This is a genomic window from Agrobacterium sp. lyk4-40-TYG-31 (assembly GCF_030209855.1).
GTDB classification, from domain to species: Bacteria; Pseudomonadota; Alphaproteobacteria; order Rhizobiales; family Rhizobiaceae; genus Agrobacterium; species Agrobacterium vaccinii.
Window position 1 is genome coordinate 675,402 of the sequence record NZ_JARVRE010000005.1, and the last position, 56,885, is coordinate 732,286.

Annotated in this window: 56 protein-coding genes (2 of these 56 cut by a window edge); 18 read left to right on the forward strand and 38 right to left on the reverse strand. The window is 57.4% G+C overall.

Annotation, left to right across the window (positions count from 1 at the left end; genetic code table 11):
- From QRN55_RS13765 to QRN55_RS13790, 6 genes are all read right to left on the reverse strand, one after another.
- Window positions 1–2: a 2-nt sliver of an AAA family ATPase gene (locus QRN55_RS13765; RefSeq protein WP_284777108.1), read on the reverse strand. 820 nt of this gene lie to the left of the window's left edge; only 2 of the gene's 822 nt are visible here; the start codon is cut by the window's left edge — 2 of its three bases fall inside, at window positions 1–2; its stop codon lies beyond the left edge, outside the window.
- Between the two features lie 86 nt (window positions 3–88).
- On the reverse strand, window positions 89–313 hold the full coding sequence (locus QRN55_RS13770) for a DUF4349 domain-containing protein (protein WP_284777109.1): 225 nt from the start codon (window positions 311–313) through the stop codon (window positions 89–91).
- Window positions 313–513 (reverse strand): hypothetical protein, encoded by a 201-nt coding sequence (locus QRN55_RS13775; protein ID WP_284777110.1) that lies wholly within the window; start codon window positions 511–513, stop codon window positions 313–315. Before QRN55_RS13775 ends, QRN55_RS13770 begins: the two co-directional genes overlap by 1 nt.
- Window positions 514–571: 58 nt before the next feature.
- Entirely contained in the window at window positions 572–1,660 is a 1,089-nt protein-coding gene (locus QRN55_RS13780) for a ribosomal protein L7/L12 (protein ID WP_284777111.1), read from the reverse strand.
- Window positions 1,660–1,944, reverse strand: coding sequence for a hypothetical protein (locus QRN55_RS13785; protein WP_284777112.1), 285 nt, complete (start codon window positions 1,942–1,944; stop codon window positions 1,660–1,662). The genes QRN55_RS13780 and QRN55_RS13785 overlap by 1 nt, the downstream gene beginning before the upstream one ends.
- Entirely contained in the window at window positions 1,941–2,282 is a 342-nt protein-coding gene (locus tag QRN55_RS13790; protein WP_284777113.1) for a hypothetical protein, read from the reverse strand. The genes QRN55_RS13785 and QRN55_RS13790 overlap by 4 nt, the downstream gene beginning before the upstream one ends.
- A 119-nt stretch (window positions 2,283–2,401) precedes the next feature.
- Here QRN55_RS13790 and QRN55_RS13795 point away from each other — a divergent pair, with 119 nt between their 5' ends.
- The 11 genes from QRN55_RS13795 to QRN55_RS13845 all read left to right on the forward strand — a co-directional run bounded on the left by QRN55_RS13795 (window position 2,402) and on the right by QRN55_RS13845 (window position 8,944).
- Window positions 2,402–3,010 (forward strand): S24/S26 family peptidase, encoded by a 609-nt coding sequence (locus tag QRN55_RS13795; protein ID WP_284777114.1) that lies wholly within the window; start codon window positions 2,402–2,404, stop codon window positions 3,008–3,010.
- A gap of 635 nt (window positions 3,011–3,645) precedes the next feature.
- Entirely contained in the window at window positions 3,646–4,437 is a 792-nt protein-coding gene (locus QRN55_RS13800) for a LexA family transcriptional regulator (protein WP_284777115.1), read from the forward strand.
- Between the two features lie 104 nt (window positions 4,438–4,541).
- Window positions 4,542–4,901 (forward strand): hypothetical protein, encoded by a 360-nt coding sequence (locus QRN55_RS13805; protein WP_284777116.1) that lies wholly within the window; start codon window positions 4,542–4,544, stop codon window positions 4,899–4,901.
- On the forward strand, window positions 4,898–5,029 hold the full coding sequence (locus tag QRN55_RS13810; RefSeq protein WP_284777117.1) for a hypothetical protein: 132 nt from the start codon (window positions 4,898–4,900) through the stop codon (window positions 5,027–5,029). The genes QRN55_RS13805 and QRN55_RS13810 overlap by 4 nt, the downstream gene beginning before the upstream one ends.
- A gap of 1 nt (window position 5,030) precedes the next feature.
- Complete coding sequence (locus QRN55_RS13815) at window positions 5,031–5,318, forward strand: hypothetical protein (protein WP_284777118.1); 288 nt, start codon at window positions 5,031–5,033, stop codon at window positions 5,316–5,318.
- A 48-nt stretch (window positions 5,319–5,366) separates the two neighbouring features.
- Window positions 5,367–5,582: a hypothetical protein gene (locus QRN55_RS13820; RefSeq protein ID WP_284777119.1), complete on the forward strand. Its 216-nt coding sequence runs from the start codon at window positions 5,367–5,369 to the stop codon at window positions 5,580–5,582.
- Window positions 5,582–6,034: a hypothetical protein gene (locus QRN55_RS13825; protein ID WP_284777120.1), complete on the forward strand. Its 453-nt coding sequence runs from the start codon at window positions 5,582–5,584 to the stop codon at window positions 6,032–6,034. The genes QRN55_RS13820 and QRN55_RS13825 overlap by 1 nt, the downstream gene beginning before the upstream one ends.
- Window positions 6,024–6,527: a hypothetical protein gene (locus QRN55_RS13830; RefSeq protein WP_284777121.1), complete on the forward strand. Its 504-nt coding sequence runs from the start codon at window positions 6,024–6,026 to the stop codon at window positions 6,525–6,527. The genes QRN55_RS13825 and QRN55_RS13830 overlap by 11 nt, the downstream gene beginning before the upstream one ends.
- A 187-nt stretch (window positions 6,528–6,714) precedes the next feature.
- Window positions 6,715–7,872 carry a tyrosine-type recombinase/integrase gene (locus QRN55_RS13835; protein WP_284777122.1) on the forward strand — a complete coding sequence of 386 codons (1,158 nt, stop codon included), beginning with the start codon at window positions 6,715–6,717 and terminating at the stop codon, window positions 7,870–7,872.
- 552 nt (window positions 7,873–8,424) lie between these two features.
- On the forward strand, window positions 8,425–8,697 hold the full coding sequence (locus QRN55_RS13840; RefSeq protein ID WP_284777123.1) for a BrnT family toxin: 273 nt from the start codon (window positions 8,425–8,427) through the stop codon (window positions 8,695–8,697).
- Window positions 8,666–8,944 carry a helix-turn-helix domain-containing protein gene (locus tag QRN55_RS13845; protein WP_284777124.1) on the forward strand — a complete coding sequence of 93 codons (279 nt, stop codon included), beginning with the start codon at window positions 8,666–8,668 and terminating at the stop codon, window positions 8,942–8,944. Before QRN55_RS13840 ends, QRN55_RS13845 begins: the two co-directional genes overlap by 32 nt.
- Window positions 8,945–8,982: 38 nt before the next feature.
- On the opposite strand, the gene fliQ is transcribed toward QRN55_RS13845, so the two are convergent.
- From fliQ to QRN55_RS13930, 17 genes are all read right to left on the reverse strand, one after another.
- Entirely contained in the window at window positions 8,983–9,249 is a 267-nt protein-coding gene (gene fliQ / locus QRN55_RS13850) for a flagellar biosynthesis protein FliQ (protein ID WP_062450872.1), read from the reverse strand.
- 107 nt (window positions 9,250–9,356) lie between these two features.
- Window positions 9,357–9,794 (reverse strand): flagellar hook assembly protein FlgD, encoded by a 438-nt coding sequence (gene flgD / locus QRN55_RS13855; protein WP_111840842.1) that lies wholly within the window; start codon window positions 9,792–9,794, stop codon window positions 9,357–9,359.
- Window positions 9,785–10,234 carry a flagellar biosynthesis repressor FlbT gene (gene flbT / locus QRN55_RS13860; protein WP_111840841.1) on the reverse strand — a complete coding sequence of 150 codons (450 nt, stop codon included), beginning with the start codon at window positions 10,232–10,234 and terminating at the stop codon, window positions 9,785–9,787. The genes flgD and flbT overlap by 10 nt, the downstream gene beginning before the upstream one ends.
- On the reverse strand, window positions 10,231–10,578 hold the full coding sequence (gene flaF / locus QRN55_RS13865; protein WP_111840840.1) for a flagellar biosynthesis regulator FlaF: 348 nt from the start codon (window positions 10,576–10,578) through the stop codon (window positions 10,231–10,233). The genes flbT and flaF overlap by 4 nt, the downstream gene beginning before the upstream one ends.
- 56 nt (window positions 10,579–10,634) lie before the next feature.
- Window positions 10,635–11,648, reverse strand: coding sequence for a flagellar hook-associated family protein (locus QRN55_RS13870; RefSeq protein WP_111840839.1), 1,014 nt, complete (start codon window positions 11,646–11,648; stop codon window positions 10,635–10,637).
- A gap of 1 nt (window position 11,649) precedes the next feature.
- A complete protein-coding gene (gene flgK, locus QRN55_RS13875; protein ID WP_111840838.1) occupies window positions 11,650–13,092 on the reverse strand; it encodes a flagellar hook-associated protein FlgK in 1,443 nt (480 codons plus the stop codon).
- A 19-nt stretch (window positions 13,093–13,111) separates the two neighbouring features.
- Entirely contained in the window at window positions 13,112–14,374 is a 1,263-nt protein-coding gene (locus QRN55_RS13880) for a flagellar hook protein FlgE (RefSeq protein ID WP_111840837.1), read from the reverse strand.
- Window positions 14,375–14,654: 280 nt separating this feature from the next.
- On the reverse strand, window positions 14,655–15,326 hold the full coding sequence (gene rem / locus QRN55_RS13885; RefSeq protein WP_284777125.1) for a transcriptional activator Rem: 672 nt from the start codon (window positions 15,324–15,326) through the stop codon (window positions 14,655–14,657).
- A 280-nt stretch (window positions 15,327–15,606) separates the two neighbouring features.
- Window positions 15,607–16,188 carry a lytic transglycosylase domain-containing protein gene (locus tag QRN55_RS13890; protein ID WP_284777126.1) on the reverse strand — a complete coding sequence of 194 codons (582 nt, stop codon included), beginning with the start codon at window positions 16,186–16,188 and terminating at the stop codon, window positions 15,607–15,609.
- Complete coding sequence (gene fliK, locus QRN55_RS13895; RefSeq protein WP_284777127.1) at window positions 16,118–17,578, reverse strand: flagellar hook-length control protein FliK; 1,461 nt, start codon at window positions 17,576–17,578, stop codon at window positions 16,118–16,120. The genes QRN55_RS13890 and fliK overlap by 71 nt, the downstream gene beginning before the upstream one ends.
- Before the next feature lies 1 nt (window position 17,579).
- Window positions 17,580–18,821, reverse strand: coding sequence for a chemotaxis protein (locus QRN55_RS13900; RefSeq protein WP_284777128.1), 1,242 nt, complete (start codon window positions 18,819–18,821; stop codon window positions 17,580–17,582).
- An 8-nt stretch (window positions 18,822–18,829) separates the two neighbouring features.
- A complete protein-coding gene (locus tag QRN55_RS13905) occupies window positions 18,830–20,107 on the reverse strand; it encodes a MotB family protein (RefSeq protein ID WP_284777129.1) in 1,278 nt (425 codons plus the stop codon).
- Window positions 20,100–20,744, reverse strand: a complete 645-nt coding sequence (locus tag QRN55_RS13910) for a hypothetical protein (RefSeq protein ID WP_284777130.1) — start codon at window positions 20,742–20,744, stop codon at window positions 20,100–20,102. The genes QRN55_RS13905 and QRN55_RS13910 overlap by 8 nt, the downstream gene beginning before the upstream one ends.
- Before the next feature lie 188 nt (window positions 20,745–20,932).
- Window positions 20,933–21,898 (reverse strand): flagellin N-terminal helical domain-containing protein, encoded by a 966-nt coding sequence (locus QRN55_RS13915; protein ID WP_112498906.1) that lies wholly within the window; start codon window positions 21,896–21,898, stop codon window positions 20,933–20,935.
- Window positions 21,899–22,190: 292 nt separating this feature from the next.
- Window positions 22,191–23,072, reverse strand: coding sequence for a flagellin N-terminal helical domain-containing protein (locus QRN55_RS13920; RefSeq protein WP_111840829.1), 882 nt, complete (start codon window positions 23,070–23,072; stop codon window positions 22,191–22,193).
- Between the two features lie 321 nt (window positions 23,073–23,393).
- Window positions 23,394–24,275: a flagellin N-terminal helical domain-containing protein gene (locus tag QRN55_RS13925; RefSeq protein ID WP_111840828.1), complete on the reverse strand. Its 882-nt coding sequence runs from the start codon at window positions 24,273–24,275 to the stop codon at window positions 23,394–23,396.
- A gap of 263 nt (window positions 24,276–24,538) precedes the next feature.
- Entirely contained in the window at window positions 24,539–25,414 is an 876-nt protein-coding gene (locus QRN55_RS13930; protein ID WP_233135896.1) for a flagellin N-terminal helical domain-containing protein, read from the reverse strand.
- Window positions 25,415–25,791: 377 nt separating this feature from the next.
- Here QRN55_RS13930 and QRN55_RS13935 point away from each other — a divergent pair, with 377 nt between their 5' ends.
- Window positions 25,792–27,714: an O-linked N-acetylglucosamine transferase, SPINDLY family protein gene (locus tag QRN55_RS13935; protein WP_284777131.1), complete on the forward strand. Its 1,923-nt coding sequence runs from the start codon at window positions 25,792–25,794 to the stop codon at window positions 27,712–27,714.
- Window positions 27,715–27,791: 77 nt separating this feature from the next.
- On the opposite strand, the gene visR is transcribed toward QRN55_RS13935, so the two are convergent.
- The 15 genes from visR to QRN55_RS14010 form a co-directional block, all read right to left on the reverse strand.
- A complete protein-coding gene (gene visR / locus QRN55_RS13940; protein ID WP_284777132.1) occupies window positions 27,792–28,553 on the reverse strand; it encodes a transcriptional regulator VisR in 762 nt (253 codons plus the stop codon).
- Window positions 28,550–29,278: a transcriptional regulator VisN gene (visN, locus tag QRN55_RS13945; protein WP_162694669.1), complete on the reverse strand. Its 729-nt coding sequence runs from the start codon at window positions 29,276–29,278 to the stop codon at window positions 28,550–28,552. Before visN ends, visR begins: the two co-directional genes overlap by 4 nt.
- 360 nt (window positions 29,279–29,638) lie before the next feature.
- Window positions 29,639–31,327 carry a flagellar basal-body MS-ring/collar protein FliF gene (fliF, locus tag QRN55_RS13950; RefSeq protein WP_162698142.1) on the reverse strand — a complete coding sequence of 563 codons (1,689 nt, stop codon included), beginning with the start codon at window positions 31,325–31,327 and terminating at the stop codon, window positions 29,639–29,641.
- Window positions 31,328–31,449: 122 nt separating this feature from the next.
- Window positions 31,450–38,601, reverse strand: a complete 7,152-nt coding sequence (locus QRN55_RS13955) for a beta strand repeat-containing protein (RefSeq protein ID WP_284777133.1) — start codon at window positions 38,599–38,601, stop codon at window positions 31,450–31,452.
- Between the two features lie 269 nt (window positions 38,602–38,870).
- A complete protein-coding gene (glf, locus tag QRN55_RS13960; RefSeq protein WP_284777134.1) occupies window positions 38,871–40,031 on the reverse strand; it encodes a UDP-galactopyranose mutase in 1,161 nt (386 codons plus the stop codon).
- Between the two features lie 115 nt (window positions 40,032–40,146).
- Window positions 40,147–42,198, reverse strand: a complete 2,052-nt coding sequence (locus QRN55_RS13965) for an O-linked N-acetylglucosamine transferase, SPINDLY family protein (protein ID WP_284777135.1) — start codon at window positions 42,196–42,198, stop codon at window positions 40,147–40,149.
- 205 nt (window positions 42,199–42,403) lie between these two features.
- Window positions 42,404–42,787 carry a chemotaxis protein CheT gene (cheT, locus tag QRN55_RS13970; protein ID WP_284777136.1) on the reverse strand — a complete coding sequence of 128 codons (384 nt, stop codon included), beginning with the start codon at window positions 42,785–42,787 and terminating at the stop codon, window positions 42,404–42,406.
- A 105-nt stretch (window positions 42,788–42,892) separates the two neighbouring features.
- Window positions 42,893–43,438: a chemoreceptor glutamine deamidase CheD gene (cheD, locus tag QRN55_RS13975; protein WP_111840818.1), complete on the reverse strand. Its 546-nt coding sequence runs from the start codon at window positions 43,436–43,438 to the stop codon at window positions 42,893–42,895.
- Window positions 43,435–43,824, reverse strand: a complete 390-nt coding sequence (gene cheY2, locus QRN55_RS13980) for a chemotaxis response regulator CheY2 (RefSeq protein WP_042618009.1) — start codon at window positions 43,822–43,824, stop codon at window positions 43,435–43,437. Before cheY2 ends, cheD begins: the two co-directional genes overlap by 4 nt.
- Window positions 43,824–44,879, reverse strand: coding sequence for a protein-glutamate O-methylesterase CheB (gene cheB, locus QRN55_RS13985; protein WP_284777137.1), 1,056 nt, complete (start codon window positions 44,877–44,879; stop codon window positions 43,824–43,826). Before cheB ends, cheY2 begins: the two co-directional genes overlap by 1 nt.
- Window positions 44,876–45,784, reverse strand: a complete 909-nt coding sequence (gene cheR / locus QRN55_RS13990) for a protein-glutamate O-methyltransferase CheR (RefSeq protein ID WP_111840816.1) — start codon at window positions 45,782–45,784, stop codon at window positions 44,876–44,878. Before cheR ends, cheB begins: the two co-directional genes overlap by 4 nt.
- A 12-nt stretch (window positions 45,785–45,796) precedes the next feature.
- Window positions 45,797–48,043 carry a chemotaxis protein CheA gene (locus QRN55_RS13995; RefSeq protein WP_112498914.1) on the reverse strand — a complete coding sequence of 749 codons (2,247 nt, stop codon included), beginning with the start codon at window positions 48,041–48,043 and terminating at the stop codon, window positions 45,797–45,799.
- 16 nt (window positions 48,044–48,059) lie between these two features.
- Window positions 48,060–48,425, reverse strand: coding sequence for a chemotaxis response regulator CheY1 (gene cheY1 / locus QRN55_RS14000; RefSeq protein WP_111840814.1), 366 nt, complete (start codon window positions 48,423–48,425; stop codon window positions 48,060–48,062).
- Window positions 48,422–48,721, reverse strand: a complete 300-nt coding sequence (locus QRN55_RS14005; RefSeq protein ID WP_111840813.1) for an STAS domain-containing protein — start codon at window positions 48,719–48,721, stop codon at window positions 48,422–48,424. Before QRN55_RS14005 ends, cheY1 begins: the two co-directional genes overlap by 4 nt.
- Window positions 48,721–50,316 (reverse strand): methyl-accepting chemotaxis protein, encoded by a 1,596-nt coding sequence (locus tag QRN55_RS14010; protein ID WP_284777138.1) that lies wholly within the window; start codon window positions 50,314–50,316, stop codon window positions 48,721–48,723. Before QRN55_RS14010 ends, QRN55_RS14005 begins: the two co-directional genes overlap by 1 nt.
- Before the next feature lie 500 nt (window positions 50,317–50,816).
- Here QRN55_RS14010 and QRN55_RS14015 point away from each other — a divergent pair, with 500 nt between their 5' ends.
- From QRN55_RS14015 to QRN55_RS14040, 6 genes are all read left to right on the forward strand, one after another.
- The gene (locus QRN55_RS14015) at window positions 50,817–51,212 is read left to right on the forward strand and encodes a hypothetical protein (protein WP_284777139.1); all 396 of its coding nucleotides are present in this window, start codon (window positions 50,817–50,819) and stop codon (window positions 51,210–51,212) included.
- A gap of 99 nt (window positions 51,213–51,311) precedes the next feature.
- Window positions 51,312–54,230: a monovalent cation/H+ antiporter subunit A gene (locus tag QRN55_RS14020; protein ID WP_112498917.1), complete on the forward strand. Its 2,919-nt coding sequence runs from the start codon at window positions 51,312–51,314 to the stop codon at window positions 54,228–54,230.
- Window positions 54,230–54,565, forward strand: a complete 336-nt coding sequence (locus QRN55_RS14025) for a Na+/H+ antiporter subunit C (protein ID WP_111840809.1) — start codon at window positions 54,230–54,232, stop codon at window positions 54,563–54,565. Before QRN55_RS14020 ends, QRN55_RS14025 begins: the two co-directional genes overlap by 1 nt.
- On the forward strand, window positions 54,562–56,208 hold the full coding sequence (locus QRN55_RS14030) for a monovalent cation/H+ antiporter subunit D (protein WP_284777140.1): 1,647 nt from the start codon (window positions 54,562–54,564) through the stop codon (window positions 56,206–56,208). Before QRN55_RS14025 ends, QRN55_RS14030 begins: the two co-directional genes overlap by 4 nt.
- Window positions 56,205–56,693 carry a Na+/H+ antiporter subunit E gene (locus QRN55_RS14035; protein ID WP_233122528.1) on the forward strand — a complete coding sequence of 163 codons (489 nt, stop codon included), beginning with the start codon at window positions 56,205–56,207 and terminating at the stop codon, window positions 56,691–56,693. Before QRN55_RS14030 ends, QRN55_RS14035 begins: the two co-directional genes overlap by 4 nt.
- Window positions 56,690–56,885, forward strand: the 5' portion of a protein-coding gene (locus QRN55_RS14040) for a K+/H+ antiporter subunit F (RefSeq protein ID WP_111840807.1). 86 nt of this gene lie beyond the right edge of the window; 196 of the gene's 282 nt are visible here — the first part of the coding sequence; it begins with the start codon at window positions 56,690–56,692; its stop codon lies off the right edge, out of view. The genes QRN55_RS14035 and QRN55_RS14040 overlap by 4 nt, the downstream gene beginning before the upstream one ends.

Below are 56,885 nucleotides of genomic sequence, written 5' to 3' on the forward strand. Positions count from 1 at the left end.
ATAAGGCCTCCTCAGTGGTGTGTGGTGAAAACAATGGCTGCGATGTAGGCAGCGGCTGCAAAAACGATCAGCCACTGCCAGTTTGCGATCAGCGAGCGTAGAGGAGGCAAAACAGCCACCAGAATGCGCCAAGGACAGCGATAGCCACGATCGCCAACGGGAGCAGCATGATGAGGCCAATGGCCACTACCGCTGTGATGCCTGCGAGTGCACCGCGCTTCAGGCCGCGAAGGACGTACTTGCGCGGCGTTGGTGTGACCGGCGCGTAGTCGATAGGTGGCGTGGTGGATTCTGTGTACCAGGGTGAGGTCATCAGAACGCCCCCAGCCAGACGCCGAAGCCGTGGATGATGCCGACGGGTGCGACGATGCAGCCGAAGGCCAGCAGGATCCACGCGCTTGCCTGAATGCAGACGTAGACGTGCGTGACCCATGCAGCGACGGCTGCAAGACCAGCGCCAATCGGGATCAAGGCAAGAAGGGTGGCGATGAAGATTGCGGAAGCATCCCTCATGAAAGTCTCCTCAATGTGTGGTGAATTACGGCTGGTTGGTTGCCAGCCGCTTTGGTGGTCAGGCTGCGTCGAGGAAGTGCTCGACTGCATCCTTGGCAGGCTTCAGGCCCATGCCGGTGATGCTGCGCAACTCCTTTATCGCGTCGATCTTAAGGCCCAGCGCCGCAAGGTTCTGCCACTTGTGAGCATAGACCGGTGCGGATTCCTCATGCGTCGTCGTCAGCGTGAACACGCCGAATTGCTTGCCTTTGTATTTCGCCGCAAGGCGCTTGGCTTCCTTCTCGGCCGCGCCGGTGGACGCATGAACGTGCGGCGTGGATGATGGCTTGGGCTGGCCGTTTTCGATCAGGGCGACGATGGTGGTGGTGGTGGTGGGTGGTGTGACGAGCTCGAAGTCGTCGAAAGGCCAGTTTCCTGTCGTACCGCTGGGCTTGCCATCCTCAAGCCATTCAATTGTGAAGCGGTCAGTCGATATGTTTCGTACGATGGCCGTATAGCCCTCGGACGATTCGGTATCGATCACCCGATCACCAACCTTGAACTTCGGCTGCGCGTTCTCGTTGCTGGCTTTCGCCTTGGCGGCAGGCTCTTCGATCCATTCCGCGATTAGCGCGGGACTATCTTTAGCCATGCTATATTTTGGCTGACCGTCACTCAGCCACAAGCCCGTGCTAAATTCACCCTCACTGGCCCATCCACCCAAGCGCCAAACACGCATCGGCCCGACCTTCCGGCCATCGCGCGTCTTGTAGAACTTGCCGGCCTCGATCTTGAGGGGGGCGGGCTGTTCTGCGGTGTTGGTGGCGATGAGGACTGGTTCGAGTTCTGAGGTGAAAAAGGACCAGTCCTCGCCGCCTATGTCCACGCCGTAGCATGTCGTGTGATAGTGTTCAGAGATAACGCCAGTCGCGCCTGGTTGCAGGCTTTTTCTTTCGTAGTTTGAGATCACCACTTTGACCCGCTCGCCGACGCGCGGCTGCCAGGGCTCGAAGCGATTCAGCAGCATCCCGTGTGGATCTTCATCAACGACTACGTAGACGTATCTTCCGCTGACTTCGTCTACTTTGTAAACGCCATCAAGTTTGACGACTGATGTATCACTTTCATCAATGCAACGAACGAAATCACCTTTCTTGAACTCACCCATTACGCTACTCCCTCTGTTGGTGTTTCGGCGGTCAGAACCTGCCCCTTGTTGAAGTCCACACGCACGACGTTGGTCTCGTCGTCTTCCTTCGCTGGTGGCTCGGATCCGCCGCTAGCGACTTGACGAAGCTCCCATTCGTGGAAGTTCATGACGGCAAGCGTCGGAGACGTGCGGATTGAGCGGATCGAACCAGCCTCCGCGATAACAATGCCGAAGACATTGGTGTTCATCTTGTGCTCGACGATGTCGCCGATACCGATGTAATCACAGCACTCGCAGCTCATGCCGCCACCCCACGCAACGCATAGTCATTGATCGCCATCCCGGCCTGCAGGTCGGCATCGTTGTCGTTGGCCGCAGAGACGACGCGAGGCAGAGAAACTGGCATGAGGCCAGACAGCGTGGAGCAACCGCCGTTGCGGGCTGCCATATGTGTCGTGCGATTCGAGTTGTTGTCGTTGGCCGGTCCTGGCAATCTTGCGGACCGGCCATACGCACGGCGAAGGCGCTGGTATGCAGCCATTGGCTTTACATTGTATCTGGCGGCGATATCTGCGACGCTTTCGCCGTTCTCACGGCGCACGTGCATATCCGCCAGCATGGTGCTGGTGATCATTGTCATGTAGTCTCCTCGTGTGGTGTCTTCTGGGTGGTGACCGGCTTGCGGTTGACAAGGCGGCTGGATTGTGAAACTAAACTCTTTTTACAAATTTGTCAAGGTTTTGTCCGTTGTGAGGTTGGATGCCTGAGGTAAAATCACAGCTCTTGCAGTCGATATTGAAAGAGCAAAAGCGAAGAGGCGTGAAGGATCGCGCCGTCTACGAAGAATTAGGCGTACCTCAGCAAACCTTTAGCACCTGGAAACGTGGTGCCGTTCCGAGACCTGTGATTTACCCCAAGATCGCTGCATTCCTCGGCATTCCTGAGACCGAAGTCGCCGACATGGCGAGAGAGGCCAGTCAGGCCGAGAGCCCCAACAAGATATCGGGATTTGTCGCCGCTCGCGTTTATGGCTCCATGTCGGACCGCAAAGACGGCAAGTGGAAGTTTCAGCCAATAAACGATGGCCGCAAGCGGATCCCCGAAGGCCGTTATGCTATCGTGATCGACACGAAGATTATGGAGCCTATCTTTCACGTTGGCGTAAAAGCGTGGCTTGATCCTTCTCGATGGCCCTCCCCCGGCGACGATGTTATGGCTCACTCCGGTGGTTACGCCTGGATCGGTCGCTTTGAGTCCATGAGCAATGGCGGGGTTCAGCTGGCCCGTTACAACGGCGCACCGGTCGAGGTGAAGAACGTTGAGGCCATCCATGTCATTATCCTTTCAGAGAGAGTGGTGACGGCTTGATGGGCTGGTCTTCCAAAATACTTGTTGACCATTTACACAAATTTGTGTAGATAGCAGTCGTCCGATGTGGTGTCGGATATGGAACGCGTGCTTGATCCCGCCTTACGGCGAAGGTCTCCTCGGCGCGTTAGTACGGAGAAGGGGCGGACTACGGGTGGTGCCGGGTCATTACGCCCCTTTTCGTTTTCTGAGGAACGACGAAAACGCCACAAGCTTTCGCCGGTGACGTTCGGGTATCCAGAATGTGGTTTGCGATGTTTCTCATTTCGGCCTCCCCTTTTTTAGCGTTCCTATAAAATGCAAAATGGCCCGCATCCCTGCGAGCCTATCAAGGCGGCCCGGTCATTGGCCGCCATCTTCTTCTGGGCGCGGGAGCCTCATGCTCCCGTCTTCTTCTTGCGATCATCGCTTGGGTCGACGCTCCTCTTCTTTCGTAGTCCGTGTCGTGGGCATTTTCGAAAAGGTCTTGTGTCATTTCGTTCCTCATTATGATCACTTGGCCGGTGGGAGGCCTCAGTCACCGGTAATCGCCGCTGACAATCACAAAGGTAGCACAAATATGCGTGCCGTCAATAGTTTGTTTGATAGTGCGTGCTTTTTTTGATAAAAGCTTGTGAAATAACAGGATATGAAGAATGGATAACGCTCTCACCCATTTGCTAAACGTCAAACTTTTGGAAAAATTTAATGGAAATGCTAGCGAGCTCGCTCGAGTCGTTGGCACCAGCCAACAGAATATCAGCAACTGGCTCAATGGAGACGTCATCAAGCCTGCTTACTGGAAAAAGGCAGCGCGAGCGCTTGATATTAGCGAAAAAGAACTGATGTCTGTTATGCAGTATGTTAGGTCGGAGACACCGAACATGCCAGCTGAAGCGTGGGCGCGAGATACTGGGTTTCGATTACAGGCCCGTCGAGATGACGATGAATATTACGAAGGTCCGGAGCCACCTTTAGACGCACCATACCGCCCGCGCCTGCCCCCCAACGCAACCCTAGCACCACGCCAACCCATTGTAACAACAAATAAAATGCTTCCTGTCCTAGGCATGGCAATCGGCGGAGAGGATGGTCGTTACGTATTCAACGGTAGCATCATAGATTATGTCGTCTGCCCGCCTTCTCTTGAGAACGTCGCCGGAGCTTATGCTGTCTACATTGATGGTGAGTCTATGTATCCGCGCTTTAAACCAGGTGAAACAGCGTGGGTGCACCCAGGCAAGCCCGCTCGACGAGGTGACGATGTTATCGTTCAGATACACCCGCCAGAGGATGACGGCTCACCTCCGTGGGGTTATGTGAAAGAACTCAAGGGGTGGGCGGGCAACAAGCTCGTTCTCACACAGCACAATCCCCAAATCGATATAGAGTTTGATCGCCCAGAGGTGATGACGATTCACCCGATCGTTCTTTCAGGAAAATACTAATTCACAATATTCACGCACTTTTTTCTTGACCTACAAAGTGCGTGCATTTATATCTCCTCTTGTACCCAGCAAACCATGCTGGCCACCACAAGAGGAGACTAACCATGTACAGACCAAGACCAGACGAATTCGACGACACCCATGTAACGGCGTCCAGCGTCGAGCCAATGCTCCGCCCAAACCACAAGGCTAAGAAGCACGGCCGCCCCAAGACGAAATACGAATACATGCGCCGCTTTCCCAAGAAGCCGCGCAACGGCGAGGAAGTCGGCGGTGGCCACTTCGTAATGCGCCGTGGCGACAGCACTGGACGCATTCGTCCCTGCATGTGGCCCTTTGAGCATCCCTCATATGATTCCGCGCTGACAGAAGCCGCTCGCCTCTTCCATGAGCATGGCGGTACCTACGACATTCTCTCGGTCTGCGGTCAGGTTGCGCCTATGCCGCTGGAGGCTGGCGAATGAGCGCGGCTCAAGCTCCATTGACCGTCCAGCAGATCATTCTTTTCGAGCACAAGCAGCTGATGAAAGACATTGCCGGTTTTCTGGCGATATCGCTGTTCATCACAGCCGTGCTGATCTGGGCTTATTGAGATGACCACTGCCAAACCCGCCTTCATGGGCGAAGCGATGCAGGAGTTCGTCTTCTGCATCGAGAAATACGGAGAGTACACTTTCGAAAGCGACCACCGCGCCCGCCTCATCGCCGAAAGCTCGTCATTTGAAGAACTGCGCGCCCTGCTTTCGGCCTTTGAGAACCTCGTCGACGGCGAGGCCAAAGAGGCTACGCTGGACGATCTCGATAGACATCTCGGGAAACCTGTACCTCGGCTGGATCGCATGCTGCGCTGGCCTTGGGATAAGGAATACGAACCCGCCTAAACCACCGCCAAGCGTCCTAACACCACCACCACACCACAGGAGACCACCATGAGAAGAGAACCATACAAGGCCACGTTCTACACCCCTCCTCCATACAACGGCGACGGCTTGGAGGTGATTGCCAACCTTCCAGCCAGCCTTTCGCCAAGCGTCGCCGATGCTGTTGCGCGCTGGCATGAGCGTCGACACACCAGCCACAATCGCGTGATCGCCTCGGCGCTGCGTGCTCTGGTGCCGGCGAACGATAATTCGGGGAGAAGATGATGTTTTGGCGCAAGCACGAAGAAGCTACATCCGTTTTCACTTCTGAATTCGACCTTATGCGAGAGGAGCGCGAGGAGGCGCGGAAGAAGAAGGTGAAGGACGACGCCGATGCCGTCCAGCGATCGTTGTCCTATGAGCCGCCAGTACGAGTGGTGAAAGGAAAGTACAACGATTTCTTGGAGGTCGAATCTCCGTTCGCGGGCAAGTCGTGCGTACCTCTTCACCTTATCTCGGCTACATCTATTCGGTATGCCGTTGCATCTCTGCGCTATTTCTCTCTTCAGAATAGCCCAAGCGACATAGCGACGCTGGTCATTGAGATGCAGTCCGGGACAAAACATGACGTGAAGGTGGAGGTGGCGTCTGCCGAGCTTCTATTGGAAGCCATCAACAAGATTTGGCAACAGCCTAGCGCCGCCCTCGCCGGCACAGGAGACACCCATGGTAACTGAGAAGATGATTGAGGCGTTCGTGAAGGCGTCATCTGTCGCGTCTGGTGACACGATGGGATGCGTTCGCGCTGGGCTGGAAGCCGCCCTATCGACGGACGCGGAGCCGGTGGCTTGGCTGGTGAAGCGATCCAACTTTGATGGTATTCTTTTTGACACCGAACTCAGCTTCGTTCGCCCTACCACTAGCAGAACATGCAAGACTGAGATGGTGCCGCTTTACACAGCGCCTCCCGCGCCATCCGTGGCCGTGAAAGCTTTGATTGAAAGCATCATCGACCTTGATGTGAAATACAGCCGTTTAAATTGCGAAGGACTTGCAGACTGGGCGGCGTATGAAGCGGGGATCGACAAGGGCTTGAAAGCTGCGGCCAACGCCTTGCACTCCGCCCTCTCCGCACAGGTGCAGGACGTGGCGGGCGGAGTTCGGTTTAATATGGACGGCACATACGAATTCACCGACGCAGCACCCGCCGCCAAGCAGGCCGCCTCATGACCAGAAGAGCGGACAACGACAACATGCCGGTCGGCCAGGTTTACACCTTGGCCGAAGCCGCCGACCACCTGCGGCTGACAAACAGAGGCGTCGCGAAGATCGCCAAGCAACACGGCCTGTGCATGGTGCGCGGTCGTGATATCCTTTTCACCGATTCCGACATCGATGCAATCAAGGACATATTACGATGCCCCTCAAACTCGTCAAACGGAAAGACAGCCCGTCATGGTGGATTCGTGGCACCGTCCATGGACAAGCTGTCTATGAGTCTTCAGGCACTCACGACAAAGAAGTCGCGGAAGCGATCCGCGTCAAACGCGAAGCGGGTCTAGTAAGCGATCACGTCTTCGGACCGAAAGCGACACGCACCTTTGCGCAATCCGTAGAATCATACCTTAAGGCTGGTGGCGATGCCCGTTTCATCGGCACGATTGACGAAGGACTGCTCAATCATTTCTACAGCAAGCCGCTCAAAGATATCAAACAGAACGACCTTGATGATGCTGCGCGCAAGCTCTACCCATCCGCTCAGCCAGAAACTCGTAATAGGCAATGCTACACGCCTTTCATTGCGGTTTGGAACCATGCGGTAAAGAATGCCTGGGCTGAGGTGCGCCAGTGGTCGCGGCCCAAGAAGCTAAAGGGCACGAACGTTGTTCGCCTCGCAAAGCGGCGTGCCGGGACATTCCCAGTTGAGTATGCCCACGCGGCGAAATTTATCGAAGCCATGTCGCCGGGACCAGCGATGCTGATGACAACGCTGTTCTACACTGGCATGCGACCGATCGAATTGTTTGCCCTTGAGGCCAGCGAAGTGAATGTTGACGGTCGCTGGATAACCCTCACAAAAACGAAGACCGGAGAACCGCGTGGCGTGCCTATTCACGAATTCATCGCGCCGATCTTTGAGTCTCTCTTGCGCCGCCCCGGCCTAGATAAGGAGCCTCGACTCTTCCGTACGCCACGCGGCGAGCCTTACGAGGCAATCGTTTCTGATGAGGAAGGCAAAGGCGGCGGTGGACTGAAGAACGCCATCAATGGCGCGCGTCGTCGGTCTGGAATCAAGGACATCGCGCCTTACACCGGTCGTCACTCGTGCTCAACCGGCCTCGTCGTTGCTGGCGTGCATCCGCACATCAAAGACCAGATCCTCGGCCATGCATCCGACAGTATGTCTCGCCATTACACCAACGTGCCGCAGGCTCCGCTGATAGACGCAATCAACAAGCTGCCGGTGCCAGATGAATTGCGTTTCCTACCTTGGGTGGACGATCCGCTAGCATGGTCAGGCAAGCTTGCGGCTGGCACTGGGACGAGGAATGATTTAGACAGGAAGAAAGCGTGAGGGATTGGCAAAATGGATAAAAATGAAGAACACGCGGCGGCGGCCGTCATCGGTGAAATGCTTACTTCCGCCATGCTAAAAGCTTACGAGGATCCGAGCGGTCCGCGCCGACACCTTTATTCATGGGAGCGAGATGGGCTGCGATGGCTCTTGCGCTACATGGATAGAAACAAATCGGATTTCAACGTCGGCAACGCGTGGATGAATTCGTTTTTGTACCTAAACGAAGGCGTCATCACATCAGAGGATGGACTGATAGATTTCAATCTGCGAGAGTTCAATGAATGTAACAAATGGCCCGCAATCGCGGGCTTTTCTTTGTCTCGATGGTCATTTTGTACAAAATACGTACACCGACGATCGACAGCACTCTGCACACCCTACGTCACAATCACTTTCGCACTTTAAGACTTACCCTTGGTAAGGGAGAGGTCGAGAGTTCAATCCTCTTTCGCAGCACCATTTAATATCATCACAAAACATGCTTCCACATAATGTCGTTGGACGTCATTCAGCTTGCCGCGCATACTGAAATCCCGTATTCTTCTATGCATGAGCGAAAAGTTCGATCCGGCGAAAGATGCGGCTAATCGCGAGAAGCACCGGTTACCGTTGGATTTCGGTGATCGCATTTTCGAGGATGCCGACCATCTTGTTATTCCGTCGGTCCGCGAGATCGATGGTGAAGAGCGCTTCAAAGTCGTTGGCATTGTCGAGCACAAGTCGTTCACAGGTGTCTTTGTCTGGCGTGACGATCTGCCTCGTTTCATATCGGTAAGAAGGAGCAATAAAGGTGAAGAACGAGCATATCACTCTGCCTGCTGATTCATCCGATGCAGAAGACTTCGAAGTGACGGCTGAGGCTTTAGATCGAGGCCAGCGCGCTCGGCTCATCCGCAAGACGAGGACCGCGCTTGGTCTATCGCAACTGGAATTCGCGAGTAAATTCCGTGTTCCCGTCGGCACACTCCGTGACTGGGAACAGGCCAGAGCCACGGCGCCGGATTTCGCCGTCGCTTATGTCCGCGTCATCGGGCAACACCCGGATATGGTTGCACAGGCTGTCGCTTAGAATTAATGGACTTTGGCGTTGCCACGCCACCCCTCACCCTAAAACCCCGACTGAACCCGGGAAAACACCATATTCGTGAACATGGCGATCTGCGCGCCGACGAAGGGGGCGGTGATGCCGATGGCGACCATGACAGCGATGATCTTGGGGACGAAGGTGAGCGTCATTTCCTGGATCTGCGTCAGCGCCTGAATGAAAGCGATGATGATGCCGACGGTCATGGCTGCAAGCACGGCGGGGCCAGATGCAATCAGGACTGTCCAGATTGCATTCTGCATAATATCGAGAGCGTCGGCCTCGTTCATCTCAGTCCCGCTCGGGGTAATCGGCGTCACGAAGCCGAAGAAAGTCTCGAAGTTTCAGTGACGCCGTTTCCGTCTGCATAGAGCGGTATATGATTCGCGACGGGCCGTTAAGACGTGGTCTGCGGCGTGTCGGCAATTTTGATGCCGGACGTGATGGCGATCGTGCCACCTGATGTCGTTGTGGCCGTCAGTCCCTCGGATGTTACCTTGATGGAGGCAACGACGCCGGTGGTCTTTTCGTCTGCGCTGGTCAGCGTCTTGCCGATATAGGAAGACGCATTAGACAGCGTGTTGACGGAAAGCAGGCTTTCAAGATTGGTGTTCATCTTGATGGACTGTTCCACCTGCGAGAAGGTTGCGAGCTGCGCGACCTGTTCGCTGGCATCCATAGGGTCCGTCGGATCCTGGTTCTTCATCTGCGCGATCAGCAGCTGCAGAAAATTATCATAGTCCAGCGATGCCTTCGCACCATCCGTCTTTGACGCCGAGGTCGTGGACGCAGTGTTTGCGGCAGCCGTGGTGCCCGTTACGCCGTCTACCGCCATGGTGCGATTTCCCGCTTGAGTTCGTTGACCACGGCTGGCGTGATCTCGTGACTGTTGAGGATGGCTTCTTCCTTGGCGTAAAGGCCGCGGATGGTCTTCAGGGCGTCGAACGGACGACCGGAGGAAACGGTGGCGTCGATGCGCTTCAGTTCCGAGCGAATTTCTTCGTTCTTGAACGTCGTCAGCAACATGGTGATCGACTTGCGGAACAGCGTCAGGGACTGTTCCTTGCCTTCCGGGTTGATCAGCATCATCTGGACGATGAAGTAGAGCTGCCGCAATGGCGTTGTCGTGTCCTCAAGTTGCAGGACGTGGTTTTCCAGAAGGAATGTCACGTCATTGAGGAATTCCAGGGATACTTTCCGGTCAACGCGCAGAACTGCGCCGTTGATGAAGATTTTTTCCCCAGACTTCAAAGAGATCCGCAGCGTACTTTTCATTTTAATCCATCCTTGATGATGGTTGTAACGTCGATAATGCCCTGATAATTCTTCGAATTACGTTTGCGTATCTGCTCGCATTCTCTCAGAATCCAGATAGCGATGGATATCAGGTTGGCTTTCAGTTCAACAGGCAGCTCATTTTCCGGCTGTTTAAGGTCGTCTATGAGCCTGGTCCAAACGCGTCGTGTGTAGAAAACGGCTTCTATGCCGTCTTTACCGTAGTGATCATGCGCCTTGGCGGCAGCAAGAAGTTCAATCGATCGCTCAAGAACCTGTCTTTCCCTATCCCGGGCGATATTGGGGTCATCCTCCATTATCTCCGCGTATGAAAACTGGAACATTCATCTTTCCTTCATGGTCTTAACCGGCACCCGTCATAGGCGTTTGAGTGTTTTCGTCAGAGATAGTTCACAAGGCTGAGGCCCTGAATTTTGGATGTGATGCTGTAGGACGTCTCGACCTGGTTGAGCAGGGTCGTCAGGCGCGTGGAAGCCTCATACGTGTCGACGCCGATCAGGTTGTTCAGCTGTGTGTCGATGATGGTCTTCTGGGCGCTCATATAGGTATTCGCCTTTTCCACGCGCTCTTGCGACAGGCCGATCTGCGAGCGCTGGGTGTCGATGCCGGAAATAGCCGACCCGGCCAGGCTCGTGGTGGTGTCGTTGACGACGGCCAGCGCACTTGCGTTCAATCCGGAATTTACCAGCTGCGAGGATATCACACTTGCCAGCACGAGGTTTTTGAAACCGTCGGAATTGGCCGTGGTGGATGTAGATACGGTTTCCGAAGTACTAATGCGGCTGTTCATGGTGGCTTCCGAAGCACCGGTCCAGGCAGACCAGTCGAGGCCGTCCTGGTAGTCGGCGAGGAAGGTCTTCATGTCATCCGCCGTGACCGAAGAAGGGTCCGGGAATTGCGCCGTAAACGCCGCGTTGAAGTCCGCAGTAATGTCGGGGATGAACGTGTCGCTCAACGTCTGAACATCGGTATTGATGCCGGAGAACAGGAATTCGCCGTTGACCGAAGTGTTCGAGTAGCTGACGAAATTTTCGAGCGTGGACATGGCCGTCGTCTTGGCAACGCTCAAGCTGCTGGCATCGGTGTTGCCGCTCAGCGCGATGACCGAGTTCAGAAGGCTCTGCGCCGACGACGACATGTTTTCCATGGCCAGCTGCGACGCATCCATGCGCTGTTCGGCGATGGAATTGGAGTCCATGATGGATTGCAGACGGCTGCTTTCGCGGTTGTAGTCCACGCTGGTGGATGTCCGTGTGCCCAGCTCGAGGCCCACATCCGCATAGGTTCCGGTCACGGCTTCTGTCTGCAACTTGGTGATCTCCGTCTGCGCGTTGGAAACGGTCAATTGCATGGCGCTGCTAATAGAAAGGGAAGAAATCGGTGTCGTTTTCATATCAGCCCGCAGCCTCCATCAGTGTCTTCAAAAGCTCGTCGATGGTCGACATCAACTTCGCCGCAGCCTTGTAGGACTGTTCGATATCCAGCATCTGGATCAGTTCCTCGTCCAGGTTGACGCCGGTCGAGTTGGAGTAGGCCTCCTTCGACTTGTTCAACATGGCCGATGTGCTTTCGGCAGCCGTGGTCGCGTTGCTGCGATATTCTTCAACGAAGCCGACGGAGTCGGATGCGAAGCTCAGCAGCGAAACATTGGTAGAAATGCCAGCCTTGGGATCGAAGTCCACCTGAGAGTTCAGCGCAGCGGCGTATTTGTACAGCAGCTCGGAATAGCCGGAAGAGCTTTCGGTATTGGGCGTGTCGCCGGCAATGCTGCCGTCGCGAAGCTTGGTCGGAGATGCCAGGGCGTCCGCAGAAACCTTGATCAGACCGGCCAGACCGGGCACGATTTCAGCTGTGCCAAAATCGACGTCCGAACCATCTGAGGTCGTGAACAGTCCGGCGATAGGATCGCCGCCAGCGTCCGTTTCCGAGAAGGCACCCATCAAGGTGCGTGCTATCTCATCCAGCTGCGACTGGTAGGTCGGGTAAACCTCGTCGCGCAATTGCAGAAGCGCCGGAAGGCTGCCCTTCGCATCGGTATTGCTGCCGGACCCTGTCCTGACCGCAACGCCGTCGATGTAGACGCCGCTGCCAGTCGCGGTCGTGTCATAGGCTGACTGTGAATCGAACGACACTTTGCGAGCCGTCGTTTCGAACAGCGTAGTGCCGTCTGCCGTGTAGATGATGAGATCGTTGTTGGCGCGAGCCGACGTTGAAATCCCGACGATACCGGAAATCTGCTTAAGCAGGCCTTCACGCTGGTCGAGCGCATTGTTTGGATCGCCGCCAGACGCTGTGGCAGACTTGACGGCGTTGTTGGCCGTCTCGAAATCGGCCAGAAGCTGGTTCAGCTTCTTGACCGTCGTGTCGATTTCCGTATCGGCATCCGCTCTCAATTGCTGAAGAGACTGCGTGGATGTGTTCAACGAGTTGGCGACATCGCTCGCGGCGCTGATGGCCGCAGATGCCAGGGTTACGTCGCCTGGAGATGCCGCATAGGTCTGCATGGCCTCCTGGAGGGCAGCAAGATAAGAGGACGGAGCTGCCGAATATTCATCGCCGCCGAGAAGAACACTCAGCGAGTTCATGCCATCGAGGAACGTCTGCTTCCCTGCGTCATCAGATGTTGCAGACAACGTCTGCTTCAAGAGCGCCGCATCTTCAGTCCGCTCAAGCTTGACCGTGATCGCGCCTGTCGAGGTGTTTGTGGTGGTGATCGCAGTCCGGCGATTATAATCCGCGTTGCTGGCAGACGATATATTGTTCGAGACGATACCGCTCTGAACAGCATTATTGCTCAGAGTTGCCTTCGTCGTATTAAGCGCCGATGCTAGCGACATTCACCCGTCCTCTAAAACGTTATCGTACCAGATTGATGAGAGTTTCCATCAGATCGGAACCCGTCTGGAAGACCTTGGAGTTTGCGGTGTAGCTGCGCTGAGCCTGGATCATTTCCGTCAACTCAGTCGCAGTATCGACGTTGGACGATTCCAGCTGCTTGGAATTGATGTTACCGAAACCGGAGGTCCCGGCGAAGCCAAGTGTTACGACCCCGGATTCGGCGCTCGTCTGGAAAACGTTTCCTGAAAGGACACTCAGATTGTCGGGGCTTGCGACATCAGCCAGCGGAATCTGGTAGAGTGCACGAGCAGCGGATTTGGCATAGTTGGCGTAAACGGTGCCATCGGCCGAAACGGATACGGACTGTACCGCTTCCGCTGGGTTACCGTTGATGTTACCGCCATCACCCGTTGATTTGCCCGACAGCTGCGTCATGGCAGAAAGGTCAATGGTAATACTGAGATCGTTATTAACGTCATCGATCGTAATCGTCTCAGGATCGGCTAGTTTACCGATATCATAGGACATTGTCTCAGGACCAGCGACCGGGTCCTCAGAATATGGGAAGCCGCCATTGGTTGACTTTGACGCATCATAAACCGTCACTTCCCAAGTATCTGTATCGGTCTTGGCGAAGTAAAAGTCATATTTCACGGTCGCGCCATAGGCGTTGTAACCGGTCATCGACGTCTTCAAGATGCCGCTTTCAGTGAGATCGACATTGGCATCTTTGTCACTTGGAAGAACGCTTACGACCTCAGCAGACTGATTGAGGTTACCCTCCAACGAGCCCTTCGTGGAAGCGGTCGCGGTCAAACCGTTAGCACCGATGTTTACGGGAACCAGACCATCATAGCTGTTAACGACAGTCGTGGGCGTTGTTCCATTGTTTTGGTAACCCAGAAGCGTGAAGCCCGAGTCGTTGACAAGGTTGCCGTTGTCATCTGCGGTAAAGGAGCCGGCACGCGTCAGGAAAATGCTGCCTGCCGAGTCCTGAACAACGAAGAAGCCGTCGCCATTGATGGCAAGGTCGGTGTTAGATTGCGTCGCGACAGTCGCGCCAGCCTGGGAAATCGAATACTTCACCTTTGTATCGACGCCGCCGGAATTGTAGTTGCCGCCGCCACCGCCGGTGTTCAAGACGAGCGAGGAAAAAGCCGTCGATGCGCTTTTGTAGCCGGTCGTGCTGGCGTTCGCGATGTTGTCGCCGACTGTGCCCAATTTGTTGGACTGGGCATTCATACCGGATACGGCGGTCTTCATCGTTCCAAAAAGGCTCATCTCGAATCCTCTGTTCTTAACTATAGCGAAACTAGGATGTGTGCCTTGCGTGAGGCTGTCTGTTTTTCGCTGATTGAGAATATCTGGAAAAAAGAAAAAACCGGGCGGAACCATTCCTGGCGTCGAGTGTTTGAGCAACTGTCGGTGGCCGCGACTGCAAGTGATGTATGAAAATGGTTGAAAGAAAAACGCCGCGGGCTGTTTGAACCCACGGCGTGTCAACGATAGACTTGCATGTGTTTCTCCAAAACCTGTTTAAGGATTTCGGGGTAGAGCGTGTTTAGCTCCAGTCGATGCAGTAACCCAGAAACCGCTTGGAATCGATCGGATCGAAGCCGAGCTTCTTGCGAAGCTTCTTGCGCAATTTGCTGATGTGGCTTTCCACGACGTTCTCTTCGACTTCTTCATCAAAGATGCCGTAGATCGCGTTGAAGATTTGCGCCTTGGAAACACGACGGCCACGGTTGGCAATCAAGTATTCCAGAATGCGGCGCTCGCGGCGCGGCAATGCGAAAACTTCGCCGCTCACTTCTGGATCGCGTCCATCAGAGAAAACTCTGATAGGTCCTGCGTCCGTGAAGTTGGTGAGAACCGACAGGCGACGGCGGATAGCCGCAGCACGTGCCAGAATTTCACGTGGGTGCACGGGCTTGCGGACAACATCGTCCACGCCGCAATCAAACAGCGCAAGCGTTGCATCCAGCGAGTGCTGGTCGCTAACCGCAATCACCGGTGCCTGCGAGCGATCTCTGATGGCACGCGGCAGCTCCTGGGTCATTTCTGCCTGACCGATCAGAAATGCCTCGATTGCCGCGATGTCGGAGTCTGCCGCCGTATTTACCCATTCACCAAATTCGACCGGATCAAACCCGGTTGAGGGAATTCCCTCGCGCCCAAAAAGGGCTGTGTATCCGTCTTTAACAAGCTTGCGCTCATCAACTACCACGATCATTCGTCCGCCTCCGAATCAGTGTAGCCAATCTACAGTGTGAGGTGTACGAATCGCGTGAATCTCTCACAACTACAAAAAAACGCAGGCAATAATTAATAATTGATTAACCATATTGTCCCGATTTGATCTATATCTAGTATACGATTTCAAAAATCGGTATATTTTTTTGGTGGAAAAGTGCGAGTCAACCCATTTTTTGCTTGCTTGCCATTTTTGGGATGAATCCTGCCACATTTGGTTTTGAGCCCCTCAAGAGAACCGTGACTCAATCAATGGTTGTTCAGGTGAGGCAGAAAGTTCTCGCATTGGCAGTCCACTGACCGTAGCCCGTGGCGACCAGATTGCTTATAACGCGGCACACGTAGCGTTGTTGGGCAGGGTCATTGTTGGGTCCGGCATGGTAACGCGCAACCGCCATCGTCCACGTGTCGTGGCGGTCATGGAGCCGTTTGAGGAACTGGGCGGCATAAGCGACGTTCTTTGCCGGATCGAACATTTCTGCAACAGATTTGAACTCTGCGCCATGAAAATACACGTTGATCTGCATGCAGCCGATGTCGATCAGCTTCGCGCCGTTGCGCCGGGCATCGTCCACCAGCTTGAAAGCCTCTGGTAAACTGTCAGGGAAAAACGCCTTGCCCTCGATGTTGATGGCATAGGGACTGAGAGATCCCTTGCGTCCCGTCTCCGTCAAACCCACCGAATAGAGTATGCCTTCGGGTATGCCGTAGTGTCCCGCCGCCGCCTGTATCTGGCGCTCGCAATCGACCCTGGAGGCCGGTTGAGAGGCCTCACAGATAGACGTGGTCAGGACGAGCGCTGGTAACGCGAGAAGGTATTTCAGGCTGTGAAGTGGTCTCATGAATTGTTGTTTCCTCACGGGCGCCGCGGCCTGGCTGCCGGTAAAACTGCTCCTGTGGCCTGTCGTCACTGCCGCGCTGGCCCTGCTGCGCACCCTGCTGGCCCGCATCCTGCGGCTGGCGGTTGCCGGTGCTGCTATCCTGGCGGTCTGCCCCGCTTGCCAGCGTGACTGTGACCTGATCAACGTTGAAGCCCTGCGATTTCAAGGCATCGAGAATTTCGGAACTGTCTTTTTGCAGCTCGCTATAGCCCTTCAGCGTGTGTGCGGTCAGCTGCACGCTCAGCTCGTCACCGACTAGTTTCATGGCCGCAGTCACGTGGCCAAGCTCGACTGGCGTCATCTGTATCTTCAGCACATGAACGACCTGTCCCGTGCTTGAAATCATTGGAGAATTGCTGGTCTGGCCCGCCATGGTCGTTGCCCACTCAGGGTCCGCCGCCATTGCGCTCGAGATTGCCGTTGCGTTCGAGGCTGCGGCCATGCCGACGAAGCGTCTGCTATCGACGACCTGCACAACGTCAGCCACATCACCCATCGCCTTGGAGACATCAAGCGTGGCTGATCCATCCTCCTGCGTCTCGATGTGGAAATCGATCGCTGGCACATCCTGCTTCTGCAATCTCACCACGGTCGATGTCGCAACGGCTGCATCGGCCAGTGGATCAGCACCCTGCCCCGCACCGGAAAGACCGCTCAAGGCCGGGCCCGCGTCCTGCGAAGCCGGTGGCGTATTCTGGTTGACCGGCATGGCGGTGGCGGCCAGCAGCGACAACAAGTCCATGCTTTCGCCTGCCACATCACCGGGTGCCGCGTCCGCGTCACCAGCCTCTTCGCTGCCATCGGCGACGACTTCAGTCTCGCCTGAGGCAGGGGCCGCAATGCTCTTGCTCAGTGCCGTCACCAGTTTGGCAAGGTCGCTCATCTCGGGAAGAACAGCGACGTCGGCGTCGGCGTTGATAAGCGGCGCGATAGTATCCTGCACCTTGCCCATATCCATGCCTTGGGTCAGCGTGACGTCGCCCAGAGCCGCAATCCCGGTCTGATCAGCACCAACGGTCAGAAACAGGGTGTTGGCAACAATGCCCTTGGTGCCGACGGCAGGTGCTGGAGCGGGCGGCGCGCCAGCGACTGGCGCAGTCTGGGCTGGCGTCTGGGTCTGGGCACCGTCTGCGGCTGTCGCCGTGGTCGTTGACGTCGCGGCGCTGGAAGCTGAACTCGGCTTTGCCGGAGCGCTCGATGCATTGGAAGTGGAAGAGCTCTGCTTGTCGATCGAGCCAAGTGTGTCGGAAAAGCCCGAGCCTCCCCGCTTGGAAGAACTATCCCGATCCTGCCTGCTCGTCTTGTTCGTAACGTCGGAATTGCCCGAAACGATGGTCTGCGCAACGTTCATACTATCTCTCCTCCTGCTCCAGCATGGAGTCGATCTCGTTCAGACGAGCCCGGCTCTTGTCGAAGAATTCTCTCAAAGGTGCACCAGCGACAGCCTGTCCCGATTGCTGCTGGGGCAACATGTCGTCGTTATTGGCCTGAAGAACCGGATTGTCTTTACCCGCCACGGCGCTATCGGCGCCCTGCGGCGCGGTCTCGAAGGCAGGCTTCCTGACGATCTGTTCGGCAATCGCCTTGGCTGCATCCCTTAGCGCGAGATCGCGCGATGACAGTTCATCGTTGGGAATGCTTGCCAATGTTTCACTGGCGCTATGGACATCGCCGCTTGGAACGCCGGCAAGACCTGAATAAAGCTTCGACAGAGGCTCGCGCGAGACGTCGCCTGTCTGGGATGTAAGTGCCGTGGACTGTTCAGTCGCAAAACGCGCCAGATCCACCTCACCGCGCAAGGAGGCCTGGCGGGCGATGCGCAGATAGATTTCCTCTGCCCTTTCAGGGTCCATCAACTGGGCAATTTCGGCAATCCTTTCATGGGACACGCCACCTTCGCTCTCCACCACGAAGCTGACGAAGAGATCGGCAAACTGCGAGGCATAGGGCGAATGGAGAAACCTGACCGCATATTTGCGGCTATATTCAAACGCCTTGTCCAGCTGTTTGGCCTGGATCATCGCGATGATCGAGCGCCGCAATGCGGCTTCTTCGATGATCGTGCCGGGCGCTGTCAGCCGCGCATCGTCGAAGAACACCAGCGATGCGACCGGGTCTCTGTTAACAGCGATGTTGCCTGCGATCAGCATCAGATAGGGGCCGAGAACACCCTTGCGATATTCGGGGAGAATATCGGTCAGGATTTTTTCAACCTGCCCGCCGCGTCCGTTGAAGTATTTAAGCAGGATGTTGATGACGCGGGAATCGAAGTGCCCCTGCACGTCGCGCGCCACCAGATAATCGAGCGTCTGTGGATTGCCGCCGCTCATGATGTAGGCAAGGGCCGCGTCCGCATTGCGGGAATCTTCGAAGATCGAGGGATCAGCGGTCCGCAGCGTCGTATCGATCGTCTCAAGCAGATATTTCTGCATTTCGCGGGCGGAATGATCGCCCATGACGACCGAATCCTGAATGAACTGCAACGACCGCAATATCTTGGCGGGCGGCAGGTCACTCTGGGCATCAGCGTAACCGGCGCTTGCCAGCCACGAAATGCCAGTCAACAGGACAGCTATGCGGGTCGCTTTCATCATCCGCTGCCTCAACTATCCTCGAGCAAGATTTCGATGCGGCGGTTTGCACCGTCGAGCGGATCGGCCGTGGACTGCAAGCGACGGTCGGCAAAGCCGGAAAGCTGCTTGATACGGGTCTCATCGAGCCCGCCGCGCGCCAGCATGTAATAGGCCGCATGGGCGCGATCCATCGATAGCGTCCAATTGTCCTTGCCGCCGCTGCTGTAGGGCCGTGCATCGGTGTGGCCACGAATGACGACGGCGCCCTTCTGCCTGCTCAGCACTTCGCCGATCTTCTGCATGGCCAGCACCAGATCCTTCTGCGGCACAGCCGAACCGACATCGAACATGGCCGTATTGGCCTTTTCTGAGATCGTGATCAGCGTTCCGCCTTCGGCTGGCGTCACGACGATGCCTTCCGCAAGCTTGCCCGCAACGCCTGCGACCTGCTGGGTAATCTCGTCGCGCAATTCGTCGGTCGTCTTTTCCTGCGTTTCCGCTGCCGCCTTCGCCGCCTTGGACTGGACAGGCTTGGCAGATTCCTCACCGATTTCGTCGGCAGAGCCGGGATCGACCTTTTGCGCCTTGATCGCCGACGGCGTCGATGGCTCGCTGTCGTTGATCACGCTCGCCATATCCTGCGGCGTGGCAACAGCCTTTGCATCGGTTTTCTTCTGCGCTTTTTCGGGCAGCGCCGTGTCCTGAATGGACATGCCATTCTGGTCGGGGCGCACTTCCACCTGTTTGCTCCAAAAATCCGGGTCGAACGGGTCGCGGTAGGCTTCACCACCCGACGCGCCAGTCGAAGGACCGGAATTGCTGGCACCGCCCTCGCCCTTGGAGCTGACATTGGCCTGCTGGCCAACTTCCTGCGCGATTTCGGCCAGAACGGCATATGGGTTTTCAAACAACGCCGCTTCGGAATAGGCGGTGTTGTCGCCCGCAGACGAGGTCATGTCTTCACCGCTCGCCGCAGCAGCAGCGTCCTGCGGCTTTTCGGATTTGGTGTCAGACGTCTGCTGCGTCTGCTCACCCTTGGCGGTCTTCGCAGGCTGCTTCATGCCACGGTCCGCGGGCTTTTCATCCGTCAGCTTGATGGGGTTGAAATAGCTGGCGACCGAGGCTTTCGTCGGCTCATTTGCAGCATTGACCAGCCACATGACCAGAAAGAACGCCATCATCGCGGTCATGAAATCCGCATAGGCGATTTTCCACGCACCACCATGCGCACCGTCGTGGCCACCCTTGTGGCGTTTGACGATAATGATCTCGTTCTTGCCGTGATGGTGATTTTCGCCTTCACTCATCGGCTAGACCCCGCGTGTTCTGGAAGAACTCCGAAAGTCTTGTCATCAAGACCGAGCTATCCAGTTGAACTTTGATATCGATGTCATCGGACGCATCGTAATCGACCTGATTGTCGACATCGCCAAGCGTTTCGCGGATGCGCGCCAAAAGCCGGTCGGGACCGGTGATCTTGATCGTTCCGGCAAAACCGTCCTGTATCTCGCGGATGATCTTCGCCGAAACATCCGTCGCTGCCGTATTTGCCAGTTCCCGCTCCATGACCGTTTCGAACAGGCGAAGACAGGCGGACTCGACGTTTCCGGCAATCGCATGCTTCATCGATGTGACCGACGTGGCGAGATGCGTCGCGATCTCGTCCTCATAGCGCGTGCGCATCGCCTCCATCTCTTTATCGTGGAGGGCGCGCAACGCGTCGAGTTCGGTTTCCTGGGCCAGAAGCTGCTCGCGCTTTCCCGCCTCCTGGCCCTCCGCAAAGGCCTTGTTCTTTACCTCTTCGATATCGACGACGACCTCGGGTTCTGCCGGCCAGTCGCTCTCGAAACTCGTAACAGGTGTCTCCATCGCGAAATGGACGACTGGTTTAGGTGTCGTGTCCTGACTGAAGTCCTTGAGATATCTCGCCAGCGCTCCGCTCATGGCCGCACCTCGCCCAATATCGCGCTTGTCTTTTCGATGGAGAAGAGAATCATGAAATCATCCGCAAGGCAGTCAGAGAGGGCCGGCAGAATTCTGTCGCTTTGATTGAGAAAGCACAGACACCCGGCAGCAATTCAGTTTTCTAAAATAGAGAGTCAAACTTGTGCGAGGATGAACCCCGTCACGCATCACCCAAACAGACTGGCCAGGCTTTTGCGATGATTATTGGCCATGGACACGACCTCGACCGCCAGATCGCGCTGCGTCTTATAGGCCGTCAACCGGGTGGATTCTTCTTCCATATTGGCATCCACCAGACGGCTGACGCTCTTGTCCATGGAATCCTTCAGCGAGCTCACGAATGTCGTCTGCTGGTCCATGCGGTTGGACATCGTGCCCAATGAAGCACCCAACTGTTTGAGTTGACTGGACAATTGCCCAACGACATAGACCATGTCATCAAGTTCGTCTCTGGTGGTCGCATCGGAAACGGAGATTTCCGTGCCGGACGCCGCCGTCGCAGAGTTGGCGTCGAGCAGGTAATATTCGCGCGCCGAGGAGCCGCCATTTGCGTCCCGCGCGCTTGCATCGACGCCCTTCGTCAGCAGGCCCCGGTTGGCGTCGTTCGTATCTACGAGCGTCGTTTCGGCGGTGTTGACGGTCAGATACTCCAGCGAGATCGAGCCGGAGATGCCCTTGTGGAACGAGAACGGCACGACTTTTTCCGCAGGAAGCTGCTCGCTCGAATTGAAAAGCCAATTGTCGCCAGAGAAGGTCGCGGCTTGAGAAATCGAGTACAGATTGTCCTTCAACGCACCGATGGCGTTGTTGATCTGGCTGCGGTCGGTGCCAGTTTCATAGGCCGTCGTCAACTGCGTCATGATCTGATCCGTGACGTCAATCATCGAGGAGACGGCCTCATAGGTGGTGTCGACCTTGGAGGCTCCGAGATTGAGTGCATCGCCGATGCTGGTCAGAACATTGCCGTCCGATGTCAGGTTAGTGGCTGTCGACCAATACCCGGAATTATCCGCAGCGGACGCAATCTTGTAACCCGACGTCACGCGTTCCTGCGTCTTTTGAAGGGTGTCGTTGCTGAACAGAAGCGTCTGAAGCGCACTCTGCACGCTGCTGGAAGAAAGGATATTGGTCATGGTACCTACGTCGGGCCGGGAGGAACGGGGACATGCCAGAACTTTCTGGCGTAAAGCCGCACTCTCATCATGAAGAGGCACAGGCGCGAAAAGACACGAAGCATCGCACGGCTCAAGGGTTAACGAAATGCTAAACCCGTGGCAAGTCTTCTACGCGCCGAAGCTATGGCGAAACTTGCGTGATGGCTGTTCGACGCCGAAAAACCATATGTTTTTAATCGCTTGAGCAGAAAGACGAAAAAACCGCGCCTCCTTTGCAGAGGGCGCGGTTTGGATCGGGAGGATGCTAGTTTTACTGCTGGAACAGCGACATGATGTTCTGTGCGCTGGAGTTTGCAATCGACAGCGACTGGATCGCCAGCTGTTGCTGCGTCTGCAAGGCAGAGAGCTTGGCTGATTCTTCTTCCATGTCGGCATCGACCAGACGGCTGACGCCGGATTCCATGGCGTCGGAAAGCTTGGCCGAGTAGTTGTCCTGCAAGTCGATACGGGTCTGAAGGGCACCGATAGCTGCGGCAGAGTCCGTCAGGCTGCTCATCGCTGTTTCAACGATGTCCATGAAGGCGTCGATTTCGCCCTGTGTAGAGACGCTCGTTAGTGCAACGCTCATGACGCTGCCGAGAATGCCGCCTTCGCCAACGCCATCGGCGTTGATGGTCGAGAACATGGCATAGGAGGAAATGTTGAACTTTGCAGTCGTGACGCTGACACCGCCGCTGGCTGTGCGGATGAAGCCGTCAACGACGCTGGCCTCGGAGGCGTCACCCAGAACCATCCAGTTTTCACCGGAGAAGGAAGCGCCCTGTGCGATGGACGAAAGCTGTTCCTGAAGCTTGCTGATTTCGAGCTGGATCTGAGCCTTGTCGGTGGACTGTTCGCTGGCGGTAACCAGTTTCGCCTTGATTTCGTCGACGGCGCTGATCGCGCTTTCCATTGCCGCATAGGCGGTATCGACCTTGGCAGCACCCACACCTAGAGCGTCCGAAGCCGCGTTCAGCGCCTTGTTATCGGAGTTCATGGTGGTGGAGATGGACCAGTAAGCGACGTTGTCCTTAGCCTGACCAACCCGGTAACCAGACGAAACGCGATCCTGTGTGTTGGAAAGATCTGTGTTGATCGAGCGCAGCGTCTGAAGGGCAGACATTGCAGAGGTGTTTGTCAAAATACTTGTCATCTGTAGGTCGCCCCTTTGGCAAATTTTTTAAGAAGGGACATTCCGGTTTAAGCCGGGAAACGCAGCAGGCAGCTTCATGCTTACCGATCGTAGTGTTCGGTGCGCTGTTTCGATGACCACAGAAAACAGGTTTTTGGTTAATAAAGGTTTAATAGTAGGAGTTCTTTTACCTTGTTGAAGAAAGCATTAAGCTCGGGAAACCCCGTTAATGTCCATTAAGCTATTGTTAAATATGTGAAATTTCTAAATCTGATAAATTAAATTTTTTCATAAAAAAAGCCGCGCTGTGGGCGCGGCTTTTCCGTTTCATTAAGGAAATGATTAGCCTCTGAAGAGGGTCATGATGTTCTGCGAGCTGGAGTTCGCAATCGACAGCGACTGGACGGCCAGCTGCTGCTGGGTCTGCAGGGCCGAGAGGCGTGCAGATTCTTCTTCCATGTCGGCATCGACCAGACGGCTTACGCCAGCTTCGATCGCATCGCTGAGCTTGGAGGAGTAGTCGTCCTGCATGTCGATACGCGAAGAAAGCGCACCAAGAGCAGCCGCACCGTCGGTGAGGTTGTCGATCGCGGTCTGAACGGTCGACAGGAAGGCGTCGATTTCGCCCTGTGTGGATACGCTCGTCAGTGCAACGCTCATGACGCTGCCGAGAATGCCGCCGTTACCAACGCCATCGGCGATGGTGGAGAACATGGCGTAAGTGCCTGCGTCGAAGGTAGCCGTCGTAACCTTGACAGAGCCGTCTTCGTTGCGAATGAAGCCGTCGACGACAGTCGTCTGAGAAGAGACGTCAGCCTGAATGGCCCAGTTCTCACCGTTGAAGGATGCAGCCTGGCCGATTGCCGTCAGCTGTTCCTGAAGCTTGGTGATTTCGAGCTGAACCTGTTCCTTGTCGACAGATGTTTCGCTGGAAGTCGTCAGCTTTGCCTTGATTTCGTTAACGACGTCAATCGCGCTGTCCATGGCGGCATAGGCAGTGTCGACTTTTGCTGCGCCAACGCCCAGAGCGTCGGTGGCTGCGCCGAGTGCCTTGTTGTCCGAATTCATCGTTGTCGAGATGGACCAGTAGGCGACGTTATCGGCAGCTTTTCCGACCTTCTCACCGGAGGACACACGGTCCTGCGTTGTGGAAAGGTTGTTGTTGATCGTGCGGAGAGTCTGCAGTGCAGACATAGCAGATGTGTTGGTCAGGATACTGGTCATAGTATTAATTGCCCCTTTGGCAAATATATTTGAAGGGACATTCCGGTCTTACCGGTAAACGACGATCAGCTTCATGCCTGCCGAACAATATAGTTAATTTTCGGCTGTCGCTTCGATGACCTGATCTAACCTCATTAAGGTTAAAGACTTCCAAATTTTGTATAAATAAATAGTAAATTTTTAAAAAAAATTGATAATACTTTGTTAACGAAAAAGGGCCGGACCATAGGTCCGACCCCTCATATCGTATGTTGATGCCCGTATTAACGGAACAGCGACAGCAGGCTCTGCGAGCTGGAATTCGCAATCGACAGCGACTGGACGGCCAGCTGCTGCTGCGTCTGCAAGGCCGAAAGACGTGCAGATTCTTCTTCCATATCAGCGTCTACGAGACGGCTGATACCTGCGTCCATCGCATCGCTGAGCTTGCTGGAATATTCATCCTGCAGGTCGATACGTGTGGAGAGAGCGCCGAGAGCAGCTGCACCCTTGGTCATTTCGCCGAGTGCAGATTCGACCGTCGAAAGGAACGTGTCGATTTCACCCTGTGTCGTGGTAGCCGTCAGAGCGACTGTCATGACGCCGCCCAGAAGACCGTTGCTGCCAACGCCGCCGGCAATCGTGTCGAAGAGAGCGTAGTCGCCGGCGCTGAAGTTCGCGCTGGTGACCTTGACGGTGCCATCAGAGTTACGGATGAAGCCGTCGACAACCGTCGTGCTCGAACCCGAGGCCTGAACCATCCAGTTTTCGCCGTTGAAGGATGCAGCCTGGCCGATTGCCGTCAGCTGTTCCTGAAGCTTTTTGATTTCGAGCTGAACCTGCTCCTTGTCAACGGAGGTTTCGCTGGCAGTGGTCAGCTTCGTCTTGATTTCGTTGACGACGTCAATCGCGCTGTCCATGGCGGCATACGCGGTATCGACCTTGGCAGAACCGATGCCGAGTGCATCCGTTGCGGCGCCGAGTGCCTTGTTGTCGGACTTCATTGTGGTCGCGATGGACCAGTATGCTGCACCGTCGGAGGCGTTGGCGATTTTCAGGCCGGTCGAAACGCGGTCCTGTGTGTTGCCGAGGTTCGAGTTGATCGTGCGCAATGTCTGAAGTGCATTGTTCGCAGAAGAATTGAAGTTGATGCTAGACATAAGTTGCCCCTTTAAAACGCGGTACAAGATGAGGGACATGCCGGATTACAAGTACCGGCGATAACGGTTCGGCATCATGCCACTCGGTTCCGTTTTTTAATGGACACCAAACCCGTCACGCACAGTCAAAATGCGCGGCAAGCATTTCCAAGTCCTTAATTTTAGCAGTATCGGCTTCCCCCTCGATTCTAATGGTTAATGTTGCGCAAACAGCCGGTTAGAGGGGTTAACCAGAATGAGACAGGTACGTGCGCGCGAAGACCTGTTTCAAGCAAGCTTCGCCCGATAGTATCTGTCGAATTTCTAAATCGGCAGTCTCCGCGCGCCCGAGAGGCCGTTGTCTGCAAGCGGAACCGCAAGAGAATAGAACGGGACACATGTTAAACGAAATCAGCTATTCCGCCGCCTCGAAGCATTTCAAGACCGGTCAGTACACGCAGGCCCTTCAAACGCTGAACAAGCTGATCGATACCAAGCGTGACGCGCGTACCTATGCTTTGCTGGCCAAGACCTGCCTGCAGATCGGCATGCCCGAACAGGCGGCAACATCCTATGAGCTGGCCTACCAGCAAAATGGCATGGATGCGGAGAGCTATCTCGTCGACAGCATCAAGCTCTATTACGATTGCGGCCAGAAGGAGAAGGCGCTCGCGCTCTCCAACAAGCTGATCCATCGCTTCCATAAATACCCCGAAATATGCTTCATCGTCGGTACGATGCTGCTGGAACGCGGGGAGCCTCGTATTGCCCGTGCGCTGAAAAGCATTCTGATGAAGAGCGACGACATCGAGCACATCAAGCTCGGCGCGCGCATTGCCATCACCACATGGGACCTGTTCGATGCAAAAGACATCGAGACGGCTCGCCTGCTTCTGGCGAAATTGCCACGCCAGCAGGCCGTGCGCCTGATGTATCTGGTCTTCTGCCGTGAACACAGCAAGTTCGACGCCATCGAAAAGCATCAGCCCATCATCGATGAGGTGGTTGCCAACGGAGATGTGAATTTCATCTCGCTGGATGGCACCTTCTTCAATCTCCACTGGAGTGGTGACGAACACATCAACCAGCTTGCGCGCAGCAACACGCCTGCCTTCAAGCCGGAGATGAGCGTCGCACGTCGGCAGATGCCCCATGAGTGGGGCAGCAAGATACGGATCGGCTATCTTTCATCCGACCTTTTCGACAAGCATGCCACCATGAAGCTCATTCGCCGCGTGCTGGAGCTACACGACCGTGATCGCTTCGAGATCACGCTGTTTTGCCATTCAGCACCGGATTTGTTGAAGACCAACGAGGCCGACCGCAGCCTGTGGGGTGACGTGGTCACGATCCGCGAGATGAGCAATGATGAGGCACTGGCCGAGATCAAGGCGCGCAACATCGATATCCTGGTCGACCTGAAAGGCCATACGGCGGGCAACCGCACAGCCATCCTCAACATGGGCGCAGCTCCAGTGCAAGTCGCATGGATCGGCTTTCCCGGCTCCACGGTCAATGTCGATCTGGACTATGCCATCGGCGACCATTACGTGCTGCCGGACAGCTCCAAACCGCACTATTACGAAAAATTCGCGCGCCTGCCCGAGACCTATCAGCCGAACGACCCGGTCAACCGCCCGCTGGCCAAACAGCTCAGCCGCGCCGATGTCGGCCTGCCGGAAGATGCCTTCGTTTTCGCGTCCTTCAACGCCAACCGCAAGATCACGCCGCGCGTTGCCGAAATCTGGGGCGATATCCTCAAGCGCACCCCCAACAGCGTCATCTGGATCCTGCACAACAGTCAGGACAGCAAGGCCAATATCCTGGCCAAGTTCATGGCGATGGGCATTCCAGCCAAGCGCGTGTTCTTCATGGCAAAGCTGGATTTCGAGCTTCACCTCAATCGTATCACCGTGGCCGATCTCGGCCTCGATACCTTCCCCGTCAACGGTCACACGACGACGTCGGAACAGCTATGGTCCGGCCTGCCAGTGCTGACGGTCAAGGGCACCAATTTCGCCTCGCGCGTCAGCGAAAGCCTGTTGCATGCCATCGGCGCGCCGGAACTGATTGCGCAAGACGAGGCAGCCTATGTCGATCAGGCCGTGGCCTATGCGCAGGATCAGGCACCGTTGAAGGAAATTCGCGCGCGCATCGATGCGAACCGTTTCGTCAAGCCGCTGTTCGATGCCGAACGCTTCTGCCGCCACCTTGAGACTGCTTACGAAATGATGGTCGAGCGGGCAAAGACGGGTGAAGCACCGGACCACTTCGACGTCCCTGCCCTGCCCCCACGGACGGGCGCATTCGAGGTGCGATAAAACGCGAACGGCCTGAATCCCCAAGGGAGTTCAGGCCGGTTTGATACCGGGACAAAAGCGTGCATCGCAACGATATATCAGTGGATGTAGCCCATGCGGATCGCCTTTGCGATGGCCTGGATGCGGTTGACCGAATCGAGCTTTATGGTCGCAGAGCCGAGATAGGCGTTGACGGTGTGAACCGACAGGCCAAGCTTCACGGCAATTTCTTCGCTGATGCGGCCATCTCCAGCAAGCTGAAGGCAGGCGACTTCGCGTTCGCTGAGGGATTCGGCAGGTGTGACACGGCGTTCGTCGAGCGCCAGAAGATCCACCATGATTTCCGTGCACTTGATGTGCTGTTCCAGAACGATCTCGTTGTCCAGCAGCAGGTTTCCACCGCAGAACACGACGTAGCCGTTGCCGATCGTACCCAGCCGCACCGGCAGCGCCAACCCGGCATAGGACAGATCGTCATTGGCAAGCCGGACCATCAGCGCAGCGACATCGGGGACGTCAGCAAAGCCTGAGCCGTTTTCACTCTTCCATGTGACAGGCAGAAGCGAGCGCTCCAGATGCTCGAGCAGACGCTCGCCCATGGCCAGCACCAGCCGCGTGCTTTGATCACTGGCATTGATACCCCAGTTTTCCAGCTCGCAGAACAGTTTGCGCTTGTTGGGAAAGCCCGAGGCGACGGCCCTGACGACGACGAAATTCTTGGCGCCCAGAATGCGCTGTATCGCCACAAGACGGGGAAACAGATCGGAGCGGCTGGCCGCTGTGGTGGCGCGCGCAGGTATCACAGGGTCTGTGCTGGCGACCTCGGAATCCTTGTAATAGCCCATCTCACGCACCCTCATACGAGATTGTTTCGAACCGCATAGGCAATGGCCTCGGAGCGGGTCTTGGTTGCCGTCTTGCGCATGACGCTGGTGATGTAGTTGTTGATGGTGTTGCGGGAGATGCCAAGGATCGTCGCCATTTCGTCGCTGGTCTTGCCCTCGGCAATCCAGAACAGGCATTCGAGTTCCCGCTCGGTCAAGTCAATGTCCCGTTCGACACGCGATTCCGCCACGATGCCGGAACTGGCGAAGTAACCCGCCAACATACCGGTCTCACGCAGGCGATCATCCACGGGCACATTATCGAGTTCGAACAGTAGCAGCAGCGAAAACCGGACGCGCCCGACGCAGAATGTCATTGCGCAATATTTACGGTCGACACCATGGGGCACGACGGCATCGTCGGGCAGGAACAGCACACGCGGCTTCAAAAGCGCCAGGCACTTTTCCATCTCGCTGACGCGGTTCTGGTTGTTGGTCAGTTCCGACCCCAACCTGCGCACCAGATCGAAGGGCCAGTCGGATGTGATGATGAAATTGAGACCGGCTTCCTGCAAAAGATCTTCGCGCGCCAGCAGATAGTGGGCAGCGCCTGCAAAGGACGCAAGCATTTCGATGGCGGCTGTAACGTTGCCGTCAGTAGCCGCGACAGAAATGTTCCGAATGAGTTGATCGCGCGGCAACTTCACCGACCTATCAAACGGCGCAGCGATGAGCCTGCGAACATCAACATCCACCTTCAATAGCCTACGCCCTCTCACTCTCCTTATCGGAGATCACTTAACCGGGATGGAAATCATTTCCATTCAGAAACACAATCACAATCCGTGGCTTGCATGTCTGGCGACCGAATCATTGTATATTAGGAAGACGCGACGAAAAACGCCATCACCAGCGGTGGACATCCCCGTCTTTATCTCCCTGTCATACCACCAAAAGCATATTGATGTTCTCGGCCTCGCACAGAGTTGATTTCATTATTCCAACGTAAATTGTCGACGTGATGAACAAATCGTAAATTCTGCACCAAAACAGAACATGTGCGCCGGTATGATGCAAGCGATAAAACGGCGGAAGGCCGGTACGAGACCGGCCTTCCGTGATTATGCTGCTTTTTCGATTGCCCATTTGCGCAGGATCTTGGCGGCGCGCTCTTCGCTGATTTCCACCATACGCGAGAGACGGCGTTCCGGTCCTTCGCGAACCCGGCGATTGAAATCGCCATCGCCATTGTCGCCGGAGAGAAGATCGTCGGTGCTGTCGAAGCCGAAGTCGGCGCCGAAACCATCCATGAGACCGCCACCGGCGCTTGCGCCACCCAGGCCTGGGGAGAAGTCCGGCAGTTCGAGCCCTGCTGCTTCCTGACCAAGCTCTGCGGTCGCCGCCGAGCCGCCGGAGAAGGAGCGAACCATCGGACGCACACCCAGCCAGACCACCAGGAAGGCGACGGCAACGAAGGCGAGCGAGTTGATGATGCCGGCGGAGTTGCGGCTCATCACTTCCATGAAGCCCGGACCGGCAACCGCCTGATCGAGCAGCTGCGTTTCGAGGAAGTCCATGGCGGTGATCGTCACCACGTCGCCGCGATTGGTCGAAATACCGGCTGCCGAAGCAACGATCTTCTGCATTTCCGCCAGATAGGCATCGACCTTGGCCTGGTCGGCGTTGTCGCCGATCATCTTGGCAAGGCGGCCCTTGTTGACGACGACCGCAATCGAAATCTTGTCGACCGTGTAGCCGTTACGAACGGTGGCCGTGGTCTTGGAGTTGATTTCGTAGTTGGTCTGCTCTTCCTTCTTGGCCGATTCGTCAGAAGACTTCGGACCGCTGCCACCACCCTGCGGCGCTGCCTGCGGAACGTTCTGTTCCACGGTCGCGGCCGTATCGGGCGTCGTTTCCTGCGATTTCTGGTCTTCCTTGGTGGTGCGCACAGAACGTTCGACCCGTGATTCGGGGTCGAACACGGTTTCCTGAATCTGCTGGCTGTCGGTGTTCAGTTCGGCTGTGACGGTGGAGCGGAAGTTGTCCATGCCGAGGAACGGCGCAAGCGCCTTGTCGATCTTGGTTTCGAGTTCCTGCTGGACGTTCTGGGATAGGGTGAGCGAGCGGTTGAGAGCGCCGTTGCCAACATCGTCGCCGGAGGCCAGAAGCTGACCGGTGGAATCGAGCAGAGTCACGTCATCGACTTCAAGGCCGGGAACAGCCGAGGCAACGAGGTGGCGAATGGAAGAAGCGGCCTTGCGGCCGGCTGTGGCACTGGCACGGATCATGACGGAGGCAGTCGGCTTTTGCTCGCCGCGGCGGAAATTGCCGACGTCGGGCATGACGATGTGCACGCGGGCTGCGGCAACGCCATCGATCTGCTGGATGGATCGTCCAATCTCGCCTTCCAGTGCGCGAACGCGGGTCACTTCCTGCATGAAGGATGTGAGGCCGAGCGAACCGACATTGTCGAACAGCTCGTAACCGGCATTGGCACTATCGGGCAAACCGCGTTCGGCCAGCAGAAGGCGGGCCTTGCTTGTCATGCCGACAGGAACCTGGAGGCTCGTTCCGTCTGTACCGACCTGAAAATCGACATTGGATTCGGCAAGGGCAACGCTGATCTTGTTCAGATCCATCGTTTCCAGACCGACGTAGAGTGTTTCGTAAGCAGGTTTGTTCACGTAGAGCGCAGCGGCAAGAATGATCGCCATGGACAGAACACCCACGCCACCAAGCACCAAAAGCCGCGTCTGCCCAAGGGCCGCGAAGTTTTTTAAAACCTGTGGGAATTGATTTAACAGATTCATTCTGTCCCGCACCGTCATTCAAAGAAACGAAGACCTTTTGGCCTCCATACCAAATTAGACGGCGAAGCTTGCGCGAGCGTTTCCCTCATGGCTTTTAAAGGGAAACCTCAAACTGCGCTTCATCACGTCATGTAGACCGAGATGATCGCCGAAACCTGCTCCGGCGTCAGCGCGCCCATATGGGTGTTCAGGATCGCATCGATCTGCTGGCTGGAGAGACTGACCAGCGTATCGGTGGACAGTCCCTTGACACCGGAGGAGCTGAAGGCGGCGATATCGGCTGTCGAGAACGTCGCAAGCTTTTCTTTCGACAGGGCCGCGACCTGCGATGAGGTCAATGCCCCCACCTGCGCAGGTGTCAGCGCCTCGCTCTGGCTTGTCGTCAGCGCCGCAAGAACGCTCGTCGCAAGGCCGGAGACCGCGCTGGTGCTGAGCGCTATGATGTCTTCGGTGGTGAACAGGGCGATGTCTTCGGTGCCCAGCGCCGCTGCCTGGATGGCGTTGAACGCATTCAGTTGCGTCGTGGACAGGGCATCCACCTGACCGGTGCTCAGCGCCACGATCTGGTTATAGCCCAGCGACCCGACCTGACCCGCCGTCAGCACCTTGATCTCGTCTGTCGTCAACCGTGCGATGATGGCGGTCGACAGCCCACGAATAGCGGAGGACGCGATGGCGGCTATATCTGCGGTGGAGAAGGTCGCCATGCCATCAGTCGTCAGGCCGGACAGGCCATCGGCGCTGAACGCCGCGATCTGGCTGGTCGTCAAACTGTCGAGCTGATCCCGGCTGAGAACGGCAACCTGCTTGCTGGTCAGCCCGGAAATACCGGCTGTTCCCATGGCCGCAAGTTCGCTCGGGGACAATGCTGCGATAAAGTCTGTCGGCAAGCCCGCAACGGCGGCGCTACCAATCGCGGCAATCTGGGCGGAAGACAGGGTGTCCAGTTCCTCAGCCGTCAGGCCGGAGACCGCTGTGGAGGTCAGGGCACCCATCTGCCCGGTCGTCAGCACATGCAGTTGCTCAAGGCTGAAGGCTGCGACCTGGCCGCTCGAAAGTCCGGTGATACCAGCGGTGCTGATCGCCGCGATCTGGCCCGTGGAAAGAGCTGCAATATCGAGTGTTTCAAGTGCTGCGACCTGTTGTGAGGTAAAGGCTCCGACCTGCGTGGGCGAAAGAGCACTGATCTGATCGACCGTCAGCGCCGCAACCTGTGCCGTCGAAAGACCGGATATGCCGAGCGAACTCAGGGCGTGGATCGTCTCCGTCGGCAGCGCGGCCAGCATGGATGTCGAAATACCGACGATGGCGCCCGCGCTGATGGCAGCGATATCCGCCGTCGAGAATGTCTTGAGGTCATCGAGACCGAGTGCGGCCATCTGCTTGGAGCCGAGTGCGGCCACCTGATCACTGGTGAAGGCCTCCACCTGATCCGGGCTGAGCGCCGCGATCTGGCCGGTTGTCAGCCCCGAGATGCCCGACGTACTCAAAATCGCGATCCTGCCGGTGGACAGGGCAGCAATGGCGGCGGTCGAGAGCCCCTGAATCGCATGCGCTGGCATGGCCGCAAGATCATCGTTGGAGAGAACATCGATATCATCGAGCCCCAGCGCCGAAAGCTGCGTTGAACTCAGCGCTGCCACCTGCGTCGAGGTCAGAGATTCGACCTGATCGGTAGAGAGAACCGCCACCTGCCCCGTGGACAATCCGGCAATTGCCCCAGAACTGAGGGACATGATCTGCGCGGTGGACAGCACGGCAACCCCTGCCGTTCCCAGTGCAGCAACCTGCTTGGAGCTCAGTGCAGCAACCTGCCCGGTGGTCAAAACCTCAAGCTGCGCCGTTTTCAACGCCGCAATCTGCGCCGTCGTCAGACCGGAAATGCTGGCCGTGCCGAGAACGGCAACCCGCTCAGTAGCAAGACCCGCAATGATCTCCGTCGAAAGCCCCTGAAGCGCGCTCGATGGCAAGGCTGCAAGATCGGCAGTCGAAAAGACACCGAGATCGTCGGTGTCCATCGCGCTGATCTGAAGCGAGGTCAGCACAGCAACCTGCGTGGACGTCAGTGCTTCTATCTGGATAGTGGACAAGGCGGCAATCTGGGCTGTCGAAAGCCCCGCGATACCAGCGGTACCCAAAGCGGCAATCTGGGCTGTGGTCAGGGTGACGGCTCCGGTCGTTCCTAGCGCCGCAATCTGCTTGGACCCGAGCGAGGCAACCTGACCGGTGGTCAGCGCTTCCAGCTGAATCGATGTCAAAGATGCAAGCTGTTCCGTTGTGAGACCGGAGACACTTGCGGTTCCAAGAACCGCGATGCGATCTGCCGAAAGCCCCGAGAGCGTGGCCGAGGAGATGCCCTGAAGGGCCGTGGATGTCAGCGCCGCCAGCTCCGCCGTCGAAAAGACACCGAGATCACCAGCACTAAATCCGGCAACCTGCCCGGACGTGAAAAATCCAACCTGCGTGGTATTGAACGCTTCGACCTGAACGGTGGACAGTGCGTCGATCTGCGCCGATGAAAGACCGGGAATGCCCGTACTGCTCAACGCGGCGAGCTGCGCGGTGGACAGCGCCATTGCGCCACCGGTGCCCAGGGCGGCAACCTGCTTTGAGCCAAGCGCCGAGACCTGCATCGTCGTCAATGCGCCGATCTGTGACGCCGTCAGTGCAGCGATCTGGGCTGTTGAAAGTCCGCCTATACCTGCACTCGACAAGCTGGAAATGGCGTCGTTCGACAGCCCGGCCAGAACTGCGGTCGAGAGACCGGCAACTGCAACGCTGGACAGTGCCATGATGTCTCTGATGGAGAACGTCGCCAAACTGTTAGCACTTAGGGCACTGACCTGTGCGGAGCTCAGGACGGCAACCTGTGTGGGACTCAGGGCTTCCGCCTGATCTGCTCTCAGGGAACTGATCTGGGCGGTCGAAAGCCCGGCGATACCGGCGGAGCTGATGGCTGAAATCTGGTTTGCTGTCAGCGATTGGGTGCCACCGACGCCCAGCGCCGTTATCTGTCTCGACGTCAAGCTCGATATTTGTGTCGTTAAAAGACTACCGATTTGAACGATGCTCAACGCATCCAGCTGAGCGCCCGTCAGGCCAGCGATGGCTCCGGTGCTGATGGCAGCGATCTGCGAAGTATATAGACCGGCGATTGTCGTGGTGGACAGACCGGCAATGGCCGCCGAGCTGATGGCCGCGATGGCTCCGGTGGATAACGCGTTGAAATCATCCGTTCCGAAAGCCGATAGCTGTTGTGAACTCAAAGCCCCTATCTGTTTTGTCGATAGAGAGGCCACCTGACCGGTTGTCAATGCACTCACTTGACTGCTGGTCAAGCTAGCAACGGCCGCAGTGCTCCAGTAGGAAATCTGGGTCGTGGTCAAAGCAGCAATCGTCGCCGTCGGCAATGAACTCAGCACGCTGGTGCTAACAGAGCCAATTTCCTCATCGGAGAACGTGGCGATGCCCTCAGCCTTGATGGCGGAAAACTGCGTATAGCTCAACGCTTCAATCTGCACCTTCGTCAGCGCTTTGGCTTGATCGGTGTCCAGCACCGAAAGCTGCGCCGTCGTCAAACCGGAAATTCCGCTCGTACCCAGCGCGGCCACCTGTGCTGTCGTCAATGCCTTGATGTCATCCGTGCGAAGCACCGCAACCTGCCCCGCGGCCAACGCGGCGACCTGCTTGGGCGTCAAGGCCGCGACCTGACCCGACGTCAACGACGCGACCTGCGACGTCGTCATGGCAGGGATACTCGTTTCGCTCAGCAGTGCGATCTTGTCGGGGGAGAGCAATGACAGTTGCGAGGGCGAAATGCCTGTAATCGCTGTGGAGCCAATGGCTCCGAGTTCCTTGTCCGTGAAGGTCGAGAGATCGTCAGCCCCAAATCCTTCGAACTGCTCAGCCGTCAGCTTGGCAATTTGGATGTTGGACAAGGCCTGCGCCTGCGCTGTGGACAGGGCAGCGATATGTTTGCTGGAAAGGCCGGTCACACCCGCCGTGCTGATGGCTGTGATTTGCTCTGCGGTCAGCGCCGCAACCTGCGCGCTGCTCATCGCTGATATCTGGGTGGAGGTAAAGGCGGCGATCTGTGCAGTATTGAGGCCAGCCAGTTGGGCGGGTGTCAGTGCCGAAAGCTGGGTGTCGGTCAAATTGGTCACGGCGCTCTCGCGCATTGCGGCAATCTTGTCGGCAGACAGAGAGGATAGAATTGTCGGGCTGAGCACGGCGATCTGCGTCGATGTCAGGGCCGCGATCTGCGTCAGTGAGAGAGCGTTGAGCTGTGTCGAGCTCATGATATCTATCTGGTCCGTCGTCAGTCCTGCAACTGCCGCCACCGACAGACCCACCAATTGCGACGTGGTCAGCGCGGCCAGGACTGCGGTGCTAAGACCAGCGATACCCCTGCTGGTCAGTGCCGCAATGTCCTTGGAGTCAAAGGTCGCGATATCGTCGGTTCCCAGTGCCACCGTCTGGGTTGACTTGAGAGCCCCGAGTTGCCGTTCCGTCAGGGCATTGACCTGTCCTGTCGAAAGCGCGTCAAGCTGGCTGGATGTCAGACCGCCAACCGCAGCGGTGCTCAAAGCTGCGATCTCAAGCGAGGTGAGGTTCGTCATGATATCCGTCGACAAGCCTGAAGCGCCCGAAGCGCTCAATGCCTGAATCCCGGCGATTTTCAATGCAGCAATGTCTTCGACTTCCAAACCGGCGATTTGGGCGGATGTCAGCGAGGCAATCTGCGAAGCAGTCAACGCAGCAATCTGTGTTGTTTTGAGGTCGGATATCTGATCGGAATTGAGACCGGCCAAAGCTTTTGTCGTCAACGCGCCAATCTGGTTGGATGTGAGAACACTGATCCTGTCAGACGCAAGGGCTGCCACCTGTGTGGAGGCAAGTGCCTTCACTTGCCCTGTCGAAAGGGCCGCAACCTGTGTTGCGGTTAGCGCCCCGATCTGACCCGTGGTCAGATTGGCGACAGAATTGGTGCTCAGGGCCGCCACCTGCTCTGCTGTCAAGGACGCGATGGATGCCGTCGAAAGGCCCGAAATCGCCTTCGTGCTCAACGCGCCGATAGCCGCATTCTTCAACGCTGCGATGTCATCGACACCCAGCACTCCAAGCTGTTCAGAATTGAAAACAGCTGCCTGAGCGGACGAAATATAGCCAAGCTGTTCGCTGGTCAGTGCGTCGACCTGAACTGTCGTCAGGCCCGCTATGGCCGACGGGCTGAGAGCTGAAATCTGAAAGGATTTTAGCGACTTCAAAGCATCGGTGCTCAGACCCTGGATAGCCCTGGAGCTGATGGCAGCGATATCTTCCGAAGAAAACTGGGCGACATCGTTGACGCCCAGGACCGACAGTTGCGCCGAGGTGAGCGCCTTGACCTGCTGCGGTGTAAAAGCGCCGATTTGAAGTGGTGTAAAGGCCTGGACCTGCGCGGTCGATAGACCGGCAATGGCGCCGGTGCTGAGCGACGGTATCTGTTCCAAAGTCAGCTTGCTGACATCCTCAGTCGTCAATACCTTAATCTGGGCAGCCTTGATCGCCGTCATTTGTTTCGTCGTCAACGCTCCCAGCTGGTCTGCGGTGAGCGCGCTGACCTGGTCCGCTGAAAACACCGCGATCGCAGCCGAGCTGAACGCTGCAACCTTATCAGCCGTCAATGCGGCGACGGCTGCCGTGCTCAATCCTGCAATGCCCTTGGTGGAGATGGCTGCGATATCGCCGGTCGAGAATGTTTTTATACCATCAACGCTGATCGCGGCGATCTGCAAAGAGCTAAGAACCTTCACTTGCGCCGATGTCAGCGCCTCGACCTGCGCCGTCGTGAGCGCGCCGATCTGTTCGGTCGTCAGCTTGGCGATTGCGCCGGTAGACAGGGCGGCGATCTGAACAGGCGTCAATTCCGACACGAGATCAGTGCTCAGCCCGGAGATCGCCTTGCCCGAGAGTGAGATGAGGGCAGACGATGGCAGAGCCTTGAGGTCATCCGCTGTCAGGGCTGCAACCTGCGTAGAGGTAAACGATGCAATCTGCGTAGACGTGAGCGCGCCAAGCTGGCTGGCACTCAAAGCGTCGATCTGTTCGGTCGTCAACTTGGCAAATGTTCCGGCGCTGATCGAAGCAACCTGAGCCTCAGTCAACGCTGCAACCATGCCGGTCGTCAGTCCAGCGGCAGTCGCGCTGGTAATCGCTGCGATATCCGCCGTCGAGAATGTCGCAATGTCGTCGTTGCCCAGAGCCGCGATCTGCGTCGAGCTCAGCACTTTCACCTGTCGGGAAGTCAGGGCTTCGGCCTGAAGCGTCGACAATTTATCGATCTGGCCCGTTGTCAGTCCCGTGATGGATCTGGTGCTGAGTGCGGTGATCTGTTCTGCCGAGAAGGCTGCGATATTCTCGACAGCGATCACCTCTATCTGCGTCGACTTCAAGGCCGCGACCTGCTTTGTCGTCAAGCCTGACAGTTGCTCTGACGAAAGAGCCGCGACCTGGGCTGTGGTCAGGCTGGCAATCGCTGCCGTGCTGAGGCCTGCGATACCGGAAGAAGAAAGGTTGGCGATGTAATCGGCGCCGAGTGCTGAAATCTGCACGGCCTTGAGAGATGCGATCTGGCTAGAGGTAAAGGCGCCGATCTGGTCTGCGCTCAAGGCGCCGATCTGGTCTGTCGTCAACCTTGAGATCGCACTGGTGCTGATCGCCGCCAACTGTGCATCCGACAGCGATGTCAGGGTATCGAGGCCCATTCCAGGAATGGCGTTTGCGCTGATGGCTGCGACCTGATCCGTCGATAAGTGCTCGATAGCGTCCGAACTGATACCCGCAATGGCGCTGGCCGAAATGGCCGCCATGTCGGCGCTGGAAAATGTCGCCAGTTCATCATAGTCGAGCGCTGCGATCTGGCTCGAGCTCATGGCCGCGATTTGCTTCGGCGTGAGCGCTTCGGTCTGGTCTAGATCCAGCGCCGCGACCTGCGAGTTCGTCAAGGCCGCGACCTGATCTGCACTGAGGCTGGCGATGGAGAGTTTGTCCAGCACTGCGATCTGATCGAGCGTCAGGCCGACGATTGCGGTGGCGGTGATGCCCACGCGCTGCTTCGTTGACATCGCGGCTAGGTCTTCCGTTTCCAGCGCAGCGACATGCTGGGAAGAAAAGGCGCCAATCTGCCGAGTGGAAAGAGCGGCGATCTGCTCCGTCGAAAGTGCTTCCACATCGTCGGTCGTCCAACTTGAAATTACCGCAGTCGATAATTTCGAGATTTGAGCAACACTCATGGAAGGAATGATCGACGTCATTTGCAGGCCTTGGTCGCGAGTTCAAGATCGAAAACAGACTGACGAGGCAACCGGCCCGCAGCAGAGCTGAAGACGGCATTCGTCACCGGCAATCCTAGGTTTCGTTGCTTGTGCGAAACTGTCAGTTTTATCGATATAAAACCCACCCATGCAGCGTGGCAGAGCAGTTTCGATGCGTAAAAACGCAAAAAGCCGCGCGGATGCCGCGCGGCAATCATTATGAACGACAATCTGGAGTAGTCGTCAGCTCATAGCGGCGGGTTGAGGAATGACGGCATTGCCTTTTCACCCTCGGCAAGCGACAGGAACAGCCGCGATGTGTCGAGCGCCTCGCGGATCGTCACATCCATGTCCAGATAACGATAGGTGCCGAGCCGACCCACGAAGGTCACGGACTTTTCCTCATTGGCCAGCGACACATATTGCGCAAGCTGCTCTTTTTCGGTCACCAGACGGATGGGATAGTAGGGCACATCGTCTGGTCCGCATTCACGCGAAAACTCGCGGTAGCAGACGGAGCTTTCGTGCTTTTCCCACGGTGAAAAGTGCTTGTGTTCGGTAATGCGGGTGAAGGGCACCGAGACCTCACCGTAATTCATAACCGCGCAGCCCTGGTAATCGCCGTCATAGGTGAAGCGTTCGAAATCCAGCGTACGATAACCCAGCCTGCCATTGGCATATTCGAAGTAACCATCCAGCGAGCCGGAATAGAAGGTATGGTCGTAGCCAGCGATATCCCCGCGACCGAAATTGCTGTTCAGGTGAACGCGAATGCCGGGATGATCGAGAATGCGTTCCACCATCGGCGTGTAGCCGGTTTCCGGCATGCCCTGATATTTGTGGAAGAAATAGTCGTCGTCGTAATTGAACCGCACCGGCAGGCGCTTGAGGATGGATGCGGGCAGATCGGTCGGCGAGCAGCCCCATTGCTTCTGCGTGTAGCCCTGGAAAAACGCCTCGTAGAGATCGCGTCCCACGAAGCGCAGCGCCTGTTCCTCGAAGGTCTGCGGGTCTTCGATTGTCTTGTCGGCCTGCTCTTCAATAAATGCTTTCGCCTCATCCGGGCGAAATGTCTTGTTGAAGAACTGGTTGATCGTATGCAGGTTGACCGGCAGCGAGAACACTTGGTCGCGGCTGGTTGTCTTGACCCGGTTCTTGTAGGGCATGAAGGTCTGGTAGGTGTTGACGTAATCCCAGACCTCGGCATCGTCGGTGTGGAAGATGTGCGGGCCGTAGACGTGAACCATCACGCCTGTCTCCGCATCGCGCTCCGTATGGCAATTGCCGGCAATATGGTCGCGCCGGTCGAAAATATCGACCTGATGGCCCGCAACGGCGAGTTCGCGACCGATAACGGCACCGGAAAGCCCGGCGCCGACAATGGCTATCTTCTTGGACTGGGACGTCATCGACCTGCCTTGTAAATGTTACACGCACACCCGCACATCTGGGATGCGCAGGTGTGCTGCGTTAGTCTTGCGATATTCCTTTACGGGGCGATATCGATTTGTGACACTTCGGACGTCAAGCCGTAGCCGAGGCTTCAGGCGTCCACAACCGTGCATCATGTGGAATGTCGGAGAAGGCGTGCCACTCGCGCATCTTCTCGAGGTAACGCGCGCGATAGGTCGCCTCATCGACGAATTCGAGATTTTCCAGAACGAGTTCCGAACCGATTTCGTAGTAGACATCCATGTTGCGGAAGTCTGGAACCGGTGTTTCGCCGCGTTCGGCCTCACCCTGCATCTGCCAGTACAGTTCTTCCAGACGACGGGCCAGACCCGGAATGTCGCGGAGTGCACTCGTTTCGCGGCTGGCCTGAAGCTTGTCCCTGATCAGTTTCAGCGCAGCCGGGTTATTGGCATAGGCAATTGCATTGGCGACGTAATCCTGCGGGCCATCACAGATCAGTTCGGGCACGCCGGTTGCAGCAACGACGCTTGCGCAGAAGCGCGATGCAAAGCTCTTGCCGGGGAAGGTCAGCACGGGAAGCCCGACCGTCAGCGAGTCGGCTGCCGTCGAATGCGCACCGTAGGGGAAGGTGTCGAGGAAGAGATCGGCGACGCCGATGCGGGCAAGATGCTCGGCATTGGCAGCCTTTGGCGCAAAGATGATCCGCTCGGCGTCGATTCCGGCTGCCACGAACATGGCCAGCAGACGCTGGTCGGCCTTTTCGTTGCCGCTGAGCATCCACAAAATGCTGCCCGGCGTCGCTGTCAAAATGGCCTTCCACTGTTCGAACGTACCCGCCGTGATCTTCTGCATGCCGTTGAAGCAGGCGAACACGAAGGCGTTTTCCGGCAGACCGGCTTTTTCACGCGACGGCTTTTCGGCGATGAGACGCTTGCGGTCGATCGGCTGGTTGCAGGCGATCCGCAGAACCTTTTCGGAGTAATAAATCTCGCTCGAAGGCGGCACGATCTGTGCGTCGGCAATCATGTACTGGTGGAACGGCGAGCCCATGGAGCCGGGATAGCCGCAGAAATTGACGATGACCGGCGCCGGACGGTAGCCGAAAATCTTGGTGCGCGCATGCTTGGTATAGCCGTTAACGTCGATCAGAATGTCGATCTCGTCGCTGGCAATCTGGCGGGCCGCAGCCTCGTCGGTCAACGTACCGATGTCGTGCCAGGCATCGACCGCCGCCTTCATGCGCGTCTGCGTCGCATCGTTGGCAACCGGGTCGCCGCAATAGTAAGCGTGAATTTCGACGCTCGTCTTGTCATGCAGTTCCAGCATTTCGCGCAGCGCAAATCCAACGGCGTGGTCGCGCAGGTCGGAAGAGACATAGCCGACACGCAAGCGCTGGCCCGTGCCGGTCTTCTGCTTGACCGTTTTGCGCGGGAAATTGCGCAGGTCGAGACGACCGACGAAGCTCTTGTTGTATTCATAGGCACGGGCCAACTGGAACATCGGGTCGTCGGCATAGCATCCCAGCGTCAGCGGCGACATGGAATCGATCATCTGGCGCTGCGTGACATGGCTGGAGGAGGTGATGATCGGCCATTTGCACTGACGTTGACGGATGGCACTCCAGTGCTGTCCGGTCTCGGTCTTTTCCGGGCGTAGCTCCATGGCATCCCACAGAATGGTCTCGGCTTCTTCCAGAAGTCCGGCATTTTCCATCACGCGGCCTATGTGCTGCATCGCCATGACCCGGTAGGACAGGCGGTCGGGCGTCGTCTCGGACGTGCTCTCGACAAAGCTTCTCCATTGCTGGATCGCCTGCGGGAAAGAGCCACTGTCTTCGAAGGCGCGGCCAAGATTGATTTGGGCAGGCCCGAACATGGGATCGATCTTCAGGGCTGCGCGCATGGCGTTGATGGAGCCGGGGATGTCATTGAGCTGACGCAGCATGACGGAATAGTTGAAATAGACCATCTGCGCGCCGGGATGCGCTTCGTTAAAGGCGAGCCACGTCTTGTAAAGCTCGACCGCCTCGCCCTTGCGGCCTTCCGCGCTGAAGCTTTCGGCAAACTTGAACACGTCGCCCAGCGCAAGGCGTTGGGATTTGGCCAGTTCAAGAAGGTTTAGAAAAAGCGAGCTGGAAGAACCAACGTTTGCGACACTGTTCATCAATCAAGACCCCGGAGCTGGCGTGCCCAAAGGGCAACGAACCAATAGCTGTGTTAAATCGGAGTGGAGATTAATACGTCGAAGCTTGTGCGGCGCTTTACTTGTACGAAATCAGTGCGACTTTACTCAAAATTGTACGGAATTGCTGCTGAAATTGCGACCAGGCGGGCAGATAATCTGTTTGCCCGCCATATAGGGACATATTCTAGAACAGGTCGATGTCGCCGGAAACTTTGTCGAGCGGCTGCGAATGACCGTGGCGCAGGCCAGCGCCCAGGGCCTTCTGCATTTCCGCCAGCTTGACGAGGCTGAGTGCCGTAGAGACATCCACGACCCAGTTGATCGGAATGGAGCCGGTGATGGTGTCGATGAATTCGGCAAGGCCGCGCGTCTTCTGGACGGCAAGGTCGATGCCCTGCAACAGGCGCATGCCCTCGGTCGTCACGGCACCATTTGTCGCCTCGAGCAATTGCGGCTCGATACGCTCGATGAGATAGGCCACGTCGTGCAATTCGGAAACGACCCGCATCAGCACATCGGGCAGCGCCTCGTCGAAAGTTGAAAGATCTATGTGCTCGGCGATCTGCATAAAATACTCCGTGGCCGGAATTGCGGACCGAGAGGTTTTTTACCCGGTTCGAAACTCAAACAAAAATGATGGTACGGCGTGAGCAAATCGCCCTTATACGCCGTGTCAGAAAAACTCGATATCGTTGGCCACTGGCTTCGGCGCCGGTGCTGGACGTCTTTCCAGCGCGACCGTCGACTGTGCTTCGGCACCGCTGAGCGGATGCTGACGCGCGCGACCGGAGACCGGCCAGAACTCTACCTTGCGGCCCGAGTCCCCCCCGGTCGACTGCCCCAGCAAGCGAATGCCTTCATCCTTTAGAAACTGCACCGCAAATGCGGCGTTCTGTTCGCCGACATTCGAGAAGCTGGCAATGGTTTTCGCCCCGCCGAAAATCTTTGCCTCGAGCCGATCGCGGCGTGCTCCCTGCTTGAGCAGGCCGTTGATCAGCAATTCCATGAGATGCACCCCATAACGGGTTGCATCTCCACCCCCCATGCCCCCTGTCCCCGGCAGCAGAAAATGGTTCATGCCGCCGACGCCCGCAACAGGGTCTCTGAGACACGCAGCCACGCACGAACCGAGAATGGTCGTCAGGACCACATCGGGATCATTGGCGATTTTATACTCGCCTTGGATAATATGTACGCGCTTGGCTGCGGTTTCGATCATTTCAAGGATCCAAATACGGCTTCGATTGCCGCCTTCATCTTGTCGATGGAGAATGGCTTGGCCAGAACGTTGTTGGCGCCCAGCTGTGCCGCCTTCTGAACCAGCGCGCGGTCACCCTGCGCGGTCAGAATGATGAAGGCTGCCTTCTTGGTGGTGGGGTTCGTGCGAACCGCCTGCAAGAAGCCGAGACCATCCATCTTCGGCATGTTGAAGTCGGAGATCACGAGATGATGGGGCTGCTGCTCCATGATCTTCATGCCCTGCTCGCCATCGCCAGCGGAGGTGATCTGCTTGAAGCCGAGCTGCGTCAGTGCATCACTGAGCAGGAGGCGGCTTGTGACCTGATCGTCAACGATCAGAACTTTGATTTTTTCTGCAAGAGACATTAGTCGGAACCTTCTTTTCGGGCAGCAGTAAGTTTCAGAATTTCTTCGCCGATGGCGTTGAGCGGAAATTGTTGTTGGACGGCACCAAGCTCATGAGCAACGCGTGGCATGCCATAAACGACGCAGGTTTTTTCGTTTTGGCCGATCGTGCGCGCACCGGCATGGCGCATCTTCAGCAGTCCGGCAGCACCGTCCCGCCCCATTCCGGTCAGGATGACACCAACGGCATTGCGTCCGGCGAGTTCAGCCACGGAATCGAACAGAACATCGACGGACGGACGATGGCCATTAACAGGTTCTTTTTCCAAAAGCCTGCAACTTGGTGCGGAATGATTAACGACCTGCAAATGGCGCTCTCCGCCCGGTGCAAGATATATTTTCCCGGTCTGGAGACGGGCCCCATCGGTTGCCTCTTCCACCACAGGTGCGCATAGTCTGTTCAGGCGCTCAGCAAAGCTTTTCGTGAACGTCGATGGCATGTGCTGCGTGATGACGGTGGGCGGGCAGTTGGCCGGGAATTTCTGCAAAACGGAGATCAAAGCCTCGACACCGCCGGTCGAGGAACCGATGGCAACGATCTTGCGACCGACGCGGTAATCGCTCACAGCCATGGGCAGCGACGCAACGGGTTTTTCCACCTCGACGCTGCGATAGCTCTGATGCTGTGAACGTGCGGCAGCCTTGACCTTCTCGGCCAGATCGCCAAACGGTCTGCTGTCGCCCGGCGCTGGTTTACCAACGCAATCGAACGCGCCGATTTCAAGCGCCGCAAGCGAAGCACCTGCACCGCGATGCGTCAGCGTCGAGACCATGATGACGGGCATAGGCCGAAGCCTCATGATCTTTTCCAGAAACTCGAGGCCGTTCATCTCCGGCATCTCGATATCCAGCGTCACGACATCGGGATTAAGCTCCTTGATCGCGGCGCGCGCCTCCATGGCGTTGCCTGCCTGGCCCACCACTTGAACATCGGGGTCGGCTTTCAGGACAGCCGAAATCAGGCCGCGCATCGTCGGGGAATCATCGACAACGAGGACTCTGGCGGGTGCGCTCATGCTTTCCTCCCGCCCGGTTTGCCGATGTATTTATAGGTCGTGATGCCGGTGTTATCGAACAGCGCCTTCGGGTCGCCCGAGACCCGTTCGGAGTGGCCGATATAGAGATGGCCGCCTTCCGGCAGAAGACCGGCAAAACGTGCCCAGATTTTCACCTGTGTCGGCTCATCGAAATAGATCACCACGTTGCGGCAGAAAATCACGTCGAAACCGCCCTTGAAGGGCCATTGCGTCATGAGGTTCAGCTCGTTGAAGGTGATCAACTTCTTGACCTTGTCGCTGATCTGAAACTTGCGGCGACCGGCGACATCCACGTCCTGGAACCACTGCTTGCGCATGGCCGGCGTGACGGTTTCCAGTGCGTTTTCGTCATAGACCCCGGCTCTGGCCTGCGCCAGAATTTTGGGGTCGATATCGGTTGCCAGAATGCGGAAGTCGTATTCGGCGGCGTTGGGAAACATGCCCAGAACCGTCAGTGCGATCGAATAGGGCTCCTGCCCGTCGGAACAGGCCGCGGACCAGATACGAACACGTCCACCGGCCTTTGCCCGGTTGATCAGACCCGGCAGGACCTCATCGCGCAGATTCTCGAAGTGGTGGTTTTCGCGGAAGAAGCGCGTGAAGTTCGTCGTCAGATGCGACAGCATCTCGCGACGGGCATGGGCGCCCTCCTGGGACGACACGAGGGTGCAGTATTCCCGAAAACCGGAAATACCCAGATTGCGGATGTGCTTGGACAGTCGCGAATAAACGAGCGACGCCTTGGTGTCGTTCAGATAGATGCCGGCATCGGCATAGATCATCGCGGCGATTTCGGACAGGTCGCGGCGTGTCAGCGGATATTCTCCGCTGGCCAGCACTTCGTCCGGGGATAGGCGTGTATCGTTAAACTTGAGCGCTGTCATTCATCACTACTTTCAACCGGCTACCGCAAGAGACATCTCTTGCTTGAGCGACTGGCCACGAGACGCGCCGACAACGGCATCCACATCCAGAATGAGAGCCACGCGGCCATCGCCAAGGATGGTTGCGGCAGCAATGCCCGGAACGTGGGTGTAGTTGGCTTCCAGCGATTTGATCACGACCTGACGCTGACCCTGGATGGCATCGACCATCAGAGCGCGCTGACCGCCACCTTCCGATTCCACCAGAAGGGCAACACCGTCGACCGGGTTGGCCTGGGTGGCGCGGAAGTTGAGAATGCGACCGACGTCCACCAGCGGGCAGAAGGAGTTGCGGATGGAGATCAGGCGCTGGTTGGAACCGAAGGAGTGAATGTTCACGGCTTCCGGCTGCAGCGTTTCGACAATCGCCGTCAAAGGCACGACCAGTGTCTGACCAGCAACCGTCACCACCATGCCGTCGAGAACGGCCAGCGTCAGCGGAAGGCTCATGGTGAAGGTCGAGCCGAGGCCCGGGCGAGAGGTGATGCTGATGCGGCCACCGAGTGCCTGGATCGAGCGCTTGACCACGTCCATACCGACGCCACGACCCGAAATGTCGGAAATCTTGTCGGCGGTGGAGAAGCCCGGTGCGAAGATTAGGTTGTCGATTTCCTCATCCGTCAGGTTGGCATCGGCAGCGATCAGATCGTTGTCGATAGCCTTCTGGCGAACGCGCTCGCGGTTGATACCCGCGCCGTCGTCGGCCAGTTCGATCAGGATACGGCCCGAACGGTGCTTCGCCGTCAGCTTGACGGTGCCCTCAGGATTCTTGCCTGCGGCTTCGCGCTTTTCAGGTGTTTCGATGCCGTGGTCGACGGCATTACGGATCATGTGCGTCAGCGGTTCAGCCAGCTTGTCGATGACCGTCTTGTCCACTTCGGTGTTTTCACCCTCGGTGATCAGACGGATCTGCTTGCCGATCATGTCGGCCACTTCGCGAACGATACGCGACATGCGCTGGAAGACAGGCTTCACAGGCTGCGCGCGGATGGCCATGACGCTATCCTGAATTTCACGCGTCAGCTGCTGGAGTTCTTCCAGACCCATGTTGACGGCAGATGTGCCGGTCGTGTCGTTCTCGATGACGCTCTGCGACAGCATCGCCTGGTTGATGACGAGCTCGCCAACGAGGTTGATGAGGCGGTCGACGCGGTCGAGATCGACGCGGATGGTCTGACCGGCGCTGGCGTTTGCGGCAGCAGCGGCGGCAGCCGGTGCTTCCTTCTTCTCGGCAGCGGCAGAAACGGTGCGCGTAACTTCGGTCGCGGCAACGGCTGTCGCAACTGTCTTTGCAGCAATCGTCTCTTCTGCGCCAGCAGACATGACGGCGGGTTCGTCGGCAACTTCATCCAGCACCGAGAGATCGAACGGCACCGGTATCATCGGCAGTTCTTCTTCAGGCGGGGTTTCGGCGACGATCTCGGTGATTTCCAGATCGCAATCCCATTCCGCGAACTCGAACACGGTGCGGATGCCAGCGGCACCCTTGTCCGTCTTGATCGTGATCTTCCACTGGAAATAGGCAGCTTCCGGCTCGATGTTTTCGAGCGCAGGCAGGTTGCTCATGTCGCAGTTGATGCTCATCTCGCCGATGCGCGAGAGGTCGCGCAGCAGAAGTGCTGCTTCGTTACCCTTGGCGTAGAGCGAGTTCTGCGGCTTGAAGACGACGTTGAAGGACGGCGTTTCCATCAATGGAACCGTGTCGTCTTCAAAATCGCCGAAGGAGAAGGCGACGGGCTGGAAGCCGCTGTCGTCTGTCGGGGCCGGTGCTGCTGCAACCGGTGCAGGCGCTGCGGCCTTCGGTGCGGCTGGTTCTGCTGCACCCGGGGAAACCTTCTCGCCGTTGGCAAGCGCTTCCAGTTCCTTGACCAGACCGCGTGTACGGCCTTCCTCAACGCTGCCACCATCACGGGCGGCGTTGGTCAGATCGGCCAGAACGTCGGCCGATTTCAGCATGACCTTCAGAACGTCCTGATCCGGCTCGAGCTTGTTCGAGCGCACGCAATCCAGTGTCGTTTCGAAAACATGGGCGAAGGCCACGAGATCTTCGAGACCGAATGCACCCGCTCCACCCTTGATGGAATGAACGGCACGAAACACAGCATTCACGGTTTCCGGGTCGCGGTCGCCGTCATTTAATTTCAGAAGACCCGATTCCAGTTCAGCGAGTTGCTCCTCGCACTCCTGGAAAAAGATTTCTTTGATTTCGTTCATATCCATCGTGTGTGGTCCCGTATCAGGCAGTTACGCGTTCAATGGCATCGATCAGCTTTGCAGGGTCGAACGGCTTGACGATCCAGCCGGTAGCGCCTGCCTGGCGGGCACGATTTTTCTTCTCGGCATCGCTTTCGGTGGTCAGCACAAGGATGGGGATCGCACGATACTTCTCGTTGCGACGAACGCCCTCGATGAAGCCGAAGCCATCGAGACGCGGCATGTTGATGTCGGTGACGATGACATCCGGCTGGCAGCCTTCCAGCACTTCCAGCCCTTCGATGCCGTCTTCTGCCTGAATGGTCTCGAAACCGGCATTGTTCAGCGTCAAAAGCAGCATATTGCGGATCGTTCTGGAGTCGTCGACGGTCAGAACCTTCTTCTTCATTTCTGCATCTCCTTCGGGAGCATATGATCGATGTCCATGCCGATCAGTTTAAGGGTTTTGTCAAAGGCATCGGATGCCTTGGAAAATGTGAATGACTTGCCGTCGGCTTCCCAAGCCTTGACGCCTGCCATCAAGACCTGGGCGCACTGCACGCCCACGCGCTCGACCTCGGAGGCATCCACCGCAAGCGGGGCACCCCTCATTTCCATCAGTTTTCCGTGCAAGACGGATGCCTGATTGAGGTCCAGCACCGGTGACAATTTCAATGTCGACTGCGCTGCTTTCCTGCCTGCCATCAAATCACTCCTTGGCGTCTGAATTGTTGGTGCACGTAGCCATAGTCCATGGGCTCTTCGCGCATGGTCGCCACGTTTTGCTGATGTTGTCTCGTGACCGGCTGCTCCACCGCGTTCATCTGGCGGGCAATGCGGAATTCCCGCACGGTCCGGCCCAGCTCGAGAATGACTGTGTGCAGGTCGTCTGCGTCCTGCGAAGCCGTCGTCAGGCGGCTGGCGGAACGGTCCGTCTCTGCGCCGATGGCATTGAGTTCCACCGCAACGCCCTGCAGGCTGGTGACGTTTTCACCGGTGCGACGGGCCACATCGCCGATCATGTCGCTGACGCCGGAGACCTGGCGAACAACGCCGCCGATGGCTTCCTGGGTGCGGTTGACCATGCGAACGCCTGCGTCCACCTGCGTTTTCGTGCCGTTGACGAGGTTCTTGATTTCGCGTGCGGCATCGGCAGAACGCTGCGCAAGGGCGCGCACTTCCTGCGCCACCACGGCAAAACCGCGACCGCTTTCGCCAGCGCGTGCCGCCTCGATGCCTGCATTGAGTGCAAGCAAGTTCGTCTGGAAGGCAATCTCGTCGATGGAGCCGATGATGCGGCCGATCTGCTCGGCGGATTGTTCGATACCGGCCATGGCGCTGATGGCTTCACCGACGGCGGTGCCGCTTTCGGTTGCCGCCGTGCGGGCCTGTGTCATCGCATTTTCTGCGGCCTGAATGCGCTCGCTGCTGGTACGCACTTCGCCGATAACGGCGCCCAGCGTATCGGAGGCATCGGTAAACCTTTGTGCCTGCTGGGAGGACTGCGCGGCCATGGTGCGGCCCTCGCCTGCCATGCGCTCGGTTGCGGTCTGTGCATCGCGCACGCCGGCCTGCGCCGCAGCCATAGAGGCTTCGATCTTTTCCAGCGCGCCGTTGAAGGCCTCTGCCAGATCGCGGTAGACGTCGGGAATATCGCCGGTGATGCGCGCCGTCAGGTCACCGGCTGCAAAGGCATTCAGTGCATCGCCCAGAAGCCGCTTGGCATCGGCCTGGTCGCCTTCGCGCTGCTTGGCCAGTTCCTGGGTGTGGCGAAGACGCAATTCATTGAAACGCAACGACACGGCAATTTCGGTATCGACCATCACCAGCCGGACGACGGCTTTGACGGCTTCGGCCAGTTCGCGCTGACGCTTGCGATTGCCGGGCAGAATGGAGCGGGGCGCGTTTTGCGCAATCAAGCCGCCCAGAAGATTTTCCAGAACCACGGCATGACCGGCGACGTGCCAGCGCGGGTCGAGACCCATGCGGCTTTCCGTGTCGGACAGGACCTTGATACGCTCGGCATAGACAGCGTCGAAACGGGCGTCCGTCAAAACACTCCAATGCGCGGTCTGGAGATCGTGCAGACGGTCGAGCTGGTTTTCACTCTCAAAGGATGGAGAACAGTCGGGCATGGACTGGAAGCGCACCATCAGGTCGCGCAGGCCCGCCTTGACGTGGGGCTCCAGCATGGTGCGGTAACGGCGCAGCAGATCGCACTGGTCTTGGTCAAGACCAGCAAAACGCAACCGGCCTGCCAGGCTTCCGCCTGTGGCCTTTCGCGTATGATCTGTTGGCAATTCCTGCCCCAAGCGACGTCCCCGATAGTTACGCCGGTTGAAACCGGCTTATGACCGATTGAGAATGTCAGTATCCGGGAGGATATTTCACGAGCCCGCGCACCACACATGGTGGCGCACCGACGCTGCTGAGCCTTCTGCAATCAAAGAGAATACCGGATCGACCCGGTACGGCAGGGCGGCGTCATGCCTGGAAGGAGATTGGTAAAACTCCATTCCGCCGTGAAATACGTCCAATCTTTATGGTTAATTCCTTGCTTGAAGGTTAAGAAAGCGCGGTTTCACCTGAGATTGCTAAAATTTGTTATGCAATTTATCTTTCACAACATTTAACAGGATCGGATTCATTCGAGAATCGCCGTTTTTGGAAAAGATTTCTTATTTTTAGGCCTCCCGCGCTGGACAATGGCAACACCGTTCCCCTAAAACAAAATCACACGATATCCACTTCCATGGTGATGTTTCAACGAAACGCTGACGACGAATAAGGAGACATGATTTTGCCATGGATCGGGAAAAGCCTTTGCGCCCCGCTTCACTCCACGAGGCTGATCGATGTCTTTGTCGCGGGCATGCTCGTTTTCATCGGAATTCAGGTTGCCGCAAACGCCGCGCCGGTTCTGAAACCGCACCGTCTCGAACGCTCCCATCTTCCGCAGCAGACCGCGCCCTCTGGTGCCGAGGCAAGCGCTGAGCTGGCTGTTCACGTCGCCATCTGCGATGTCTGCGATCACACGCTCGATCACAATTTTGTTCATGGGATTTTACCGGTTTCGCCACTGGTAACCGACTATAGGAAGGCCCAAATCGGGCTCGAAGACCTGCGCGCCGATCTGCGTGGTTTTCGTCTCGCCGGAACGGTCTCGCCTCGCGGTCCACCGAAAACAAGCACATAGCCGTCACGGCCATTTCTTCCGTCTCCTCCCGACGGATCTGGCGAAGCTGACGGACGCAAGAACCGCCAAACCGCAACGCCAGAGAAATTGCCAGCCTATATGAGACTTGAAGTCCTACTTCCCATTTTGATTGCCCTACCCTTCCTCGGCAGCATCATCACTGCCGCGATGCCGCGATATGGCGCCGCGCGCGCGCCCGCCGCCGTGGCAGGTGGTATCGCGCTGTTTGCGCTGCTCTCCGCCATCTTTCTTTACAGCAGCGTCAAGGGTGGCGCGGTCATCAAATATGATGTGGAATGGTTGCCGCAGCTCGGCCTCAACTTCACGCTTCGGCTGGATGCGTTCGCCTGGATGTTCATCATCCTCATCACCGGCATCGGCTTTCTGGTGGTGCTTTACGCCCGTTATTACATGTCGGCGGAAGATCCGATCCCGCGTTTCTTCGCCTTTCTCCTGTCCTTCATGGGCTCGATGCTGGGCATCGTTCTGTCCGGCAACGTCATTCTGTTGTCGATCTTCTGGGAATTGACCAGCGTTTTCTCCTTCCTGCTAATCGGTTACTGGCATCACAATGCCACTGCCCGCGATGGCGCGCGCATGGCGCTGACCGTCACCGGCATCGGTGGTTTCTGCCTTCTGGCCGGTCTGCTGATCCTCGGCCACATGGCAGGCAGCTACGATCTGGACGCGATCATTGCAAAGGGTGCCGATATTCGCGCCCATTCGCTCTATGTGCCAGCGCTTGTGCTCATCCTCATCGGTGCACTGACGAAAAGCGCGCAGTTCCCGTTCCACTTCTGGCTTCCCAACGCCATGGCCGCGCCGACGCCGGTTTCGGCCTATCTGCACTCCGCCACCATGGTGAAGGCGGGCGTCTTCCTGCTTGCGCGCATGTGGCCGGTTCTGGCGGGGACGCCGGAATGGTTCTGGCTGCTCGGTTTCTGCGGCATCATCACCCTTTTGCTCGGTGCCTACTTCGCGATGTTCCAGCAGGATCTGAAGGGACTTCTCGCCTACTCCACCATCAGCCATCTCGGCCTTATCACCACGCTTTTGAGCCTTGGAAGCCCGCTGGCTGCGGTCGCTGCCATCTTCCACATGATGAACCATGCCACCTTCAAGGCGTCGCTGTTCATGGCCGCTGGCATCATCGACCACGAGACCGGCACCCGCGACATGCGGCGCTTGAGCGGGCTCTATCGGTTCTTACCCGCCACCGCCACGCTGGCCATGGCGGCCAGTGCGGCCATGGCCGGGGTGCCCTTGTTCAACGGCTTCCTGTCGAAGGAAATGTTCTTTGCCGAATCCGTTGAAACCCATGCGGATTCGCTGCTGGACAAGGCCCTGCCCTATGTCGCGACCCTGTCGGGCGCCTTTGCGGTGGCCTATTCACTGCGCTTCATTCACACCGTGTTCTTCGGCCCGCCGCCGCACGACATCCCCAATCCCAAGCCGCATGAACCGCCGCGCTGGATGCGTTTTCCCATCGAGTTTCTGGTCCTCGCCTGCCTGATCGTCGGCATCGTGCCCAGCCTCTCCATCGGCCCGTTCCTGCATTCGGCGGTGCTGTCGGTGCTGGGTCCGCAAACGCCGGTCTACAGTCTGTCGATCTGGCACGGCTTCAACGTTCCGCTGATGATGAGCCTCGTTGCGCTGATCGGTGGCGTTGCCATCTATGCGGCGCTCGGCGGCTATTTTTCGCGCTGCGAAGACGGTCCGCCGATCTTTCGCCACCTGCGCGGCCAGCGTATTTTCGAGCGCATCATCGTCACCGTGTCCTGGAAATGGGCGCGATGGCTGGAAAGCACGCTGGGAACCCGGCGTCTTCAACCGCAATTGCGCATGCTGATCCTCGTTGCGCTGATTGCCGGTTTCTCACCGCTCGCCGCCTCGCAGTTTTCGCTGACGCTGCCCAGCGTCACCAGCTTCGACCCGATCTTTGCCATTCTGTGGGCCATCGGCATGATTGCCGCCATGGGCGCAGCATGGCAGGCGAAGTATCATCGGCTTGCGGCCCTCGTCATGCTTGGCGTCTCCGGCCTCGTCACCTGCCTCACCTTCGTATGGCTGTCGGCGCCAGATCTCGCGATTACCCAGTTGCTGGTCGAAATCGTCACCCTCGTGCTCATTCTGCTTGGCCTGCGCTGGCTGCCCAAGCGCATGGTGAAGGTGGACAACAACAACGAACTGCCCTCGCAGCTTCGTCGCGGACGGGATTTCCTGCTCGCCGTGTTCTGCGGCATCGGCATGAGCGTCATCGCCTTTGCCGTCATGACGCTGCCGGTGCCCAACACCATCGCCAATTACTTCCTTGAGAAAGCCTATTCGGAAGGCGGCGGCACCAATGTCGTCAACGTCATTCTGGTGGACTTCCGTGGCTTCGATACGATGGGTGAAATCGCGGTTCTGGCCATCGTCGGCCTCACCGTCTTTGCGCTGCTTCGCCGTTTCCGCCCCGCTCAGGAAAGCATCGGCCTGCCGGAACAACAGCTCATCCAGAACGCTTTCGATGCCGATAGCCCGGAGCGCAGCAAGGGCGATACGGTGCGCGACTATCTGCTGGTGCCATCCGTCATCATGCAGTGGATGTTCCCTGTCATCGTCACCTTCTCCTTCTTTCTGTTCATTCGCGGTCATGATCTGCCCGGCGGCGGCTTCTCGGCTGGCATCACGATGGCGGTGGCGTTCCTGCTGCAATATCTGGCGGGCGGTACCCGCTGGGCGGAAGACCGTATCCGCATCCTGCCGCTGCGCTGGATGGGCTTTGGTCTGTTGATGGCGGCATCGACCGGCATGGGGTCGTGGTTCCTGGGCTATCCGTTCCTGACATCCTATTTCCAGTACACGGAGATCCCCTATATCGGCAAAATGCCGACAGCCACGGCGCTGCTGTTCGATCTCGGCGTCTTTTCGCTCGTGGTCGGCGCGACCGTTCTTATTCTGATAGCATTGGCGCACCAATCGCTGCGTAATTACAAGGTACGTACGCCCGACGCCGCAAAAGCGGAGGACGCGTAATGGAACTCATTCTCGCCATGGGTATCGGTGTGATGACCGGATCGGGCGTCTGGCTCATCCTGCGCCCGCGCACCTATCAGGTCATCATCGGCCTGTCGCTTCTGTCCTACGCCGTCAATCTCTTCATCTTCGGCGTCGGCGGCATCAAGACCAATGCACCGCCTTTGCTTCTGGATGGCGTCATCACCTCCACCCTCACCGATCCAGTTCCGCAGGCACTGGTGCTGACCGCCATCGTCATCGGCTTTGCCACCACCGCCCTGTTCCTCGTGGTGCTGCTGGCAGCGCGCGGCCTGACCGGCACCGACCATGTCGACGGGAGGGAAACGAAGTGAACGACTTCCCCGCCCACATCGTCGTCTTACCCATTCTGGTGCCGCTGATTGCCGGTGCACTGCTGCTCTTCATCGATGAGCGCAAGCGTACCGCGAAGGGTCTCATCAGTGTCCTTGCCACTTTCGTGTCGCTAGCTGTCGCCATCGCCCTGTTTCTTGAGGTGAATTCGACCGTCAACACGGAAGTCGCCGCCGTCATTTCGACCGGCGTCTACCTGCTCGGCAACTGGCCCGCCCCCTTCGGCATCGTTCTGGTCGCAGACCGCCTTTCGGGGCTGATGGTGTTGCTGGTGGCGCTGCTCGCCATTCCATCGCTGATCTATTCGCTGGCCAAATGGCACAAGGCGGGCGCGCATTTCCACTCACTGTTCCATCTGATGCTGATGGGCGTCAACGGCGCGTTCCTGACGGGCGATCTGTTCAACCTCTTCGTCTTCTTCGAGGTCATGCTGGCCGCCTCCTACGGCCTTCTGCTGCACGGTTCGGGACAGTTGCGGGTAAAGGCCGGTCTGCACTACATCGCCATCAACCTCGTAGCCGCACTCTTCTTCCTCATTGGCGTCAGCCTGATCTATGGCGTCACCGGCACCCTCAACATGGGCGATCTCGCCCAGCGCATTGCGGGCCTCAACCCGGATCAGCGTATGTTGCTGGAAACAGGCGCAGCCGTTCTCGGTATCGCTTTTCTGGTGAAGGCAGGCATGTGGCCGCTGAACTTCTGGCTGCCGTCCGCCTACAGCGCCGCGTCTGCGCCAGTCGCCGCACTGTTTGCCATCATGAGCAAGGTCGGCATCTACGTGGTCGCCCGCCTGTCCTTCCTGCTGTTCGGTGAAACGGCAGGCGCATCCGCAGGCTTTGGCCATGATGCGCTGCTGGTCGGCGGCATCGCCACCATCGTCTTCGGCACCATCGGCGTGCTGGCCTCGCAGGCGCTGGGGCGTTTGGCCGGTTTCTCGGTGCTGGTGTCTTCGGGCACCCTGCTGGCAGCCATGGGCACCGGTAACCCCACGGTTGCTGCCGGTGCGCTCTATTACCTCGTTTCTTCAACGCTGACGATCAGCGCCTTCTTCCTGCTGATCGAACTCGTGGAACGCGGACAGGATGCCGGTGCCAACGTTCTGGCCGTGACCATGGAGGCCTATGGTGATGGTGAGGAGGACGAGGTGGAAGACGAGGTCGGCGTGACCATGCCCGGCACCATGGCGGTTCTCGGCACCTGCTTTGCGGCCTGCGGAATTCTGCTGGCCGGTCTGCCGCCACTCTCGGGCTTCATCGCCAAATTCTCGATGCTCACGGCCATCCTCAATCCATCAGGCCTTGGCGCAAACGATACCATCTCGACGCTGTCGTGGTGGCTGGTGTTCCTCATCGTCTTTTCAGGTCTTGCCTCGCTCATCTCCATGACGCGCGCTGGCATCCGTACTTTCTGGGGCTCGCTGGAAGGCACGGTCCCACGCGTTCTCGTCATCGAAATCGCACCGATCCTGCTGCTGCTCGGCATGACGCTCGCCATGACCATCGCTGCCGGGCCAATCATGCGCTACCTGCAGGAAACGGCACGGATCGGCGGGCTTCCCGAAAGCTACATCCAGGGCGTGATGACGGCACCGCGGGCCGCCACTGCCCCGGAGGCAGCACCATGATCAGACGCATCTTTCCCTACCCGCTGCTGACGATCTCGCTGGTCGTCTTCTGGATGACGATCAACAGCTTTTCGCCCGGTCATCTGTTGCTGGGAATCGCCGTCGCCATGGTCGCGTCCTGGGCCATGGCCTCGCTGCGTCCGCCAAAGCCGCGCATTCGCAACTGGCATCTCGTGGTGAAGCTGTGCTTCATCGTGTTTTACGATATCATTCGCTCCAATCTCGCGGTTGCCTTCATCATTCTGTTCAATCGAGACCGAAAGGCCAATGCGGGCTTTCTGACCATTCCGCTCGACTTGCGGGACCCGATGGGCCTTGCAGCGCTGGCCGTGGTGCTGACCGCCACGCCGGGCAGCGCATGGCTGGAATACAACTCCTCGCAGGGCACGCTGCTGATCCACGTTCTCGATGAAGTCAGCGAGGCGCATTGGCAGAACCTCATCAAAAGCCGATATGAAAAATTACTGATGGAGATATTCGAATGAGTTCAGTTATCCTGTTCTGGTCGTTTTCCATCGCCCAGTTCTTTCTTGCCATCGCCATGGCCATTTCCGTTTACCGCATCGCCATCGGCCCGCGCGCGCAGGACCGGGTGCTGGGTGTCGATACGCTTTACGTCAACGCCATGCTGCTGGTGCTGACCTTCGGTCTGCGCACCGGCAACGATGTCTATTTCG

Excerpts from the sequence above, each read along its gene's own strand:
- QRN55_RS13770 (WP_284777109.1), bottom strand. The coding sequence starts at position 313 with ATGACCTCACCCTGGTACACAGAATCCACCACGCCACCTATCGACTAC.
- QRN55_RS13775 (WP_284777110.1), bottom strand. The coding sequence starts at position 513 with ATGAGGGATGCTTCCGCAATCTTCATCGCCACCCTTCTTGCCTTGATC.
- QRN55_RS13780 (WP_284777111.1), bottom strand. The coding sequence starts at position 1,660 with ATGGGTGAGTTCAAGAAAGGTGATTTCGTTCGTTGCATTGATGAAAGT.
- QRN55_RS13785 (WP_284777112.1), bottom strand. The coding sequence starts at position 1,944 with ATGAGCTGCGAGTGCTGTGATTACATCGGTATCGGCGACATCGTCGAG.
- QRN55_RS13790 (WP_284777113.1), bottom strand. The coding sequence starts at position 2,282 with ATGACAATGATCACCAGCACCATGCTGGCGGATATGCACGTGCGCCGT.
- QRN55_RS13795 (WP_284777114.1), top strand. The coding sequence starts at position 2,402 with ATGCCTGAGGTAAAATCACAGCTCTTGCAGTCGATATTGAAAGAGCAA.
- QRN55_RS13800 (WP_284777115.1), top strand. The coding sequence starts at position 3,646 with ATGGATAACGCTCTCACCCATTTGCTAAACGTCAAACTTTTGGAAAAA.
- QRN55_RS13805 (WP_284777116.1), top strand. The coding sequence starts at position 4,542 with ATGTACAGACCAAGACCAGACGAATTCGACGACACCCATGTAACGGCG.
- QRN55_RS13810 (WP_284777117.1), top strand. The coding sequence starts at position 4,898 with ATGAGCGCGGCTCAAGCTCCATTGACCGTCCAGCAGATCATTCTTTTC.
- QRN55_RS13815 (WP_284777118.1), top strand. The coding sequence starts at position 5,031 with ATGACCACTGCCAAACCCGCCTTCATGGGCGAAGCGATGCAGGAGTTC.
- QRN55_RS13820 (WP_284777119.1), top strand. The coding sequence starts at position 5,367 with ATGAGAAGAGAACCATACAAGGCCACGTTCTACACCCCTCCTCCATAC.
- QRN55_RS13825 (WP_284777120.1), top strand. The coding sequence starts at position 5,582 with ATGTTTTGGCGCAAGCACGAAGAAGCTACATCCGTTTTCACTTCTGAA.
- QRN55_RS13830 (WP_284777121.1), top strand. The coding sequence starts at position 6,024 with ATGGTAACTGAGAAGATGATTGAGGCGTTCGTGAAGGCGTCATCTGTC.
- QRN55_RS13835 (WP_284777122.1), top strand. The coding sequence starts at position 6,715 with ATGCCCCTCAAACTCGTCAAACGGAAAGACAGCCCGTCATGGTGGATT.
- QRN55_RS13840 (WP_284777123.1), top strand. The coding sequence starts at position 8,425 with ATGAGCGAAAAGTTCGATCCGGCGAAAGATGCGGCTAATCGCGAGAAG.
- fliQ (WP_062450872.1), bottom strand. The coding sequence starts at position 9,249 with ATGAACGAGGCCGACGCTCTCGATATTATGCAGAATGCAATCTGGACA.
- flgD (WP_111840842.1), bottom strand. The coding sequence starts at position 9,794 with ATGGCGGTAGACGGCGTAACGGGCACCACGGCTGCCGCAAACACTGCG.
- flbT (WP_111840841.1), bottom strand. The coding sequence starts at position 10,234 with ATGAAAAGTACGCTGCGGATCTCTTTGAAGTCTGGGGAAAAAATCTTC.
- flaF (WP_111840840.1), bottom strand. The coding sequence starts at position 10,578 with ATGTTCCAGTTTTCATACGCGGAGATAATGGAGGATGACCCCAATATC.
- QRN55_RS13870 (WP_111840839.1), bottom strand. The coding sequence starts at position 11,648 with ATGAAAACGACACCGATTTCTTCCCTTTCTATTAGCAGCGCCATGCAA.
- flgK (WP_111840838.1), bottom strand. The coding sequence starts at position 13,092 with ATGTCGCTAGCATCGGCGCTTAATACGACGAAGGCAACTCTGAGCAAT.
- QRN55_RS13880 (WP_111840837.1), bottom strand. The coding sequence starts at position 14,374 with ATGAGCCTTTTTGGAACGATGAAGACCGCCGTATCCGGTATGAATGCC.
- rem (WP_284777125.1), bottom strand. The coding sequence starts at position 15,326 with ATGATCGTGGTAGTTGATGAGCGCAAGCTTGTTAAAGACGGATACACA.
- QRN55_RS13890 (WP_284777126.1), bottom strand. The coding sequence starts at position 16,188 with ATGAGACCACTTCACAGCCTGAAATACCTTCTCGCGTTACCAGCGCTC.
- fliK (WP_284777127.1), bottom strand. The coding sequence starts at position 17,578 with ATGAACGTTGCGCAGACCATCGTTTCGGGCAATTCCGACGTTACGAAC.
- QRN55_RS13900 (WP_284777128.1), bottom strand. The coding sequence starts at position 18,821 with ATGATGAAAGCGACCCGCATAGCTGTCCTGTTGACTGGCATTTCGTGG.
- QRN55_RS13905 (WP_284777129.1), bottom strand. The coding sequence starts at position 20,107 with ATGAGTGAAGGCGAAAATCACCATCACGGCAAGAACGAGATCATTATC.
- QRN55_RS13910 (WP_284777130.1), bottom strand. The coding sequence starts at position 20,744 with ATGAGCGGAGCGCTGGCGAGATATCTCAAGGACTTCAGTCAGGACACG.
- QRN55_RS13915 (WP_112498906.1), bottom strand. The coding sequence starts at position 21,898 with ATGACCAATATCCTTTCTTCCAGCAGCGTGCAGAGTGCGCTTCAGACG.
- QRN55_RS13920 (WP_111840829.1), bottom strand. The coding sequence starts at position 23,072 with ATGACAAGTATTTTGACAAACACCTCTGCAATGTCTGCCCTTCAGACG.
- QRN55_RS13925 (WP_111840828.1), bottom strand. The coding sequence starts at position 24,275 with ATGACCAGTATCCTGACCAACACATCTGCTATGTCTGCACTGCAGACT.
- QRN55_RS13930 (WP_233135896.1), bottom strand. The coding sequence starts at position 25,414 with ATGTCTAGCATCAACTTCAATTCTTCTGCGAACAATGCACTTCAGACA.
- QRN55_RS13935 (WP_284777131.1), top strand. The coding sequence starts at position 25,792 with ATGTTAAACGAAATCAGCTATTCCGCCGCCTCGAAGCATTTCAAGACC.
- visR (WP_284777132.1), bottom strand. The coding sequence starts at position 28,553 with ATGAGGGTGCGTGAGATGGGCTATTACAAGGATTCCGAGGTCGCCAGC.
- fliF (WP_162698142.1), bottom strand. The coding sequence starts at position 31,327 with ATGAATCTGTTAAATCAATTCCCACAGGTTTTAAAAAACTTCGCGGCC.
- QRN55_RS13955 (WP_284777133.1), bottom strand. The coding sequence starts at position 38,601 with ATGAGTGTTGCTCAAATCTCGAAATTATCGACTGCGGTAATTTCAAGT.
- glf (WP_284777134.1), bottom strand. The coding sequence starts at position 40,031 with ATGACGTCCCAGTCCAAGAAGATAGCCATTGTCGGCGCCGGGCTTTCC.
- QRN55_RS13965 (WP_284777135.1), bottom strand. The coding sequence starts at position 42,198 with ATGAACAGTGTCGCAAACGTTGGTTCTTCCAGCTCGCTTTTTCTAAAC.
- cheT (WP_284777136.1), bottom strand. The coding sequence starts at position 42,787 with ATGCAGATCGCCGAGCACATAGATCTTTCAACTTTCGACGAGGCGCTG.
- cheD (WP_111840818.1), bottom strand. The coding sequence starts at position 43,438 with ATGATCGAAACCGCAGCCAAGCGCGTACATATTATCCAAGGCGAGTAT.
- cheY2 (WP_042618009.1), bottom strand. The coding sequence starts at position 43,824 with ATGTCTCTTGCAGAAAAAATCAAAGTTCTGATCGTTGACGATCAGGTC.
- cheB (WP_284777137.1), bottom strand. The coding sequence starts at position 44,879 with ATGAGCGCACCCGCCAGAGTCCTCGTTGTCGATGATTCCCCGACGATG.
- cheR (WP_111840816.1), bottom strand. The coding sequence starts at position 45,784 with ATGACAGCGCTCAAGTTTAACGATACACGCCTATCCCCGGACGAAGTG.
- QRN55_RS13995 (WP_112498914.1), bottom strand. The coding sequence starts at position 48,043 with ATGGATATGAACGAAATCAAAGAAATCTTTTTCCAGGAGTGCGAGGAG.
- cheY1 (WP_111840814.1), bottom strand. The coding sequence starts at position 48,425 with ATGAAGAAGAAGGTTCTGACCGTCGACGACTCCAGAACGATCCGCAAT.
- QRN55_RS14005 (WP_111840813.1), bottom strand. The coding sequence starts at position 48,721 with ATGGCAGGCAGGAAAGCAGCGCAGTCGACATTGAAATTGTCACCGGTG.
- QRN55_RS14020 (WP_112498917.1), top strand. The coding sequence starts at position 51,312 with ATGAGACTTGAAGTCCTACTTCCCATTTTGATTGCCCTACCCTTCCTC.
- QRN55_RS14025 (WP_111840809.1), top strand. The coding sequence starts at position 54,230 with ATGGAACTCATTCTCGCCATGGGTATCGGTGTGATGACCGGATCGGGC.
- QRN55_RS14035 (WP_233122528.1), top strand. The coding sequence starts at position 56,205 with ATGATCAGACGCATCTTTCCCTACCCGCTGCTGACGATCTCGCTGGTC.